The organism is Curtobacterium sp. MCBA15_005 (genome assembly GCF_001864855.1).
Taxonomy (GTDB): domain Bacteria; phylum Actinomycetota; class Actinomycetes; order Actinomycetales; family Microbacteriaceae; genus Curtobacterium; species Curtobacterium flaccumfaciens.
The window spans coordinates 139011-181724 of record NZ_MJGL01000023.1 but is presented as its reverse complement, the minus strand read 5'-3'; the positions used below and the strand labels follow the sequence as shown (position 1 = coordinate 181724).

42 protein-coding genes and 2 tRNA genes are annotated in these 42714 nt (G+C 70.6%); 13 read left to right on the top strand and 31 right to left on the bottom strand.

Annotation, left to right across the window (positions count from 1 at the left end; translation table 11 throughout):
- Window positions 1–30: 30 nt before the first annotated feature.
- From BIU89_RS11705 to BIU89_RS11685, 5 genes are all read right to left on the bottom strand, one after another.
- Window positions 31–690, bottom strand: a complete 660-nt coding sequence (locus BIU89_RS11705; RefSeq protein WP_027464696.1) for an ATP-dependent Clp protease proteolytic subunit — start codon at window positions 688–690, stop codon at window positions 31–33.
- A 26-nt stretch (window positions 691–716) separates the two neighbouring features.
- Window positions 717–1346: an ATP-dependent Clp protease proteolytic subunit gene (locus tag BIU89_RS11700; RefSeq protein WP_035807635.1), complete on the bottom strand. Its 630-nt coding sequence runs from the start codon at window positions 1344–1346 to the stop codon at window positions 717–719.
- Between the two features lie 168 nt (window positions 1347–1514).
- Entirely contained in the window at window positions 1515–2822 is a 1308-nt protein-coding gene (tig, locus tag BIU89_RS11695; RefSeq protein WP_027464695.1) for a trigger factor, read from the bottom strand.
- A gap of 53 nt (window positions 2823–2875) precedes the next feature.
- Window positions 2876–2952: transfer RNA gene (locus BIU89_RS11690), tRNA-Pro, on the bottom strand.
- 58 nt (window positions 2953–3010) lie between these two features.
- The gene (locus BIU89_RS11685) at window positions 3011–3322 is read right to left on the bottom strand and encodes a hypothetical protein (RefSeq protein WP_071246697.1); all 312 of its coding nucleotides are present in this window, start codon (window positions 3320–3322) and stop codon (window positions 3011–3013) included.
- A gap of 54 nt (window positions 3323–3376) precedes the next feature.
- On the opposite strand from BIU89_RS11685, the gene BIU89_RS11680 reads away from it, so the two are divergent.
- Together BIU89_RS11680 and BIU89_RS18540 are read left to right on the top strand one after the other, a co-directional pair.
- Window positions 3377–3447 (top strand) — tRNA-Gly (locus BIU89_RS11680).
- Between the two features lie 278 nt (window positions 3448–3725).
- Complete coding sequence (locus tag BIU89_RS18540; RefSeq protein ID WP_254791608.1) at window positions 3726–4517, top strand: DUF3761 domain-containing protein; 792 nt, start codon at window positions 3726–3728, stop codon at window positions 4515–4517.
- Between the two features lie 51 nt (window positions 4518–4568).
- Here the strand turns inward: BIU89_RS18540 and BIU89_RS11670 are convergent, their stop codons facing one another.
- The 8 genes from BIU89_RS11670 to BIU89_RS11635 all read right to left on the bottom strand — a co-directional run bounded on the left by BIU89_RS11670 (window position 4569) and on the right by BIU89_RS11635 (window position 14323).
- Window positions 4569–4901, bottom strand: coding sequence for a hypothetical protein (locus tag BIU89_RS11670; protein ID WP_071246691.1), 333 nt, complete (start codon window positions 4899–4901; stop codon window positions 4569–4571).
- Between the two features lie 349 nt (window positions 4902–5250).
- Window positions 5251–5541: a DUF1905 domain-containing protein gene (locus BIU89_RS11665; RefSeq protein ID WP_071246689.1), complete on the bottom strand. Its 291-nt coding sequence runs from the start codon at window positions 5539–5541 to the stop codon at window positions 5251–5253.
- A gap of 171 nt (window positions 5542–5712) precedes the next feature.
- Window positions 5713–6684: an endo-beta-N-acetylglucosaminidase H gene (locus tag BIU89_RS11660; RefSeq protein ID WP_071246687.1), complete on the bottom strand. Its 972-nt coding sequence runs from the start codon at window positions 6682–6684 to the stop codon at window positions 5713–5715.
- Window positions 6685–6724: 40 nt separating this feature from the next.
- Window positions 6725–9751 carry an alpha-mannosidase gene (locus BIU89_RS11655; RefSeq protein ID WP_071246685.1) on the bottom strand — a complete coding sequence of 1009 codons (3027 nt, stop codon included), beginning with the start codon at window positions 9749–9751 and terminating at the stop codon, window positions 6725–6727.
- 14 nt (window positions 9752–9765) lie between these two features.
- On the bottom strand, window positions 9766–11163 hold the full coding sequence (locus tag BIU89_RS11650; RefSeq protein WP_071246683.1) for a glycoside hydrolase 5 family protein: 1398 nt from the start codon (window positions 11161–11163) through the stop codon (window positions 9766–9768).
- Window positions 11163–12140 carry a carbohydrate ABC transporter permease gene (locus tag BIU89_RS11645; protein WP_196783367.1) on the bottom strand — a complete coding sequence of 326 codons (978 nt, stop codon included), beginning with the start codon at window positions 12138–12140 and terminating at the stop codon, window positions 11163–11165. The genes BIU89_RS11650 and BIU89_RS11645 overlap by 1 nt, the downstream gene beginning before the upstream one ends.
- Entirely contained in the window at window positions 12137–13015 is an 879-nt protein-coding gene (locus tag BIU89_RS11640; RefSeq protein WP_027464687.1) for a carbohydrate ABC transporter permease, read from the bottom strand. Before BIU89_RS11640 ends, BIU89_RS11645 begins: the two co-directional genes overlap by 4 nt.
- A 33-nt stretch (window positions 13016–13048) precedes the next feature.
- A complete protein-coding gene (locus BIU89_RS11635) occupies window positions 13049–14323 on the bottom strand; it encodes an ABC transporter substrate-binding protein (protein WP_071246682.1) in 1275 nt (424 codons plus the stop codon).
- A 118-nt stretch (window positions 14324–14441) separates the two neighbouring features.
- Between BIU89_RS11635 and BIU89_RS11630 the strand changes: the two genes are divergently transcribed.
- A complete protein-coding gene (locus BIU89_RS11630; RefSeq protein ID WP_071246680.1) occupies window positions 14442–15473 on the top strand; it encodes a LacI family DNA-binding transcriptional regulator in 1032 nt (343 codons plus the stop codon).
- A 211-nt stretch (window positions 15474–15684) separates the two neighbouring features.
- Here the strand turns inward: BIU89_RS11630 and BIU89_RS11625 are convergent, their stop codons facing one another.
- Entirely contained in the window at window positions 15685–16197 is a 513-nt protein-coding gene (locus BIU89_RS11625) for a helix-turn-helix domain-containing protein (protein ID WP_071246679.1), read from the bottom strand.
- Between the two features lie 296 nt (window positions 16198–16493).
- Between BIU89_RS11625 and BIU89_RS11620 the strand changes: the two genes are divergently transcribed.
- Genes BIU89_RS11620 through BIU89_RS11610 form a run of 3 tightly spaced genes read left to right on the top strand, consistent with a single transcriptional unit; the run spans window position 16494 to window position 19638 of the window.
- Window positions 16494–18065 carry a sensor histidine kinase gene (locus BIU89_RS11620; protein WP_083404326.1) on the top strand — a complete coding sequence of 524 codons (1572 nt, stop codon included), beginning with the start codon at window positions 16494–16496 and terminating at the stop codon, window positions 18063–18065.
- A 39-nt stretch (window positions 18066–18104) separates the two neighbouring features.
- Complete coding sequence (locus BIU89_RS11615) at window positions 18105–18767, top strand: response regulator transcription factor (RefSeq protein WP_027464682.1); 663 nt, start codon at window positions 18105–18107, stop codon at window positions 18765–18767.
- Window positions 18768–18780: 13 nt separating this feature from the next.
- Window positions 18781–19638, top strand: a complete 858-nt coding sequence (locus BIU89_RS11610) for an EamA family transporter (protein ID WP_071246678.1) — start codon at window positions 18781–18783, stop codon at window positions 19636–19638.
- A gap of 67 nt (window positions 19639–19705) precedes the next feature.
- Here BIU89_RS11610 and BIU89_RS18535 read toward each other — a convergent pair whose 3' ends face one another.
- Both BIU89_RS18535 and BIU89_RS11605 read right to left on the bottom strand, forming a co-directional pair.
- Window positions 19706–19858: a hypothetical protein gene (locus BIU89_RS18535; protein WP_017886018.1), complete on the bottom strand. Its 153-nt coding sequence runs from the start codon at window positions 19856–19858 to the stop codon at window positions 19706–19708.
- Between the two features lie 101 nt (window positions 19859–19959).
- Window positions 19960–20289, bottom strand: coding sequence for a hypothetical protein (locus tag BIU89_RS11605; protein WP_035807629.1), 330 nt, complete (start codon window positions 20287–20289; stop codon window positions 19960–19962).
- Between the two features lie 146 nt (window positions 20290–20435).
- Here BIU89_RS11605 and BIU89_RS11600 point away from each other — a divergent pair, with 146 nt between their 5' ends.
- Window positions 20436–21017, top strand: a complete 582-nt coding sequence (locus BIU89_RS11600) for a hypothetical protein (RefSeq protein ID WP_139179009.1) — start codon at window positions 20436–20438, stop codon at window positions 21015–21017.
- Window positions 21018–21035: 18 nt separating this feature from the next.
- On the opposite strand, the gene BIU89_RS11595 is transcribed toward BIU89_RS11600, so the two are convergent.
- The 7 genes from BIU89_RS11595 to BIU89_RS11565 all read right to left on the bottom strand — a co-directional run bounded on the left by BIU89_RS11595 (window position 21036) and on the right by BIU89_RS11565 (window position 29543).
- On the bottom strand, window positions 21036–22697 hold the full coding sequence (locus tag BIU89_RS11595) for a dipeptide ABC transporter ATP-binding protein (protein WP_071246675.1): 1662 nt from the start codon (window positions 22695–22697) through the stop codon (window positions 21036–21038).
- On the bottom strand, window positions 22694–23227 hold the full coding sequence (locus BIU89_RS11590) for a GbsR/MarR family transcriptional regulator (RefSeq protein ID WP_231495614.1): 534 nt from the start codon (window positions 23225–23227) through the stop codon (window positions 22694–22696). Before BIU89_RS11590 ends, BIU89_RS11595 begins: the two co-directional genes overlap by 4 nt.
- Complete coding sequence (locus tag BIU89_RS11585) at window positions 23224–24633, bottom strand: serine hydrolase (RefSeq protein WP_071246673.1); 1410 nt, start codon at window positions 24631–24633, stop codon at window positions 23224–23226. The genes BIU89_RS11590 and BIU89_RS11585 overlap by 4 nt, the downstream gene beginning before the upstream one ends.
- An 84-nt stretch (window positions 24634–24717) precedes the next feature.
- Window positions 24718–25608 (bottom strand): ABC transporter permease, encoded by an 891-nt coding sequence (locus tag BIU89_RS11580; RefSeq protein ID WP_071246671.1) that lies wholly within the window; start codon window positions 25606–25608, stop codon window positions 24718–24720.
- Window positions 25605–26546: an ABC transporter permease gene (locus tag BIU89_RS11575; RefSeq protein ID WP_027464675.1), complete on the bottom strand. Its 942-nt coding sequence runs from the start codon at window positions 26544–26546 to the stop codon at window positions 25605–25607. The genes BIU89_RS11580 and BIU89_RS11575 overlap by 4 nt, the downstream gene beginning before the upstream one ends.
- Window positions 26546–27949 carry a M14 family zinc carboxypeptidase gene (locus BIU89_RS11570; RefSeq protein WP_071246669.1) on the bottom strand — a complete coding sequence of 468 codons (1404 nt, stop codon included), beginning with the start codon at window positions 27947–27949 and terminating at the stop codon, window positions 26546–26548. Before BIU89_RS11570 ends, BIU89_RS11575 begins: the two co-directional genes overlap by 1 nt.
- Before the next feature lie 7 nt (window positions 27950–27956).
- Entirely contained in the window at window positions 27957–29543 is a 1587-nt protein-coding gene (locus BIU89_RS11565; RefSeq protein WP_071246667.1) for a peptide ABC transporter substrate-binding protein, read from the bottom strand.
- Window positions 29544–29722: 179 nt separating this feature from the next.
- Here BIU89_RS11565 and BIU89_RS11560 point away from each other — a divergent pair, with 179 nt between their 5' ends.
- Together BIU89_RS11560 and BIU89_RS11555 are read left to right on the top strand one after the other, a co-directional pair.
- A complete protein-coding gene (locus BIU89_RS11560) occupies window positions 29723–30376 on the top strand; it encodes an FMN-binding negative transcriptional regulator (RefSeq protein WP_071246664.1) in 654 nt (217 codons plus the stop codon).
- Window positions 30373–31845: an amidohydrolase gene (locus tag BIU89_RS11555; protein ID WP_071246662.1), complete on the top strand. Its 1473-nt coding sequence runs from the start codon at window positions 30373–30375 to the stop codon at window positions 31843–31845. Before BIU89_RS11560 ends, BIU89_RS11555 begins: the two co-directional genes overlap by 4 nt.
- A gap of 36 nt (window positions 31846–31881) precedes the next feature.
- Here BIU89_RS11555 and BIU89_RS11550 read toward each other — a convergent pair whose 3' ends face one another.
- Genes BIU89_RS11550 through BIU89_RS11540 form a run of 3 tightly spaced genes read right to left on the bottom strand, consistent with a single transcriptional unit; the run spans window position 31882 to window position 34024 of the window.
- Window positions 31882–32811, bottom strand: a complete 930-nt coding sequence (locus BIU89_RS11550) for an Fpg/Nei family DNA glycosylase (protein WP_071246661.1) — start codon at window positions 32809–32811, stop codon at window positions 31882–31884.
- A 36-nt stretch (window positions 32812–32847) separates the two neighbouring features.
- A complete protein-coding gene (locus BIU89_RS11545; protein WP_027464669.1) occupies window positions 32848–33336 on the bottom strand; it encodes a ribose-5-phosphate isomerase in 489 nt (162 codons plus the stop codon).
- 46 nt (window positions 33337–33382) lie between these two features.
- Window positions 33383–34024, bottom strand: coding sequence for a helix-turn-helix domain-containing protein (locus BIU89_RS11540; RefSeq protein ID WP_083404325.1), 642 nt, complete (start codon window positions 34022–34024; stop codon window positions 33383–33385).
- On the opposite strand from BIU89_RS11540, the gene BIU89_RS11535 reads away from it, so the two are divergent.
- A complete protein-coding gene (locus tag BIU89_RS11535) occupies window positions 34023–34541 on the top strand; it encodes a GNAT family N-acetyltransferase (RefSeq protein WP_071246657.1) in 519 nt (172 codons plus the stop codon). The genes BIU89_RS11540 and BIU89_RS11535 overlap by 2 nt on opposite strands.
- Before the next feature lie 10 nt (window positions 34542–34551).
- On the opposite strand, the gene BIU89_RS11530 is transcribed toward BIU89_RS11535, so the two are convergent.
- The 5 genes from BIU89_RS11530 to BIU89_RS11510 all read right to left on the bottom strand — a co-directional run bounded on the left by BIU89_RS11530 (window position 34552) and on the right by BIU89_RS11510 (window position 38293).
- Complete coding sequence (locus tag BIU89_RS11530) at window positions 34552–35601, bottom strand: hypothetical protein (RefSeq protein WP_139179006.1); 1050 nt, start codon at window positions 35599–35601, stop codon at window positions 34552–34554.
- Window positions 35594–36049, bottom strand: coding sequence for a hypothetical protein (locus BIU89_RS11525; protein WP_071246654.1), 456 nt, complete (start codon window positions 36047–36049; stop codon window positions 35594–35596). The genes BIU89_RS11530 and BIU89_RS11525 overlap by 8 nt, the downstream gene beginning before the upstream one ends.
- Window positions 36046–37248, bottom strand: a complete 1203-nt coding sequence (locus tag BIU89_RS11520; RefSeq protein ID WP_071246651.1) for a hypothetical protein — start codon at window positions 37246–37248, stop codon at window positions 36046–36048. Before BIU89_RS11520 ends, BIU89_RS11525 begins: the two co-directional genes overlap by 4 nt.
- The gene (locus tag BIU89_RS11515; protein WP_071246649.1) at window positions 37245–37559 is read right to left on the bottom strand and encodes a hypothetical protein; all 315 of its coding nucleotides are present in this window, start codon (window positions 37557–37559) and stop codon (window positions 37245–37247) included. The genes BIU89_RS11520 and BIU89_RS11515 overlap by 4 nt, the downstream gene beginning before the upstream one ends.
- A gap of 80 nt (window positions 37560–37639) precedes the next feature.
- Window positions 37640–38293, bottom strand: a complete 654-nt coding sequence (locus tag BIU89_RS11510; RefSeq protein ID WP_368073336.1) for a mycothiol-dependent nitroreductase Rv2466c family protein — start codon at window positions 38291–38293, stop codon at window positions 37640–37642.
- Window positions 38294–38413: 120 nt separating this feature from the next.
- On the opposite strand from BIU89_RS11510, the gene pepN reads away from it, so the two are divergent.
- The 3 genes from pepN (at window position 38414) to BIU89_RS11495 (ending at window position 42654) form a co-directional block, all read left to right on the top strand.
- Window positions 38414–40993, top strand: a complete 2580-nt coding sequence (gene pepN / locus BIU89_RS11505; RefSeq protein ID WP_071246647.1) for an aminopeptidase N — start codon at window positions 38414–38416, stop codon at window positions 40991–40993.
- A gap of 75 nt (window positions 40994–41068) precedes the next feature.
- Complete coding sequence (locus BIU89_RS11500) at window positions 41069–42133, top strand: mechanosensitive ion channel family protein (RefSeq protein ID WP_071246644.1); 1065 nt, start codon at window positions 41069–41071, stop codon at window positions 42131–42133.
- 59 nt (window positions 42134–42192) lie between these two features.
- On the top strand, window positions 42193–42654 hold the full coding sequence (locus BIU89_RS11495) for a globin (RefSeq protein WP_232749821.1): 462 nt from the start codon (window positions 42193–42195) through the stop codon (window positions 42652–42654).
- The last annotated feature ends 60 nt before the right edge of the window (window positions 42655–42714 follow it).

The window sequence follows — 42714 nt, the reverse complement described above, 5'->3', positions numbered from 1 at the left end:
GGTGCGGGGCCTTCGTCGTTCCTGCTGGTGTTACTTGACGAGCGCCGGCAGGTTCTTGCGGCTGGTGAGGACCTGGTCGATCAGGCCGTACTCCACGGCTTCCTGCGCGGACATGATCTTGTCGCGCTCGATGTCGTGGTTGATCTCCTCCGGCGTCTTGTTGGAGTGCTTCGACAGTGTCTCCTCGAGCCAGGTACGCATGCGGAGGATCTCCGCCGCCTGGATCTCGATGTCCGACGCCTGACCGCCACCCTGCTGGGTCGCGGGCTGGTGGATCAGCACACGGGCGTTCGGCAGCGCGAGGCGCTTGCCGGGGGTGCCACCGGCGAGCAGCACCGACGCGGCCGAGGCAGCCTGACCGAGGCAGACCGTCTGGATCTGCGGACGGATGTACTGCATCGTGTCGTAGATCGCCGTCATCGCGGTGAACGAGCCACCGGGCGAGTTGATGTACATCACGATGTCGCGGTCGGGGTCCATCGACTCGAGCACGAGCAGCTGGGCCATGACGTCGTCAGCCGACGCGTCGTCGACCTGCACGCCGAGGAACACGATGCGGTCCTCGAACAGCTTGGCGTACGGGTCCTGGCGCTTGTAGCCGTAGGCCGTGCGCTCTTCGAAGCTCGGCAGGATGTACCGATTGGACGGAGCCGGGACGTTCTGCGCGCCACCGAGCATGGGGAGATGCATTCTCGTTTCCTTTTCTTCGGTGGTGATCAGGACTGGGCGTCGGGCTCGGCTGCGCTGGTGGGCGTCTCGCCGTCGCCGACGGTGCCACCACCGCCGATGACCTCGGCGCTCGAGGCGCGGAGGTGGTCGACGAAGCCGTACTCGAGCGCTTCCTGCGCCGTGAACCAGTTGTCGCGGTCGTTGTCCTTGAGGATCTGCTCGACCGACTTGCCGGTCTGCTCGGCCGTGAGCTCCGCCATGCGCTGCTTCATGTCGAGGATGACCTTGGCCTGCGTCTGGATGTCGGCAGCGGTGCCGCCGAAGCCACCGGACGGCTGGTGGAGCAGCACGCGCGCGTTCGGCGTGATGTAGCGCTTGCCGGGCGTGCCGGAGGACAGCAGGAACTGTCCCATCGACGCGGCGAGGCCGATGCCCACGGTGACGATGTCGTTCGGGACGAACTGCATCGTGTCGTAGATCGCCATGCCGGCGGTGATCGAACCACCGGGCGAGTTGATGTAGAGGTAGATGTCCTTCTCAGGGTCCTCGGCGGCGAGCAGCAGCAGCTTGGCTGCGATCTCGTTCGAGTTGTCGTCGCGGACCTCGGAGCCGAGCCACACGATCCGGTCTCTCAGAAGGCGGTCAAAAACACTGGGGTTCAGTGTTGCTTCGGCCATGGAAAAGCTCCCGTTCAGTTGTCGCTTGTTGTCGAACTTATCGGGTGCAACGCACCAGTTCTCGTCTGTTCGCTGTCGGCAATGCGAAGGTGCGGAAACGACGGACGGGAGGCGCGGTGCCAGCTGGCACCGCGCCTCCCGTCTTGCATGCTGGTGGCGTCGAGATCGTTACTCGGCGTCCCCTGCCGGCTCCTGCGCGACGCCCGCCGTGAAGGCGGACAGGTCGACGGCGTCACCGTTGGTGTCCTTGACGGTCACCTTGGACAGGACGGTCGCGACCGCCTTCGAACGGGCGACCTCGCCGACCATGCCGGGGATCTGGCCGTTCTGGTCGATGACCTTGATGAACTCGGCCGGCTCCATGCCGTACTGCGCGGCGGCCTGGATGAGGTACTGGGTCAGTTCCTCCTGCGAGACCTGGATCTCTTCCTTCTCGGCGATCGCGTCGAGGAGGATCTGCGAGCGGAATGCGGTCTCGCTGGACTCGGAGACCTCCTTGCGGTGCTCCTCGTCCTCGAGGCGGTTCTCCTGCTCGAGGTGACGGTGCACCTCGTCGGCGATGAGCTGCTCCGAGATCGGGATGTTGACGTCCTCGGTGAGCTTCTCGACGAGCTTGTCGCGAGCCGCGGCGCCCTGACCGAAGGTCTTGGACTTCGCGATCTGCTCCTTGAGGTCAGCCTTGAGCTCGTCGATGGTGTCGAACTGGCTGGCGATCTGGGCGAACTCGTCGTCGGCCTCGGGGAGCTCGCGCTCCTTGACGGCGGTGACGGTGACGGCGATCTGAGCGGTCTCGCCCTCGCGGTCGCCACCGACGAGCTTCGACTCGAAGGTCGTCGACTCACCGGCGGTCAGGGACTCGAGCGCCTCGTCGATGCCCTCGAGCAGGTCGCCGGAGCCGATCTCGTAGGAGACGCCGGTGGCCGAGTCGACCTCGTCGTCGCCGATGCTGGCGGTGAGGTCGATCTGCGCGAAGTCGCCGGTCTTCGCCGGACGGTCGACCGTCACGAGCGTGCCGAAGCGGGTGCGGAGGTTCTGCAGTTCCTCTTCGATCTCGTCGTCCGACACCTCGACGGCGTCGACGGTGAGCTCGTACGAGGAGTAGTCCGGCAGGTCGAACTCGGGGCGGACGTCGACCTCGAAGGTGAGGACGAGGTCGCCGGTGAAGTCCGCGACGTTCGGCAGTTCGGCGACGTCGGCCTCGGCACGGCCGAGGATGCGCAGCTCCTGCTCTTCGACCGCCTGGCGGTAGAAGTTGTCGATGGCGTCACCGACGGCGTGGTTCAGGACCTCGCCGCGGCCGACGCGCTGGTCGACGATCGCCGGCGGGACCTTGCCCTTGCGGAAGCCGGGGATGTTGATCTGCTCGGCGATGTGCTTGTAGGCGTGGTCGATGCTCGGCTTGAGATCGTCCGGCGTCACGTTCACGGTGAGCTTGACGCGGGTGTCGCTCACCTTGTCGACGGTGCTGGTGGCCAAGGGATGTTCTCCTGTTGGTTGACGTTCGTGTGGTCGGTGGTGCTCGGAGGACCTGGTCGGGGCGACAGGATTTGAACCTGCGACCTCCCGCTCCCAAAGCGGGCGCTCTACCAAGCTGAGCTACGCCCCGTTGCTTCGTGCCAGGGATCAGCCGCGCACGCCGAGGGGCGCATGCGACCCCGGTGAGTCTAGCGGTCCGACGGCGCGCTGTTCCCGGGGGTTGCCCAGTCGTCCTCCGCGGCGCGTCGCAGACCCCGCCGCCACCGGATCCCGACGGCCACCTGAACCCCGAGGGCGGCCACCGCGAGCAACAGTCCGACGACGATCCGCCAGACGTGCAGCAGCGCGTGTGCGGGCTGCGACTGCGGGTCGCCGAACAGGTCGGGGCGCAGGGACAGGACCGCGGCGGCGAGGACCACCAGCGCGTACGAGACCACCCGCGACCAGCGGATGGTGCGCTCCGCACCGGCGTCCGGCTTCGGGATGACGCGCGTCGGCATGTCGGTGCTCGTTCGTCCGCTACGATGGTCGGGCTGCGCCTGGTGCGCAGGCGCGGGGATGTAGCTCAATGGTAGAGCCCCAGTCTTCCAAACTGGCTACGCGGGTTCGATTCCCGTCATCCCCTCTCTTCTTCCTCCTTCGGACCCGCGCTTCGTCAGCTGGTGAGCGGTTGCACGCTCGGTACGAGGTTGTTCCGGTGCACCCAGCGATCAACCTCGCACCACGTGCGTACCGTGCGCTCGACCCCACCCAGAACTGGGGATGGGACGGCGGGGCTGATCCCAGGACACTTGAGCCGTTCTCGCCATACCAAGGAGCTCAGTGCCGAACCCCCGCCAGACCACAAGCCAGCGCGCGCCACGCACCCGTCGTCGGGTACCGATCATCACGTGGGTCGGCATCGTGGGAACCGCAATCCTCGCACTTGCCGGCCTCGCGTCGACCGGAATCTGGGGGATGCTGGCGATGATCGCGCTGGTCATCCTGCCCACGACGCTCTATGCCGTCGCCTTCCGGCGGTCGACCTGGCTCCGGATCCCGAGGAAGCGCGCTACTGCCGCGATCGGTGCCGGCATCGCTCTCGCCGCGCTGATCGGGTCCACCTCCGCCTACGGTGCGTCCCACCCGTTGCCAGACGCACCGGCAACAGTCGCCGCCGCGAAGACTTCGAGTGCGACGGTATCCGCGAAGCCGAAGGCGTCTCCGACACCCACGCGCACGGTGACACCCACACCCACACCGACCCCGTCGCCGACTCCGGTGGTCACCACGAAGCAGGTGACCGAGACGGCCCAGATCCCCTTCGGGTCCACGACGGTGGAGAGCTCGACGCTGGCGCAGGGGACCTCGACGGTCACGACACCCGGGGTGCAAGGCATCAACACGAAGACCTACACGGTCACCTACACCGACGGCGTGGAGTCCGGTCGAGTCCTGACGAGCGAACACGTGACGACGCCCCCGGTGACCCAGGTCACAACGGTCGGCACCTACGTCGCCCCCGCACCTCCCGCGGCGCCGACGTGCTCCAGCGGCACCTACGTCAACTCCGCCGGAGACACGGTCTGTCGGCCCGAAGCCGCTTCGAGCGCACCGGCCGGAGCCACGGCTCAGTGCGTCGACGGTGCCTACAGCTACAGCCAGTCACGGCGAGGGACCTGCTCCGGGCACGGCGGCGTCGCCACCTGGTTGTGACGCACGACAGCTGAGACGACGAACGGTCGCTCGCTCGCTCCCGAGCCTCCCCTAGAGCGCTCCGAGCGGCGCTTCTCCGACTTCCTGCCGCAGCATCCGGTAGTGCTGCTCCCAACCGGGAGTGCCGCGTCCAGCAACGTGCAGCGCGGTCCGGACGGCACCGAGCGCACGGTCGAGCGCACCGGGCTCGTCGTCCGCGTCGACACCGATCGAGAAGGTGAGCGTGCCGGTTGACAGGTCAGCGGTCAGGTCCTGGTCGTGGACGTCGTCGAGGTCGAAGAGTGCGTCCGCGATGGCGTCGAAGTCCGCTGCGAGGGCTGCGCGCGGATCGTCCGCTGCCCCGAGTTGCGCCACGCACTCGAGCCGCACGAGGTAGTTCGTCATCACGTTCTCCTGTCCTCACAGCCCGTTCGCGCGAGCCGATACTTCAGATGCACAACGTACCAGGGGTTCGACGGCGTCAAGTGGACCGTGTGCAGGTGTTCGCCGCACGGGCAGTACGCCTTGTAGTACTTCCTCCCCTTCGCGAAGCGCCATCCCCGCGCCTCTGCCCCGCGCATGACCAGTTCGATGTCCTTCTTGGGATGTCGTGGTCGTTCGACCATCGCCACCTCCCCTCCACACCTTCGACGGTAGGGAGCAGGACCGCGACACCGGGGCCCGCCGTCGATGACTGTGGGGAGGTATCGCGATCGACGGACCTGTGGAGGAGTGATGATCGGTGGCACGCGCGTCAGGGGTCGGCGAACTCCAGGGTGATCTCCGGGGAGTCGCCGAGTTCCACCCGGGCACGCTTCCGCTCCGCCGCACGCAACGGCACGAGGTACCCGCCGTCCTTCGGGAACAGCGACGTCGTCCACGTCACCGAGCCGATCGTCACGCGCGCCGGGATCACACCCCACCCGTAGGTGAGCACCGGCGCGAGGTCAGCGATGACCTCGGCGGCGTCCGGCGGCACGACGGCGAAGAAGAACGGTGACGGGCCGCGCCACTCGATCACCTCGCCGCGGAACTCGAGTTCCATGCGGCGATCGTACGGCCGCGGACCTCGCACGGTGCGAGGGGCGCCGAACTCCGTGCGAGGTTCCGCACTCGGTGCGACGGGCGCACGCTCGCACCGAGTGCGCAACCTCGCACCAGGCGAACCCGGGGCCCCGCGCTCGCACCACGCCGCGGGAGCCGGAGGACGGACGCGTCAGCGGTACGACGCGGCCTGTCCGTACAGCACCTTGGTGAAGGAGGAGACGTAGGCGGACTCGTCGCCTCCGGGCAGGTTGTACGTCATGAAGACGCCGTACCCGTCGGCCTTCGTGCGCTCTGCGAGCGAGACCGCGGTGGCCTGCGGGGTGTTCTGGATGTCGACCGCGGCGGCGGACAGCTTCGACTTCGGCAGGCCCGGGATCGTCGGCGCCGTGTAGGTGCCGTAGTACGGGTTCCAGGCGTAGTCGAGCTTCCCGCCGATCGACGGGCTCGCGGTCTTCAGGGCGTCGGACGACGGGCCGATGTCGTAGAACGAGATGATCTTGCCCGGCATGTCCGCCCGCAGGGCACTGATGAGCCAGCCGATGGACTGCTGGTTCGGCTGCGGGGTGCCGTTCACGCCGTAGTCGGAGTACTCGTCGTCCAGGTCGACGCCGTCGAGTCCGTACTTCTCGACCGTCGCCGAGACCTGCGCCGCGAAGTCCCGCGCCGCGGCCTTCGTCGGGAAGTTCGCGAGGCCGGCTCCCTGGTGGTTGCCGAGCACCGAGAGCGTGACCTTGATGCCCTTGGCCTGCAACGGGCGGATCTGCGTGGCGGCCTGGTCGAGGGTCCGCTGCACGTTCTCGTTCTTGTACAGGACCGCCTTGCCGTCCTCGTAGTTGATGTTCGCGGCGAAGATGATCGCCACGTCGAACGCGTTCGCGCCGTTCGCCAACGTGTACCGACCGACGTTGGCGAGCTCGTCGTTGTTCACCTCGACGTAGGCGATGCTCGTCGGCCCCGACTTGGCGGGCGCAGCGTGGTGACCGTGACCGTGACCGTGCCCACCGCCGCGGGACGCACCGTGCCCGTGCCCGTGGCTGGATCCGGACGAGGAGGGCGCCGCGGATGCCGCGGCGGGCACCAGTGGTGCCGCGAGCATGGCGACCAGTGCGGTCGCGATGCTGAACTTCGTGGACTGCTTCATGTGGTTCCTCCTTGGGTGGGACGGTCGGTCAATCGGTCGGTCAGTTGCGCGGGAACCGGAAGGTGCGGACCTCGTAGGCGTCGACGGCGAACGAGGACGCGGCCGCGTCGGACGACGGCTCGGCGTCCCCGAGCGGTTCCTCGAGCAAGGTCACCTCGACGGCAGCGCCGAAGGTCGTCTCGTCGGCCGAGACCGCGATGCCCCCGGTCCCCCGCTGCCCGGACGGCTCGTAGACGCGCACGACCAGGTCGCCCGACCGGTCGTCGGCGAGCTTGACACTCGACAGCACGACGTCGCCCGACACCTGCACCAGCGGCTCGAAGCCGTGCGCGCCCGTGATGGTCCGCGCGCCCGCGTTCATCCGCACGCCGGCCGAGGTGGCTCCGAGCTGGTCGGTGCCGATGACGATGCCGTACCGGTGCGTCTGCACGCCCTGGTCGGTCTCGGGGTCCGGGAACCGCGGTGCCCGCAGCAGCGACAGCCGCACGGTGGTGGTGACGTGCCCGTCGACGGCGTCGCGCGTGGTGTCGAAGCCGTGGATCGAGTCGTTCACGAGCGCGACACCGAAGCCGGGCTCGGCCACCAGCACGTAGCGGTGCATCGAGGTCTCGAACTTCGCGGCCTCCCACGAGGTGTTGGTGTGCGTCACCCGCTTCTGCGCGCCGAACTGCGTCTCGGCGACGGTGTGCTCGGCGCGGACGTCGAGCGGGAACGCCACCTTGAGGAACTTCTCGGTCTCGTGCCAGTCGGTCACCTGGTCGAACTCCAGGGTGCGGGACCCCGGCGCCAGGACGATCTCCTGCGTCACCGTCGAGTCACCGAACGCCCGGGACACGACGACCCGTGCGACCCCGGACTCGTCGACCGACGCGGTCAGCCCGGTGGTCGACACGAGGTCCTCGACGCGGTTGCGGTAGTACCGGTCGACGTCCCACGCGTCCCACATGTTCGGGAAGTCCTGGTGCAGCTGCAGCAGGTTCGCCGCCTGGCCGGCCGCGATCGCCTCGCGCCCGCTCGACAGGTCGACGGCGCTCGTCACGAGCCCCTGCGCGTCGACGATGACCCGCACCAGGTCGTTCGCCAGCACGTACCCGCCGTCCCGCTCGGTCAGGGACACGGCGGTCGCCGCCGCCACGTCGGTCGCCACGACGGCGCCCTGCGCGGGTGCACCGGCCTGGAGGAACGGGGCCGGGTTCACGACGACGGCCGCGTCCCCGGTGCCGGCGAGCGCCGAGAGCGCCTGGTCGATGATCGTGGTCAGCGCTGCGGCCGTCTCGGCGTACCGCTCGACCGCTTCGCGGTGCACCCACGCGATCGAGGTGCCCGGCAGGATGTCGTGGAACTGCTGGAGCAGGACCTGCTGCCACAGGGCGTCGAGCTCGTCGTACGGGTAGGCGAAGTCGGTGCGGGCGGCGGCGGTCGCGGCCCAGAGCTCGGCTTCGATGAGCAGCTGCTCGCACCGGCGGTTGCCCTGCTTCGTGCCGTGCTGCGACGTGAGTGTGGCCCGGTGCAGCTCGAGGTACAGCTCCCCCACCCACACGGGCGGATCGGTCAGTTCGGACTTCGCCCGGTCGAAGAACGTGTCCGGGTGCTCCCAGCGGACCTTCGCGCTGCCCTCGAGGTCCGCCAACCGTGCGGCGGTGCCGGTCATCTCGCGGGTGGTGCCACCGCCGCCGTCGCCCCAGCCGACCGGGGCGATCGAGCCGGTCGCGAGTCGGTTCTCGCGGAACTGGCGGGAGGCCTTCGCGACCTCGCTGCCGGACAACCGCGAGTTGTAGGTGTCCATCGACGGGAAGTGCGAGAACACCCGCGACCCGTCGATGCCCTCCCACAGGAACGTGTGGTGCGGGAACTTGTTGACCTGGTTCCACGAGATCTTCTGCGTGAAGAACCACTCGAAGCCCGCACGGCGCATGAGCTGCGGCAGCGCCGGCGAGTACCCGAAGCTGTCCGGCAGCCAGACGCCCTTGGGTCGGATGCCGAACTCGCGCTCGAAGAACCGCTGGCCCTGCGAGAACTGCCGGACGATGCTCTCGCCGGTCGGCATCACGGTGTCGGACTCGACCCACATGCCGCCGATCGGCAGGAACCGGCCGGCCTCGACCGCGGCCTTGACGCGGGCGTAGACCTCGGGGCGGTGCTCCTTGATCCACGCGTACTGCTGCGCGCTCGACATGCCGTACAGGAAGTCGTCGGTCTGGTCGATGAGCTCGGTCATGGTCGATGTGGTGCGGGCGACCTTGCGGATGGTCTCGCGCACGGGCCAGAGCCAGGCGGAGTCGATGTGGGCGTGCCCGACGGCCGAGATCGTGTGCGCCGAGGCCTCGGCAGGAGCGGCCAGCACCTCGGCGAGCGCCGCACGGGCGTCTCCGGCGGTCTCCGGGATGTGCTGCAGGTCGAGCGCGTCGAGGGCGTCGTCGAGGGCCTGCAGGATCCGCATGCGTCGGGGCCCGGCGGGCAGTTCGGCCTGCAGTTCGAGCAGGACGTCGATGTCGAGGGCGAGTTCGTGCACCTCGGACTCGAAGACGGCGAGCTCCATCCGGCGGGTGGCGTAGAGGCGCTTCGAGGACGAGGTCTGCACGTCGCCCTCCTGCGTCGGCAGGAAGGGGTGGTAGTCGAGCAGGACGGGGTTCGACGCGGCCTCGACGAACAGTTCGACGGTCTCGCCGCCCTCGGCCCGCTCGGTGACCAGGACCCACTGGTTGCGCGGGTTGATCGACTTCACGGGGGTGCCGTCTGCCAGGTAGACGAGTCCCTCGCACTGGAACCCGGGCATGTTCTTGTCGAAGCCGAGGTCGATCACGGCCTCCACCCGGCGTCCGGCCCAGTCGGTCGGCACGGTCCCGGTCAACCGGAACCACGTCGTGCCCCAGGCCGCACCCCACGGCGTGCCGACCTCGTAGGGCTCGAACGTGAGCGCGAGCCCCTCGGTCGGCGGGACCGGCTCCCCCGGCAGCTCGTGCCAGGCGACCTGGAGGGCCGTCGTGGTCGCGTGCACCGCGGGGGTGATCCGCTCGTCGAGCACCCGTCGGGCGCGTCCGGTGGTGAGGGGGATGTCGTCGTGCATGGGGCCTTCCGGGGTCAGGGCGTGGTCGCCGGGTGGGCGACGCGGACGGTGGTGGTGTCGAGGTCGGAGGGCACGTCGACGCAGCGGTCGATGCCGCGGGCGGCCAGCAGCGCGGTGTCCGAGCGCCGGGAGCGCAGGACGACCTGCGGGCCGCGGCCGTCCGGTGCGGCCTCGGCCAGGGCGAGCCAGGCGGCGGCGAACCGACCGCCGGGGGCACAGTCGGCGCGGGTGCCGTGCCGGTCGGTGCCGTCGGACAGCACGTCGTCGAGGACGAGCGCGGTGGCCGGCGGTGCGGCGCGGGCGTCGCGGGTGTGCTCGGCGCGGGCGAGGGCGGCGAACGCCTCGCCGGCGGGCTTCAGCCGTCCGTCGTTCGTGAACAGCCCGAGGTCGTACTCGAGCTCCGGGAAGTCCGCGAGCGACCGGGCGACGTCGTGCGAGCACCACCACGTCACGCCGAGCACCTGCTGCGCGTCGAGGACGTGCCGGATGGTCTGCTCGGTGAAGGCGGCGGCGTCGGCGGGGTCGACGACGTTGGTGGGGGCGCCGACCTCCTGCAGCCAGTTCGGCCGGGCGGGGTCGCGGTTCCAGGCCGCGGCGAGCTGGAGCAGGTACTCCCCGTGCCGCACCGACCCGGCTCCGAGGGCGCCGTGCAGGGCCGCCGAGCCGTTGAACACCCACGAGTGCGTGACCGTGGCGTCACCGTGGTCCGCCGCGTGCTCGGGGCCGAAGGGCTGGGCGTCGTCGTACCAGGCCGCGTCGTACTGCGCGACGGTGACCAGTGGCCCGGGGCGCGACCCGGTGGCGGGCGGGACCGTCGAGGCGGGGTCGAGCCGCGCCTCCAGGCCGACCGACACGGACGACGCGGCCGACGCCGACGACCCGTCCGACAGCCCCGCCCGCGCCGCCGCGACCATCGCCGCCGCCCACGCGTGCCCCTGCTCCGCCGTGATCGCGTGCGGTGCGGGGTGCGGCGCGTGTGCGAACTGGTTGACCTCGTTGCCGATGGTGATGCCGAGCAGGTTGGGCTTGTCGGCGACCGCTCCGGCGAGCGCCCGGACGTACGCGGCGGTCGACGCGACCACGTCCGGGTCGGTGAACATGTTGCGGCGGTGCCAGCTGTCCAGCCAGGACGGCACGAAGTCGAAGCTCGACAGGTGCCCCTGCAGGGCGTCCACGTTGACGTCGAGTCCGAACGAGCCGGCGAGGTCGACGACCGTCGCGACGTCGTCGAGGGCCTGCTGCCGGATGAGGGTGCGGTTCGGCTGGACGACCGGCCAGAGCGGGAAGATCCGCACGTGGTCGGCGCCGATCGACGCGATGGCCTCGAGGTCCCTGGCGGTGTCCGACCGCGAGAAGTCGAGCCACGAGTGGAACCAGCCGACCGAGGGCGTGTAGTTGACCCCGAAGCGCATCAGCCCTTCACACCGCCCTCTTCGACGCCCTTGAAGAAGAAGCGCTGCAGGACGGCGAAGATCACGGCGATCGGGATGAAGGCGATCATGGTGCCGGCCGCGATCATCCGCTGGTCGGTGGCGAACGTGCCCTGCAGGTACTGCAACCCGACGGTCAGGGTGAGGTTCTCGGGCGACTGCAGCACGATGAGCGGCCAGAGGAAGTCGTCCCACGCACCGATGAACGAGAAGATCGCGATGACCGCGATGGTCCCCTGCACGGCGGGCAGCGAGATGTAGCGCAGGCGTTGCAGGGCGTTCGCACCGTCCATCACCGCTGCCTGGTCGATCTCCTCGGGGATCTGCCGGAACGCGTTGAACATCAGCAGGACGTTGAGCGCCGCGATCATGCCGGGCAGGGCGACGCCGACCAGGTTGTCGGCGAGGCCGAGGTCCTTCACGGTGACGAACTGCGAGATGATCGTCGCCTCGCCGGGCAGCACGAGGGTGCCGAGGAACAGGCCGAGCACGAGCTTCCGGTGCCGCCACTGCAGACGGGCGAGGGCGAAGCCGGCCAGGGTCGCGAACACGATGTTGCCGAGCACGTCGATCGCGGCGACGAGCAGTGAGTTGCCGATGTACCGCCACACCGGGATCGCCGCGGCGACCTTCAGGTAGTTCTCGATGGTCGGTTCGGACGGGATGAACGACGGGTTCGCCGTGTAGATGTCCTCACCGGCGCCCTTGAGCGACGTGGACAGCTGCCACAGGAACGGGCCGATCGTGATGAAGAGCACCACGATGAGCAGGACGTAGCGGACGACCTTCTCGCGGGTGGACATGACGCCCCAGACCGCGCGGCGCCGCTTGCGTCCGTCGCGTCCGTTCTGCCTGGAGGCCCGTCCCGCGCCCGTCGCGCCGGTCACGTCCGGTGTCGGGCTGGCTGCCCCCTGCGCGCCGCCGATGACGGGTTCGGTCGTGCTGGTCGTGTTCGTCACTTGTCCGCCTTGCTGTTCATCCGGGCGAGGGCGAGCATCGGCACGAGCGTCACGACGAAGAGCAGGAGGCTCAGGGCGGACGCGTAACCGAGGTTGCCGGTGAAGCCGCGGGCGTACTGCTGGATGAGCATGACGAGGGAGTTGTCCTGCCCGCCGGGCCCACCGGTGCCGTTGGTGAGGATGTAGAGCTCGCTGAACACCCGGAGCGCGGAGACGCACACCAGGATCCCGACGAGCGTCATGGTGCCGCGGACCCCGGGCATCGTGACCGACCAGAAGCGACGGACCGCGCCGGCGCCGTCGAGCGCGGCGGCCTCGTGCAGGTCCTTGCCGACGTTCCCGAGGGCGGCCAGGAAGATGATCATGTAGTAGCCGAGCCCCTTCCACACCGTCAGGCTGATGGCGCTGAGGAGCAGCAGCCACCGGTCGGTCAGGAACGGGACGCTGCCCTGCACGACGCCGAGGGCCTGCGCCATCTCGTTGATGACACCGCGGTCGTCGAGGATCCACGTCCAGATGAGCCCGACGACCACCGCGGACGCGATGACCGGCGTGTAGAACGCGGTGCGGAAGAACGCGATCCCGGGCAGCTTCTGCTGCACGAGCACGGCGATGAGGAGCGGGAGGACCGTCAGCAGCGGCAGGCACACCGCCATGTAGATGACGCTGTTGAGCAGCGCCTCCCACACCTGCGGGTCAGCGAGCAGGGTCTCGAAGTTCTGCACCCCGACCCACTGGCTGACGCCGCCGAGCGGGCTGGCGTTCGTGAACGACAACCGCACCGTGTTGATCGAGGGCCACAGGCTGAACGCGACGAGCCAGATCAGTGCCGGCAGGACGAGCAACCAGGGCGTGTACCAGCGGTTCGCACGCATGACGATCCTCCCTCTTCCTTCTCCGGGGCCGGATCAGCCGTTGGCCAGCAGGCTGTTCATCTTGGTCTGGGCGGTCTGCAGCGCCTTCTCGGGCGCCACCTGGCCCTTCATCGCGAGGGCGATCTGCTGGTCGAGGAAGTCCGTCATCGCGGAGTTCGCCTCGACCGGGTTGATGACCTTCGCCGTCTTCAGGGCCTCGTTCGCCAGGACCCGGGCCTCGCCGTTCACGGTGCCGTCGTCCTTCGAGAAGTACGGGTCGGACTGCGACGACGTGGTGGACGGGAAGATGTTGACCTCGTGGGCGAACGCCTCCTGGTTCTTCGCGTTCGTCATGAACTCCGCGAAGGCCTCGGCGGTGGCGAGGTGCTTCGACTTGCTCGAGACCGACAGGCCCTGCACGTAGAGCGGCGGGGTGTCGAGTGCGGGGCTGACGGTGACCTTGCCCTTGAGCGACGGGTTGTTCTTCTCGAAGTCGGCGAGCGAGGTGGCCCCACCGGTGGTCCAGGCGACCTTGGCCTGCGTGAAGAGGGTGGAGTTGCCGAGGTAGTCGCTGTTCAGCACGTTGGAGGGCATGTAGCCGTCCTGGTACGCGTCCTTGTAGCGGTCGATCAGGTCGGCGGCCTTCGACGAGTCGGCGAAGGTGAACTTCGTGCCGTCGGCGTTGAGCACCTTGACGCCGGCGAGCGTGAAGTCACCGAGGCCGGGCTTCCGGCTCATCAGGTAGTCGGTCGGGCAGTTGTCGTGCATGGTCTTCGCCTGCGTGAACAGCTCGTCGGTGGTCTTCGGCGGGTTCTTCGCGTCGAGACCGCACTTGGCGAACATCGTCGAGTTCCAGTAGTTCACGTCGGTGTTGAGGTACCAGGGGTACCCGAACGTGCCGTCCACTCCCTTGTACTTGTAAGAGTCCAACGCGCCGGCGACGTACGTGCTGGCGAGCTTCGAGTCGTCCTTCGCGACGTCCTGCAGGAACCCGCGCTTCGCGAGCGGCAGGGCGATGTCCGGCGGCAGGTTGATCACGTCGGGCAGGCTGTTCGACGAGGCCTGGCTGAGCACCTTGTCGGCGTACCCGTCCCCGGGCTGGTCCTGCAGCTTGACCTTCGCGTCCGGGTGGGCCTGCTCGAAGTCCTTGATGACCCCGTTGAGGTACCCCGTGTAGGTCGGCGTGAGCGCCCAGGTCTGCAGGGTGATGGTGCCGCTGATCTCGCCGCCGCCGTTGTCGGCCGCGTTCCCGCCGCTCGAGCAGCCGGTCAGGACGAGCGCCGTGGCGGCGGCCGTCGCGAGCAGCGCGGTGGCGCGGCCCCTCGTCATGCGTGTGGTGGTCCTCATGGCGTCTGACTCCCTCGTCATAGCTGAACCGGTTCAGCACCAGTCACCGAACCCGTGTGTGGCAGCCACTGTGGATGACTAAAGCGCTATAGTCAACCCCGTGGCCACCAAGCGTCGAACGACGATCGCCGACATCGCCGCGCGGGCCGGTGTGTCCATCAGCGCGGTGTCCTTCGCGTTGAACGACCGCCCCGGTGTCTCCGACGAGACCCGTCGCCGCGTGCGCGAGATCGCCCGCGAGCTGGACTGGCAGCCACACACCGCGGCCCGGGCACTCGGCGGCGCGAAGGCCGGTTCCATCGGGTTCGTGCTGAACCGCCCGGCCCGGACCCTGGGCACGGAGTCGTTCTTCGGCGACCTGATCTCCGGCATCCAGCTCGGGCTCGCCGGCACCCACGTCGGCATGAACCTGCTCGTCGCGCGTGATGCCGAGGAAGAACTCGAGACCTACCGGGACTGGTGGCGCGGACACCGTGTCGACGGCGTGATCGTGATCGACCCCCGTCGCGACGACGCCCGGCTCGCCCTGCTCGCCGACCTCGGCATGCCGACCGTCGTCGTCGGCTCGCACCCCTCCCCCGACGGCGCAGCACCCACGGTCTGGATCGACGACTCGGACGCCACCGACACCGTCCTGCGGTACCTGCACGCCCTCGGCCACCGACGCATCGCGCACGTCGCCGGACGGCCCGAGTTCGAGCACACCGCCATGCGCATGGACCGGCTCCGGGCGTTCGCTGCCGACGAGGGGCTCGACGACGCGGTCTCGGTGCCGACGGACTACTCGGCCGAGGCCGGCGCGAGCGCCACCCGTACCCTGCTGTCGAGGAGCGTCCGACCGACCGCGATCGTCTACGACAACGACGTGCTCGCCGTCGCCGGGCTGGGCGTGGCGAGCGAGATGGGCGTCGCGGTGCCCGGCGACGTCTCGATCGTGTCCTTCGACGACTCGGCGATGATCCGGCTCGTCCGGCCGGCGATCACCTCGCTCACCCGCGACACGGTCGAGCTCGGACAGCGTGCGGCGACCCTGCTGCGCGCGCAGATCGACGCCAGCGCCCCGCTCCCGTCCCGCCCGGGCCCCTCGCTCACCCTGAGCGTCCGCGAGTCCACCGGCCGCGCCCCCGCCTGACCTGCGCCGGAGGTCGGCCCCGACGACTCGCTCCCGCCGCTGCCGCTTCCGAAGCGCGGCGCGGCTGCCTGCATCTGGCGCACACACCGGTCGGCGACGGGACGACGTGGTCTTCTCCGCGCCGTGACGGTTCTGGTTCACGAAACCCGAGGATCGTGAACCGGAACCGTCATCGATGCGAAGCGGAACCTCCTTCCCCCGCCCTCGACGGTCACCGGCGATTCGTCGGGGGTCGGACCCGCTCGAGGGCCCGTCGCATAGACGACGTCGTACTGAAGCCGAAGCGGGTCGCGACGTCGGACGGGCGGTCTCCACGGCTGAGCGCGCTCCGGACGGCGAGACTGCGGTACCAGCGGCCGAGCTGCGCGGGCGAGCATCCCGTCGCTGCGACGCACCGGCGCTCGAGGGTGCGCTCCGACATGTCGATGCCGACGAGGAGCTCCCGCACGGATGGTCGACCGGCGGGATCGAACAGGCGATCGAGGACCCGCGCGAGACTGTTGTCGCCGAGCATCGGGGGCGGGTTGTCGCGGAGCACCGTCGTGACGACGAGTCCGGCGAGGGCCTGCTGCTGCGCGCCGTGCCACCTCCCGCCGTCGAGGTGCCCGACGTGGCGCAGCGCGAGGCCGACGTCGGGCGAGGGCGCACCGGGTGGGCCGGTGCTCGCGAGGGGTGGGAGTGCGAGGACCTCGTCAGCGAGGGGGCCGAGCGTTGCGGTGCCCACGAGGACACCGGTGAGCGCGAAGAGTGCCTCGTGCGGGAACGCGTACGTCTCCGCGGCCTGGGGTCGACGTCGAGCGTCCAGGCCTCGTCGTCGGACCGGACCTCGGTGCCCGGCCCCACCTGGAGCCCGACGGCGTCGATCAGTGCTCGGAGCGCGTCACCCATCCGACGAGCGTGATCCACGGGCACGATGAGCGGGCGTGGATCGGGTGGCCTGTGGAAGAGGGGGGATAACCCCACCCGGGGTGGGGAGAGGGCAGGATGGGGGAACGGCTCCGCGATCGCGAGGCTGGATGCATGACCGACACCGACCGCCTCGACCAGGCGCGAACCGTCCCGCTGGACGACGTCACGCCTTCGCCCGACCAGGCCCAGACCGTCCCGCTGGGCGACTCCGTGCCCCCTGGAGCCACCAAGCCGATGCCCCAGTACCCGCGCCAGCACCACCAGGACCCCCAGGACGCCCCGCAGTCCCCGCCGGCGTCGTGGAGCGCCACCCCGCGGGTCGGGTCCGGCCCGGTCGGTGGTTCCGGTCGCGGGTCCGGCATGACCGCCGGGCAGTTCTACCGCGACGCCTGGAAGCGCCTGCCGCGGGACTTCGGCTACATGGCGCTCACCGCCGTGCTGCTCTGCACGCTGTACTTCGCGTTCCCGACGGCGATCTTCGGTGGCGGGTTCCGGGACCTGTTCAACCCCTTCGTCCTGCTCATGTTCTTCATCGCGCTGTTCGTGGCGCGGTGGCTCGGACAGTTCGAGAAGCTCCGCATGAGCTGGGCCGACCCGAGACCGATCCGCCCGGTGGACTGGACGCCCCGCTGGCAGCAGAACTGGTGGACCCGCACAGGGTCGGCCGTCGCCAACCCGCACTACTGGCTCTACCTGCTGCACGCCGCGGTCGTGTACCCGCTCGTCGCGGTCGTGACCGTCGGGGCCGGCGCACTGCTGATCCTCGGGTTCACCTGGCCGGTCGTCGTGGCGGGTGCCTGGGCGTTCGGCGGTGTGGGTGGGCTGTCGTACCCGAGCTGGGACTACGGCGTGGTGGTCGGCATCGGTGTCGCCGGGTTGCTGTCGATGGCCGCCTCGGTCGTGCTCTTCCCGCTCTGGGCCCGCGGGTCCGTCCTGGCGCACTACTGGGTCGACTTCGGCCTGCTGGGCGGCTTCCGGGCCGAGCAACTCGAGCAGCGGGTCGCCGGTCTGCAGGCCTCCCGCGCCGGTGCCGTCACCGCCGAGGGGCAGGCACTCCGCCAGATCGAGCGCGACCTGCACGACGGCCCGCAACAGCGGCTGGTGCGACTCCGCATGGACCTGTCCGCCGCCGAGCGCGCCTTCGAGAAGGACCCCGAGAAGGCCAAGCAGCTCATCGGTGAGGCATCCGAGCACGCCCAGGACGCCCTCGACGAACTGCGCGCACTGTCACGCGGCTTCGCTCCGCCGATCCTGCTCGACCGCGGACTCGTCGCGGCACTCGAGGCACTGGTCGCCCGCACCCCGATCCCGGTGGGCCTGGACGTCCGGCTGCCCGAGGGCCTGGAGCTCGCCACGGAGATCCAGCGCAACGTGTACTTCACGGTGAGCGAGCTCCTGACGAACACCATGAAGCACGCCGGCGCCACCACCGCCGGGGTGTACCTCGGCCTGGTCGTCGACGCCTCGGGCCTCTGGTACCTGACCGTCAGCGTCACCGACGACGGTCGGGGCGGCGCACGACCACAGCAGGGCCACGGGATCGAGGGTCTGATCGGCCGTATGCGGGCCCTCGACGGCGACCTGGTCGTCTCGAGCCCCGAGGGCGGCCCGACCGAGGCCACCGCCCGGATCCCCCTCGGTGCCCTGAACGGCGTCCCGACGGCCGCGAACCAGCGGTCGTGACCCCACGGGAGCGTCCGCGCTCCCACTAGGCTGGTCGGCATGACAGACGGCCCGGATGCAGCACGCATCCGGGCCGTCGTCGTCGACGACGCCGTCCTGCTGCGCGAGGGCCTGGCCCGCGTGCTCGACGAGGCCGGCATCGACGTCATCGGGCAGTACTCCGACGCCCGGGCCTTCCTGGCGACCCTGCCCGAGGGTGCACCCGACGTCGTGGTGATGGACGTGCGGATGCCGCCGACCTTCACCGACGAAGGCGTCCGCGCCGCCGTCGAGACCCGCCGGATCGCCCCACGGACGGGCGTGCTCCTGCTCTCCCAGTACGTCGAGGCCACCTACGCCGAGGACGTCCTGGCCGCCGGCGCGACCGGCATCGGCTACCTGCTCAAGGACCGCGTCACCCGGCTCGAGGAGATCGACGACGCCGTCCGCCGCATCGCCGCCGGGGGCACCGTGCTCGACCCCGAGGTCGTCACGCAGCTGATGAGCCGCCGCCGCGACCCGCTCGCAGCCCTGACCCCGCGCGAGCGTGACGTGCTCGGGCTGATGGCCGAGGGCCGCACGAACGCCGCGATCGCCCGCGCCCTGGTGATCGGCACCGGTGCCGTCGAGAAGCACGTGTCGAGCATCTTCGGCAAGCTCGCACTCGAGGACACCGGAGAGGACCACCGCCGCGTCCTCGCCGTCCTCGCCTACCTCGGATGAGCCGAGCCCGAGGATGAACCGGGTCCCCGCGCCCCTGCTGGCCCTCACCGCGATGGTGTCCGTCCAGCTCGGCGCCGCGATCGCGAAGACCCACTTCGACGACGTCGGCGCCGTCGGGGCCGCCACGCTGCGGCTCGTCATCGGCGCCGTCGTGCTCGCCCTGGTGATCCGCCCCCGAGTCCGGCACTGGACGCGGGCGCAGTGGCTCGGTGCGGCCGGCCTCGGCCTGGCGCTCGGCGGCATGAACGTCTTCATCTACCTGTCGTTCGCGAGCATCCCGATCGGGGTCGCCGTGACGATCGAGTTCCTCGGGCCGCTCGCCCTGTCGCTCGTGCACACCCGACGCTGGCGCGACGCACTGTGGGCCGTGCTGGCGCTCGCCGGGGTCGTGCTGCTCGGCGTCGGCCCGACCGCGGTGACCGAGGTGGGCGGGGTCGTCTGGGCCGTCCTGGCCGCCGGGTGCTGGGCGGGCTACATCGTGATGAACCGGCACGTCGGCGCCGCGATCCCCGGCGTCGACGGGCTCGTCGTGTCGATGATGGTCGCGATGCTCGTGTCGTTGCCGTTCGGGCTCCGGTCCGCAGTCGACGGCGTCCTGCGCGAACCGACGCTCCTGATCGTCTTCGGTGCCGTCGCCGTGCTGTCCAGCGTGCTGCCGTACGCCCTCGAGATGCTCGCGCTCCGCCGGATGCCGACGCGGGTGTTCGGCGTGCTGCAGAGCCTCGGCCCGGCGATCGCCGCGCTGGCCGGCCTGGTTGTGCTGGCCGAGGGGCTGTCGGTGCTCGAGACGGTCGCCCTGGCGTGCGTCACCGCGGCGAGCGTCGGCGTGACGCTGTCGGCGCGTCGCCGACGCGGCGGACCGGTGGGGTGAACGAAGAGGAGGCCCGGATCACGTCCGCTGACGGCGGTGCGTGATCCGGGCCTCCTGAGAAGACCGTCTACTCGTCGCGCAGGAAGTCTGCGTACGTGGGTTCCGACTGCTCGCCCGACAGCAGGGCCGGATCGTTGATCCGACGCTCGACGTAGGCGCTGATGACCTCGGGCGGGGTGAGCACGTGGGCGACCCAGGACGGCACCGCTGCGTTCTTCATGGTGCCTCCTTCTGGGACAGGGGTCCGGACCGAATGCCTCGATCAGTGAGTTACTTGCTGACCCCGTGTTCGCTAAACCATCCTCGGGGTGCGGGCGGAAGTCAACGCAGTGCGTTCTGCGGACTCCGGTTCGCGCTGTCCCGGTCGGCACGGAGCGTGCGGTGCTTCACCGCGGAGCGCCACACCCACGCCTCGGCCTGCTGCCCGAACTGCGCCCACTCCACCAGCACGGCATCGCGGGTCCAGCTCTTCGCGAAGGCCTTCACCCGGACGTGGAAGGTCGGGAACTGGATCCACGCCCAGACCGGCTTCGGGGTGACGGCGTGGCAGACGTCACCGCCGCGGGCATCCTCGGACAGTGAGTACGCGCGCGGACGCTCGACCTCCGGGTGTTCCGGGGGCTGCCACCGGTTCTCGCGACGCCGTCCCACGACGGTATTCGAACGTGTGTTCGAACGACAGTCAAGTCGACCGCGTCGTGTGGACGAGCACCCGGGGCCGGACGGGCGTGTCGTCGGGGCGCCGAACGGTGGGGAGCGTGTTCCGCTGGCGGGGTCCCGGGGCATAGGGTGCGGGCATGCAGAGCAGCACGGGGGTACGGGTGGTGTCGGCGGCCGCGGTGGTGGCGGCGCTGGTGGTCGGGGCGGCCGGACTGGTGGGGACGGTCTGGTTGGCGCCCTGGGACCTGCCCCGCGGGTTGCTCCTCGGCGCCACGGTCGTCGCCGGCATCGCCGCAGTCGTCGTGCTCGCCGCCGCGGTGCGCGCTCGGGACCGCCGAGCGCTCACGTTCGCGGTGTCCGTGCTCGCGTTCGCGCTCGTGTCACTGGTTCCCGGACTGTTGATCGACGTGTTCCTCGTCGTCGCGCAGGCGGCGCTCGTGGCCTTCGGTGTCGTCACCGTCCGGAGTGAACCGGGTGTGCAGCGGGCCTTCGGGTGGATCGTCACGGTGGCGGCCGCGGCGTGGTTCGTCACCGCACTGCTGTCGGAGACCGTGCTCCTCACGGCGCTCCCGCAGGAGTCGCTCGGCGTGGCCATCGCGGTCCCGGGGCTGCTGCAGACCGTCGCGTACCTGGCCGCGGCGGTGCTCGTCGCGGTGCCGCTGCTGCGCCCGGTGGGCCGCGGTGTCGGCGTGCTGTGGGCCTCGGCCGAGGTGCGCTGACCCGGACTCCCGCCCGCCTCAGCCCGCGCGGGCCGCCAGACGCTCGGAGCGTCGGCGTGCCTGCTCCCCGGGGTCCGGCACCGGGGCGGCCTGGATGAGCCGTCGTGTGTACGGGTCCTGCGGCGAGCGCAGGATGGCGTCGCGGGTCCCGTGTTCGGCGACCCGGCCGCCGTGCAGCACGACGACCCGGTCGCACAGGGTGTCGACCACGGCGAGGTCGTGCGTGACGAACAGGCACGCGAACCCCAGGCGCTCCTGCAGCTCGCGGAAGACGTCGAGCACGCGGGCCTGCACCGACACGTCGAGCGCACTCGTCGGCTCGTCGGCGATCAGGAGCGCGGGGTCGAGGGCCACCGCTCGGGCGATCGCGACGCGTTGCCGTTGGCCACCGGAGAGTTCGTGCGGGTAGCGCTCGGCGTAGCCGCCGTCGAGACCGACGTCAGCGAGGAGCCGCTCGACCCGCTCCTCGACCTGCACCGCCGGCAGCCGGAGGATCTGGCGGAGCGGCTCGGCGACGGTCTGCCCGACCGTGTACCGGGGGTTGAGCGACCGGAGCGGGTTCTGGAACACCACGCCGACGTGCTGGCGCATCTGCCGGCGGGCGGCTCGTCGTGCGCCGGCGACGTCGGTGCCGTCGACGACCACCGAGCCCGAGGTGATCGGCGCGAGGCCGACCGCGGCCCGGCCGATGGTGGTCTTGCCGCTGCCGGACTCCCCCACCAGGCCGACGATCTCGCCACGGCCGACGGTGAACGACACGTCGTCGACGGCACGGAAGCGCCCGCGCAGGGCGCCGCCGTACTCGACCACGAGGTGCCGGACGTCCAGCACGACGGCCGGGGGCTCCGTGGCGGAGCCGAGCCGGGCCTCCTGGCCGGACCCGGTGCCCATCCGCGGGACCGCAGCGAGGAGTTCCCGCGTGTAGTCGGCGGACGGTGCGGCGAAGACCGCCGCTGCGGTGCCGGTCTCGACGACGCGTCCGCGGCGCATCACGACCACGCGGTCGGCGAGGTCCGCGACGACACCCATGTCGTGGGTGATGAGCAGGATCGCGGTGCCGGTGCGCTCGCGCAGCGCGCGGAGGACGTCGAGCACCTCGGCCTGCACGGTGACGTCGAGGGCGGTCGTCGGCTCGTCCGCGATGAGCAGGTCCGGGTCGGCGGCGAGCGCCATCGCGATCATCACGCGCTGGGCCTGCCCGCCGGAGAGTTCGTGCGGGTACTGGCCCAGGCGGCGTTCGGGTTCGGGGACCTCCACGGCGCGGAGCAGCTCGAGCGAGCGCTCCCGGACGGCGGCGCGGTCGTGCGGGCCGTCGGTGCGTCGGACGGCCTCGGCGAGCTGGAACCCGATGGTGAACACCGGGTTCAGCGCCGCGGACGGGTCCTGGAAGATCATCGACACGCTGCGGCCCCGGACCGACCGGAGGGTGCGCTCGTCGGTGCCGATGACCTCGAGGTCGCCGAGCCGGATGCTCCCCGAGGCGCGCGCACCGTCGGGGGCGATGCCCATCGAGGTCATCGCGGTCATGCTCTTGCCGGAGCCGGACTCCCCCACGACCGCGACGACCTCGCCCCGGGCGACGGTGAACGAGGCGTCGTCGACGGCACGGACGACCTCGCCGTCGACGTCGAAGGTGACGGTGAGGTGCTCGACGGTCAGGACGTCGGTGGTGCCGCTCATGGGGTCTCCGGGGGGTCGGTGTCGTCGCGGGCGGCCTTGAAGGCCTCCCACTCCTCGAGCATCTTGCGGTGGTAGCCCTGCAGCCACTGCATGTAGTCGCGGCCGTTGAGCAGGCGCTCGCGGACCTCGGCGTCCACGTCGCCCGTGCCGGTGCGGCCGGCACCCTCGACGACGGCGAGCCCGCGGCCGATGATGTCGCGCTGCCGGTCGAGGTACTTCCGTTCGCTGGCGAGCCAGGAGCCCCAGACGTCGGCCTCGGCGCGGAAGTAGTGACTGCGCTCGCCGGGGACGATGTGGCGCTTCACGAACCCGGAGTCGACGAGTCGTCGGGTGGCCATCGACACCGACCCCGAGCTGGCACCGAGCGCTGCCTGCAGGTCGGACGACGACGAGTGCGGTGCGCGGGTCATCATCAGGTAGCCGAGCACCCGGGCGTCGGTGAGGGGCATGCCCGCGCCGTCGTTGAGCATCAGGGCGAACTCCTCGACGAAGGCCTGGCGCTCCGGTCCGAGCAGCCGGTCGTCGGTCACGAGGCCAGCCCGGCGGCCACCTCGGGTCGCTCGTCCGGGATCGACCACGGCTCCTGCGACATGCCGCCCCCGCCGCGGATCGCCCGCACAGTGCCGTCCTCGTCGCGCGTGTAGGTGATGTCCTCGTCGACCGAGCCGAAGCGGTTGCCGTGGGTCATCCGCAGGGTGTCGGCGTCGACGACCTCGAGCCGGGTGGGGGTGTCCATCGGTTCGGGGCCGGACGGGTCGACCTCGACGAGCCGGTCACCGATCCGGGCGACGTCGGTGACGCCCCACGGGTTGGCGAAGCGTCCGGTGAAGGCGGCGGTGTCGACGTCGTCGGGCACCGGGGTCCCCGGGGCGTCGGCGTCGGCCGCTGCGTCGAGCATGGCGATGACCGCGGTGGCGATGAGCGTGGCGGGTCCGGCGGCGGCACTGGTGAGCACGGACACGACGAGCCCGGACGCCGGGTCGAACATCGACTGGGTGATGTGGCCGGGGAACCCGCCCGAGTGGCCGCGGATCTCCCGTCCGCCGATCCGGTCGACGATGAAACCGGCACCGTAGCCGCGGGCCGCGGGGTCGTCGGTGGCGCTCCAGGCCTTCCGCTGCGCGAGGCGCTTGGAGTGGTCGTCGAGCAGGGTTCCCTGCCCGATCACGTGCTGCGAGAAGTAGCGGACCAGGTCGGACGCGGTGCCGTGGAAGCCGGTGGCGGCGGCCATCGCGCGGGTGTCGACGTGGTCGATGCGCTGCCGGTGCCTGGCGGTGTGGAAGCCGGTGTACCCGACCACGAAGTCGTCGGCGCGTGCAGGGTCCCAGTCGGGGCCGGTGTTCCGCAAGCCCAGGGGTTCGGTGATCGACTCGCGCACGAAGTCGTTGTACGACTGGCCGGACACCGCGGCGATGACCAGGCCGAGCAGCGAGTAGCCGAGGTTCGAGTAGTTGAACGACGAGCCGGTCGGCACCTTCTGGCCCCGGTCGAGCACGAGCGCCAGGAGTTCCTGCTCGTCGGGGAACGGGCGGAGCAGGGACCAGTAGTCGCCGTCGTGTCCGTCGCGGATGACGCCGGCACCCATCTCCATGAGCTCGCGCAGGGTGGCGTCGGCGAGCGGGGAGCCACCGTCGACCAGTGCGGGGACGTACGTGCCGACGGTGTCGTCGAGCCGGAGCGACCCGCGCTCGGCGAGCTGCAGCAGGGCCGTCGCGGTGAAGGTCTTCGAGTGCGAGGCGATGCGGAACAGGTCGGTGGTGGTCAAGCGGCGCCCGGCCTCGACGTCGGCGTAGCCCCAGGCCTCGTCGAACAGGACCTCGCCGCCGAAGCCGACGGCGACCTGCACGCCGGGCACCCGCAGCTGCCACACCTTGTACGACACCCACTCACGGATGTAGGGCAGGGTCTTCCGGTACGCGGAGAGGGTGTCGGTCACGGTGGTCCTTTCGAAGAGCGGTGGTTCGAGTCTGGCGCGTCGGTCGCGACGGTGCCCGCCGCGACGCGGCGTGTGCCGTGCCGGTCAGCGCCGACGCGGGTCGAGTGCGGCGCGCAACGTGTCGCCGAGCGCGATGACGGCGAGCACGGTCACGGCGAGGAACGCCGCCGGGGCGATGAGCATGTGCGGGGCCCGGAGGAACTGCGACGTCGCCGCGGACAGCTGCAGCCCCCACGAGATCGCCGGACGCTCCAGCCCGATGCCGAGGTAGGTCAGCGACGACTCGGACACGATGACCCCGCCGACGGTGATGGTGGCGAGCACGAGCAGCGGCGAGATCGACGACGGCAGCACGTACCGGGTGGTGATCCGCCACGTCGACAACCCCATCGTCCGGGCGGCGAGCACGAACTCGGCGCCCCGGACGCTGCGGACGCTCGACCGCACGAGCCGGGCCATCGTCGGCCACCCGAACAGGGCGAGCACGAGCGACACGGTGAGCACCGACCGCTCCCCCACGCTGTTCAGCACGACGACGGCGCCGAGCAGGAACGGGAACCCGAGGAACACGTCGGTGAGCCGGGCGAGGACGGCGTCCACCCACCCGCCGACCATGCCCGCGACGGTCCCGACGACGACCGCGACCATGCCGGCGAGCAGGGTCGTGAGCACCGCGACGGCGATCGACGACCGGGTGCCCCAGACGACGTTCGCGTACACGTCGCAGCCCTGCAGGTCGAAGCCGAACGGGTGCCCGGCGGTCGGTGACGCCCCGCTCCGGCCGAGGTCGCACACCCGCGGGTCGCCGTGGCCGAACAGGCCGGCGAACAGCTGCGGGAACGCCGCGATGAGCAGGACCACCACGAGCACCGACGCGGGCACCCAGAACCCCGGCGTCCGTGCGGCGGCGAGCAGTGGCCGGCGCCGGACCCCGACGACGGGTTCGACGGTGGCGCCGAGGGCTTCGGTGGTCATCGGGAGGCTCCTGTCCGGACGCGCGGGTCGAGGGCGGCGTGCAGCAGGTCGACGAGCACGCTCGTGACGAGGAACACCAGGATGAGGGCGGTCGAGATGCCGACGACGACGGCACCCTCGTGCGAGCGGATGCCCTGGAACAGCAGGTTCCCGACGCCCGGCAGGTTGAAGATGCCCTCGATGATGACGGTGCCGCCCATCAGGTACCCGAGGTCGGTCGCCAGGTAGGTCGCGGTGGGGATGAGCGAGTTCCGCAGCACGTGCACACCCACGATCCGGCCCGGCGCGAGCCCCTTGGCGCGGGCTGTCCGCACGTAGTCGGCGTCGAGTGTCTCGATCATCGACGTCCGGGTGAGCCGGGACACCGCGGCCAGGCCGAACAGGGCGATCACGAACGCCGGCAGGACGTACGCGGTCGGCCACCCGGCGGTGACGCCCGCGACCGGGAACCAGTGCAGCCGCACCGAGAACACCAGCTGCAGGGCCACACCGAGCACGAACACGGGGACCGCGCCGACGACGATGGTGCCGACGAGCACCGTCTTGTCCAGCACGGTGCCGCGCCTGAGTGCCGAGACCACGCCGAGCCCGATGCCGAGGACGATCTCGAGCGCCCAGGCGCTCAGCGCCAGCGTGATCGTCACGGGCCACCGCGAGGCCATCTGCTCGCCCACGGACTGCCCGTTGAAGTCGGTGCCGAAGTCACCCCGGAACAGGCCGCCCAGGTACTGCACGTACTGCAGCCACAGCGGCTGGTCCAGGTGGTACTCCGCCCGCAGCGCCCGCACGACCGAGTCGGTGAGGGGGCGCTCGCCGCCGAGCGCCTTGATCGGGTCGCCGGGCAGCGCGAACGTCATCGCGTAGATCAGGAAGGTCACCCCGAGGAACACGATGACCAGGCCGCCGAGTCGGCGACCGACGGCGAGCGTCGGACGCATCACGCGCCTCCCGAGACGGTCGCCGACACCGGACGGGAGGCGCGGGTCGGGTCCGCCACGTGCGCCGCGCAGGCGAGGATCGCCCCGTACTGCACGCCCACGAGCTTCCCCACCGGGATCGGCTGCGCACCCGTCGACGCGTCCGCCTGCCAGTGCGCGTACCGCTCGGCCAGGCGGTCGCGGAGCCGCCGGAGCGGCGCGGACGCCGTGCCGGCGGTCGTCTCCGCCTCGACGGCACGCAGGAGCATGCCGCCGTAGCGCAGGCGGAAGCAGCGGACGAGGTCCTCGCAGCCGAAGCGCTCCGCGACGGTGGCCGTGCGGTCGGCCGGTTCCCGCTCGGCCCGGCGGCGGTCGGTGTCCGCGATCCCGGCGAGCATCGGCACGAACGCCCGGGAGGCCTCGACGAACGGGGACGGGATCGTGAGCATCGGCGATGCCTCGTCGAGGAACGCCTGCAGTTCCGTACCCGAGGCACCCAGCTCGTCCGCGCACCGGCGCAGCAGGTCGGCGTACGGCTCGTCGGTCGAGGTCGGGTCGTCGGCGTCGGGGTGGCTCCAGTACGGCAGCTCGGCCACCATGCAGAGGGCCCCGTGCCGCATCGCCCACGCCGCGCTCGATCCGCCGTGGATGTGCTCGCCGGGGTCGACGCCGAGCTCCTCGAGGTAGGCGTACGCCGTCTCGATGCCGTCCATCGCGAACACCGCCGGGGCGAGCTCCCGCAGGTACGGCGACTCCGGCTCCCCGGTGTCGAGCGGCAGCCCGAGTGCGGCCGGCACCGCGTGCAGGGTGTCGACGACGGCGGGCAGGTCCTCGGACAGGTAGTAGTAGACACCGCCCATCTCGCCGTTGTGCAGGCTCACGAGCAGGTCCGGCTCGGTGTCGTCGATGAGCCGCATGAACGCGAGCGTCTCGGGCAGCACCTGGTCGAAGTACACCGACTTGTAGCTGTTCGGGAACGTCCACTCGACCTGGCTGTCCGGGGCCGGCCGGTAGAAGTGCCGCGAGTAGAAGACCCGGTCGTGCGGGTCGTGGAACCACGCCTCGTTGAGCCGCATGCCGTCCGGGTCGATCGTCGGGACGATGTGCCAGGTGACGTCGAGCCCGGCCACCCGCTCGTCACCGAGGGCCGTCTCGGCGAGGTGCAGCGCCGTCCACGAACCGATCGGCTCGTTCGGGTGCACCCCGCCGACCACGACGGCCGCGTGCGACCCGGTGCCGATGCGGTAGCTGTGCAGGGGTTCGCCGAGGCGGCTCGTGCCGATCCGGGTGACCGTGACCCGGTCCGGGTGCGCCGCGGCGAGCGCGGCGAGCGCGGCGAACCGGGCGTGCAGGTCGTCGACGAGCGGGAAGCCGTCGCGGTCGGGGACGTCGCGGACCAGGTCGAGGACGGTGTGCTGCTCCATGCCCGCCCTACTTCACGGCGATCTGCGCGATCACGGGGCTGCCCGCCACCGCCGGCAGCTTCGCGATCTTGTCGCTCGTGACGTACGAGTACTTGTCGAAGAAGGTCGGGACGATCGGGAAGTCCTGCAGGACCGCCTCCTGCGTCTTCGTGTAGTACCCGTTCGCCTCGTCCTGGGACCCGGCCGCGTCGGCCTTCGCGAGCAGCGAGTCGACGTCGTCGGACTGGTAGTAGCCGGTGCACGGAGAGCAGCCGCCGGCCGTGGTGAACAGCGCGCGGAGCGTGTTCTGCTGGCTGATGTACAGCGCGCCCCAGTGGCCGAAGTGCGGGCCGGCGACGGTCTTGTCCGTGAGCTCCGAGTAGTAGGACGCCCAGTCGGTGGTGGCCTTCGCCTCGGCGTCGACGCCCAGGTTCTGCCGGATCTGGTTGGCGTACGCCTCGTACAGGGAGTCGAGGCCGGTGCCGCCCGGGTAGACGAGCGTCATGGTGCCGTCGAACCCGCCGGCGCTGGCGAGGAGCTTCTTCGCCGCTGCCGGGTCGAACTCGCAGGCGTCGCCGCAGATGCCCTCCTCGGTGCCGGACATCGACGGTGGGGTCAGCGCGGTGGCCGGGTCGTACAGGCCGCCGTAGATCGCTTCGTTGACCTCGTCACGGTCGATCGACATCGAGATCGCGCGGCGCACGTCGGGGTCGGAGTACCGGTCGTCCCACAGCGGGAACCCGAGGTAGTCGATGCCGGGGGCGTCGAAGGAGTGCAGGCGGTCGCCGAAGTCGGCCTTCGCGCTCGTCATCTTGTCGGTCGGCAGGAACAGCACGTCGGCGTTGCCGGCCAGGACGTCGGTGTACGCGGTGTTCATGTCGGAGTAGCTGCGGAAGGTCACCTCGTCGGTGGCGGGCTTCGTGCCCTCGTAGCCCTTCCAGGCCGTGACGGTGAACTCCTGGTCCGCCTTCCACGCCTTCGTCATCTCGTACGGGCCGTTGCCGATCGGCTTCTTGTCGTACGCCTTCAGGTCGTCGTACGCGGCCTCGGGCATCGGGTAGAACGCCGTCTGGGCCTGGCTGAGCTGCAGGGGGAACTGGCTGTCCGCGTGGGTGAGCGTGACCGTGAAGGTGTCCTTGCCGGTGACCTTGAGTCCCGACATCTCCTTGGTCTCCGGGGTGCCCTTCGCCGGGTTGAGGTCGGTGTACCCGACGATCCCGGCGAGCTGACCGCTGTTCTCCCACGCGTTCGGGCCGTAAGCGACGTGGTTCCAGGCCTTCACGTAGCTCTCCGGCGTGACGGCCTCGCCGTTCTGGAACGTCCAGCCGTCCCGCAACGTGATCGTCCAGGTGGTGGCGTCGTCGCTCTCGACGCTCTTCGCCGCGACGTCGTGCAGGTCACCGTCGGCGTCGGTCTGGGTCAGCGGCGCGAAGACGCTCATCACCTGGTCGAAGGCCACGGTCTGCCGGCCCGGGGTCAGGTGGTCTGGTTCGCCGGTCGCGTAGACCAGGCTCGAGGGAGCGTCGTCGTCGGCCGCGCCGCCCGCCGAACAGCCGGTCGCCACCAGTGCCAAGGTTGCCGCCGCGGCCAGCGCGGCGATCGTCCTGCGTCGCATGATCTCTCCTCGATCGGGTGCGGCCGGATCCCTGCCCGGTCGTCGTGGTGGGAAAGCTAGGACGGTTCGAATCCCGACCACAAGACTTCTTTCAATGCGCTCTGAGAGTTTTACCGCGCAGAAACACTGACGAAACGACACCCGTCGCGCGACCGGGCCCGTTGTGCCACGCTCGGAACATGCGCCACACACCGCACTTCCTGATGACCGACGTCGACGAGGTCCGACGCCTCATCACCGGGAACCCGTGGGCGACCATCGTGTCCCACACCGAGGCCGGGCTGGTCGCCTCGCACTACCCGGTGCTGCTCGAGACCCCCGGCCCCGACGACGACCCGGACGCCCTCGTCCTGGTGTCCCACGTCGGCCGTCCCGACGAGGTCGCGCACGAACTCGGACAGCACGAGGTCCTCGTCGTGTTCCAGGGGCCGCACGGCTACGTCTCCCCTGCCTGGTACCCGCCGGAGCAGTTCGTGCCCACCTGGAACCACGTCACCGCCCACGTCTGGGGCACCCCCGAGATCCTGTCCGACGACGAGAACTTCCGGGTCCTCGGCGAACTCGTCGACCACTTCGAGCGGGTCATGCCCTCGCCGGTGTCGTTGCAGATCGACGAGGAGACCGCCCGCCGGATGGCCAAGGGCACCGTCGGCATCCGGATCCGCGTCACCCGGGTCGACGCCCGCGCCAAGCTCTCGCAGAACAAGGCCCCCGAGGTGGTCGACCGCATCGTCGCCGGGCTGCGGGGCGACGGCCCCTACGCGTCGCCGGCGCTCGCCGACGAGATGGAGCGAGCGCACGCTGCGCGTGTCGACGACCTGGAGGAACGGTGAGCGAGATCCTGCTGCGCACCGTCCGCAGAGTGGGCACCTCCGGGGCCCCTGCCGACGTCCGCGTCGTCGACGGCCGGGTCACCGAGATCGCGCCGACCGGCACGCTCGACCCCACGAGCGTCGACACCGACGTGGTCGAGGCCGTCGGCGCCTGGCTCGGCCCGGGGCTCCGCGACCACCACACGCACTTCGACCAGTGGGCGCTCGTCCGCCGCCGTGTCGACGTCACCGGCTGCGACTCCGCCGAGGCGACCGCCGACCTGCTCGCCGCCGTCGCGCGGGCGGGCGTGGCGGACCGCGTCCTGGTCGGACACGGCTACCGCGACGGGATGTGGCCGCGCCCGGCACGACGCGAGCTGCTCGACCGTGCCGCACCGGGCCTCCCGGTCGTCGTGATCAGCGCGGACCTGCACGCGGTGTGGTGCAACGCCCTCGCGCTCGCGCACTTCTCGGCTGCTGTCGGCCGCCCGCTCGAGGCGGGCGAGGACGGGGTGCTGCGCGAGCAGGACGCGTTCGACGTGACCGGTGCGCTGTCGCAGGTGCCGGACGACCTGCTCGACGCCTACGTGGCGGATGCTGCCGAGGCCGCGGCGGCCCGCGGGGTGACGGGCGTGGTCGACCTCGAGATGCGCTTCGGGCTCGACCGCTGGCGCCGCCGGATCCACGCAGGCACCGACGCGATCCGGGTCGCGTCCGGGGTGTACCCGGCCGAGCTCGACGAGGCCATCGCCCGGGGGCTGCAGACCGGCGACGTGGTCGACGGCACGCGGGGCCTGCTCACGATGGGGCCGTTCAAGGTGGTCACCGACGGGTCGCTCGGCACCCGGACCGCCGCCATGGCCGACGGCTCCGGCGTGCTCGCCTGGCCGTTCGAGGAGCTCGTCGCGATCACCCGCCGTGCCGTCGACGCCGGATTCGTCCCCGCGATCCACGCGATCGGCGACCGTGCGAACACCCTGGCGCTCGACGTCTTCGAGACCGTCGGGGCCCGCGGCACGATCGAGCACGCGCAGTTGCTCGTCGACACCGACGTCGACCGGTTCGCCCGGCTCGGGGTCGCCGCGTCCGTGCAGCCCGAACACGCCATGGACGACCGGGACATCGCCGACCGGCACTGGGCCGGGCACACCGACCGGGCCTTCGCCTTCGCGTCGCTCGCCCGGGCCGGAGCGTGCCTGCTGCTCGGGTCGGACGCTCCGGTGGCGCCGCTCGACCCGTGGGTGTCGATGGCGGCGGCCGTCGGACGGGACCGCGACGGGCGGGACCCGTGGCACCCGGCCGAACGGCTCTCGGCGCTCGTCGCCTGGCAGGGGTCGACCGACGGGCGGGTCGGGGTGTCCGTCGGCGACGTGGCGGACCTGGTGCTCGTCGAGTCCGATCCGCTCGCCGCGTCGTCGTCCGTCGCACTGCGCGGCATGCGGGTGCTCGGGACGGCCGTGGCCGGGCGGTTCACGTACCGGGAGCTGTGACCAGGAGGGCGGGCGGCTGCGTCTGTGCCCCGTGGGCTACTTCTGGTCCTTCGGGCACCAGTAGAGCTTCCGGCCGGCCATGTCGGCCATCCGGATCTCGGTGCCGCACACCCGGCAGGGCTCGCCCTGCCGGTGGTAGACCCAGTGCCGGTCCTTGCGGGAGCGCAGGGCCTTCTTGTGGTCGGCCTCGGACAGGTCGTCCATCGTCATCATCAGGCCGTCGCGGACGCCGTCGTGGAGCAGCTTCGACCAGTCGGCCCAGAGCGCCTTGGCCTGCTTGACGGTGATCTTCTTGCCGGGCTTGTACGGGTCGATGCGCTGCCGGAACAGCAGCTCGGCGCGGTAGATGTTGCCGATGCCGGCCACGACGGACTGGTCCATGAGCAGCTGCCCGATCGCGACGTTCCGACGGCGGACGTTGTCGACGAAGGTCTTCTCTGCCTCGGGCCCGTCGTCGTTCATCGGGTCGGGGCCGAGCTTGTCGAGCGCGCGCTGCACCTCGGCCGGGGTCTCCACCACGCACGCCGTCGGGCCGCGCAGGTCGGCGACGGTGTCCTCGGTGAGGATCCGCACCCGGACCTGGCCCACCGGGTCCGGCGGGAAGGACTCGATCGGGTCCTCCGCCTTCTCCTGCTCGGCCATCCGGTAGCGGGCGAGCCGCGGTGCGCCGATCGAGCTGAGCGACTCTTCGCGGTCGTCGTCGTCGGACAGCGCCTCGGCGGTGGAGATCACGCCCGCGAAGTCCCATGCCCCGTACAGCCCGAGGTGGACGCGGAGGAACAGGTCGCCCTCGAACTCCAGGAACATCTGCTTCGCCACCGCACGCGCGGCGATCATGCGCTTGCCGTCGAGCTGTGCGGCCCCGGCGGCGAAGCGCCCCTGGGGGCTCGACACCTCGCAGCGCTTGCCGACGAAGTGCCGGGTGAACTGGTTGGCGATGCGGTGGACGGAGTGACCCTCGGGCATGACTACCGTTCTACCCGGTACCCCTGACGGGCCGGACTACGCGTCGATCTGGCGGCCGGCGATCAGCCCGGTGGTCTCGTACTCGGCGAGCTGGGCGATGCGGCGGGCGTGGCGCTCCTCGCCGGAGAACGGCTCTGCGATGAACAGGTCGACGAACCGGATCGCCTCGTCCTCGGTGTGCTGGCGTGCGCCGATGGAGATGACGTTGGCGTCGTTGTGCTGACGGGCGAGCAGCGCGGTCGACTCGTTCCACACGAGCGCGGCACGGATGCCCTCGACCTTGTTGGCAGCGATCTGCTCACCGTTGCCGGAACCACCGAAGACGACACCGAGCGCCTGGACACCGGCGCGCTGGTCCTGCACCACGGCGTGCGCGGCGTTGATGCAGAACGAGGGGTAGTCGTCGAGCGCGTCGTACTCGGTCGGACCGTGGTCCACCACCTCGTGCCCGGCTTCGGTCAGGTGGGTTGCGAGGGTCTTGTTGAACTCGAGGCCGGCGTGGTCCGTTCCGAGGTGGATGCGCATGGAACCGATCATATTCCTGCGGCTCCGGGGCCCGGACCACCACGGACTACGGCGCACGGACCACCACGACGAGGTACCGGGTGGGGTCCTCACCCGAGTTGCGGTAGACGACGTCGGCGGGGTCGCCGAGCTCGATCCGGTCCCCCGCCGCCAGGCGCGTCGGCTCGCCGCCGACGACGACCTCGAGCACGCCGTCGACCACCCAGATGCAGTGCCGCAGGAACGCGTAGGCGGACGCCGGGTAGGCCACCTCGCGGCCGGCCGGGAGGCGCACCTCGGTGACGTCGGCGGGGAACGTCGCGCTCGAGACCGGACGGCGGCGGTACCCGGTGTCGGGATCGGTCCAGGAATCGGCGGTCGCGCCGCGCTGGACCCCGCGCGCCTCGTCGGGGTCCGTCACCCTGGGCACCTCGTGCTCCAGGGCATCATCGAGGAGCTGCGAGATCGTCAGGCCGAAGGCACCGGACAGACGACCGAGGATCGTCGCGGTGGGGCTGGAGACCCCGCGCTCGACGCGGTTGATCATCGCGCGGGAGACGCCGGACTCCTCGGCGAGCTCGGTGAGGCTCCACTTCCGCTCGGTGCGGAGCCGCTGGAGGCGTTCACCGAGCTCCCGCTGCTCGGCGACCGAGGCGTCGTCGGCCCCGGTTGCGGGATCGGGGCGCTCGTCGTCTACGATGTGAGACATGACGACAGCATATGCGACGAATGGGGTCGTGATCCGCGACTGCACACCGGCCGACCTCGACGTCGTGCACGCCCTGCACGTCGATGCCGTCCTGCACTCCACCGCCATCTGGCAGGAGACCCCACACCCGCGTGCGTACTTCGACGGGTGGCTCGCCGAACGGCAGGGCGGCGGGTACCCGGTGGTCGTCGCCGAGGTCGACGGCACCGTGGCCGGGTACGCCACGTACTCCCAGTGGCGGCCGCACCAGGGGTACCGGCTGACCGTCGAGCACAGCGTCTACGTGGTCGAGACGTTCCGCGGCCGGGGCATCGCGACCACTCTGATGGCCGAGTTGGTCGCGCGCGCCACCGCCGAGGGGCGGCACGTCATGATGGCCGGGATCTGCAGCACCAACACCGGGTCGATCGCCCTGCACGAACGCCTGGGGTTCACCACGGTCGCGGTCGTCCCCGAGGTCGGACGCAAGTTCGACCGCTGGCTCGACCTGACGATGATGCGGCTGCCGCTCGTCTGACCGTCGCCGGTCAGTCCGTGCCCGGCATCGGGACGTCCAGGGGCGGTGGCGACGGTCGGAACGGCGGCGCGATGTCACCGTGCGCGATCGGACGGTGGTCGGCGAACCAGGAGTACGCGACCACTTCGTCGGCTTCGGCCGGACTCTCGTCGAGGCAGTCGTTGCACCGCGCGTGCCAGCCGGCCTCGTCGTGCCAACGGTGTGGATGGCCCTTGGCGACCCAGTCCGGCGACCACTTCACGTCGAAGGCGTACACGATCTCAGCGGCGATCCCCCACGCGAGGTTCTTGAGTGCATCGTCGCCGATGCCCTTGTCCCACGAGAGCCAGCCGTTGCGGAGTTCCTCGAAGACGTTGTCCGCGAGCAGCTCGTGGTTCTTGTCGTCCCACGCGTCGCCCTGCGAACGGACGACCACCGCCGGCTTGCTCGCGGGGACGCTCTGGCGAACCTCGCTCGGTTCGGCGGTCCCGTCCGCCTCGGCGCCGTGCGTCCGTGCGAACCGCTCGCCGTCCGTCGTGTTCATCAGCCAGACGGAGTTCGCCAGGTCACCGTCGGACTCACCGGCGGCGGGCGCGCTGACGTAGCGACCCCGGACGGTCGCGATCTGCTCGGCAGCAGTCCGCTCGGGTTCGACGAACGCGAGTTCGGATCCTGCTCTGACGAACATCCCGCTCGTCAGGAGCCCCCGACGGAGGCCGATCTCGACGGACCGCAGCGCCATCGCCCGGGCTCGGGTGGCGTCGGGTTCGTGATCGGTCCGCACCATGCGGTGCAGCGCGCGGAGGTCGGTCGCACAACCGTTCCGGTTGAACTCCGTCAGCTCGAGGAGCAGCTGTTCCTCGGGCGTCCGGGGCGCCGGCTCGGCGCTCGGTGTCGGGCCGTCGTCGTGCCGGACACTGCGCCGCTGGACCCGGGGGTCCTCCGCATCAGCGGGCGGGACGACGTCGATGTACGACTCGTGCCCGGGGAGTGGTTCCCGCATCGCGGCGATCGAGCCGTCCGGCATCGCGCGGACTTCTTCGGCAGGGAACGGGACGTACTCAAGGCCGGCGTCAGACAACGATCTCGTCCCCGTGCGGCTCGATGACGTTGCCGTCGGCGTCCCAGATGTCCCGGAACATCTGTCCTCCGTGCTCCCACGGGTCGACTCCTACGGCTTCGCGCCGAGCCGCCTCCGAGTCGAACATGCGGCGACCGCGCTCAGTCGAGGTGGCGTAGAGATTCCACACCGTGTCCGAACGGCCGTAGCGTGCCGCTGCTCGCGAGAGCAGTTCGTCGACGGTACCGCGCCAGTTGGTCCACACGCCGCGGCCTTGCTCATCCGCCTCGATCGAACCAAGACCGATGAGGTCGGCCGTGAGGAGTTGACGAACGTATCCGAGCACTCGGCCTTCCACTTGGTCCTCTGACTCATGGGTTCGGTACGCGATTCCGGTGTGCCAGCCGTAGAGGTCGTCCCCGAGGTCGTCGGACACCGCCGCGAGGAGGCGGTAAGTCAGTTCGTTCATCGTGCGTCCTCTGGTAGTTCGTGGCGTGGAGAGTTCTTGGGGAAATGGATCTTGTAATGGACGTCCTTCCCGGCGTTGATCTCGATGGTCGGCCCACCCGATCCGCTGTCCGGCCGCCATTGCACTCGAGATCCATCCGGGAGTTCGACAGAGGTGGAATCGGGAGCACCGCCGCTCATCGGCTTGCCCCCACGGGTGAGCTCTTTCCAGATGTCGACGAGCTCCTCCGGCGTGTCGACCTCGCCGACTGGCTTCATCTTCGGCACCCGGCCGTACTTCCGCGCGTGCTCGATGGCTTCCGCCCCGGTCATCGGCCCGACCACGTCCGTCATGATCCCGGCGCCACCCGCGACCTCGCGGGGCTTACCCGTGAGCGGATCGTGCGTCCAGGCCCACGCGTCCTGGTCGGCCTGCGCCATACGCTGCCGCATGGCATCGGCCGGGGTCTGCTGCTTCGTGTCCCCACTGAGGCCGAACAGGATGCCCAGCAACCCGAGCGCCGACAGTCCGCCGACGGCGCTGCCGGTACCGGCAGCGGTCCCACCAGCAGCGCCGAGCCACGGCCACGGGAACTGGAAGGGCGTGGACGGGAAGCCCGGAAGCGGCATCGGCGCCACGAGGCTCGCGGTGCGCACGTCGGTCTCATCCCCGGCGAGGCCGGCGGTCGAGTCACCGCCGGTGATGGCCCGGATCTGCGAAGCGAGTCGCCGCTGCCAGTCTCGCCACTGTTCGTTCCAGTCCGAGACCGCCGCCCGGAGCGTCGCGTCCTCGGCAGCGAGGCCGGGGATCTTGTCCCACGACGTGCTCGAGTCCGGCGGCTCGGGCAACGCGGCGTCGTGACGTTCGACCGCGGCGTGGAGCCCGCCGGCGAACGACGCGATCCGCTCGACCAGTGCGGCCCGTCGCATCTGGAGCTCGGCGAAGTCGAAGGACGCCCGATCGACGACTTCGTGCAGGCGCTCGGCGCTCTCGGCGAGCTCGGTCGCGACGGCGGTCGACCGGTGGGTCATGGCGGGCATCGCTGCGCTGACGCCGGCCATCTCGAACACCGCCGGCATGGTGGACCAGGAGTGCTCTCCGTCCGATGCGGCGCTCCGCACATCGCCGGAGGCATGTCGGAGGTCATCGGCGGCGGCCAGTACGGCACCCATGTCGAAACGTATCTCGTCGAGCGACGCCGCCGAGACCACGCCGCTCATCCCTGCACCGCGTGATCGGCGGTGCTCGCCATCTGACCGTCCGCTTCGTCGACGGCGGCGAGCGCGATCGTCCCAACCGCGCTGACCGCCTGGAGGTGCTTGCCGATCCTCGACGCTGTCTCGGTGCGCCCCGACGCGAACGACCGCAGCGCCGCTGCGATCTCCGGCGATCCGCTCGCCGCTTCGGCGAGCGCTCGCGTGACCTCGTCCGCACGTCGGCTCACGCCGGATGCCGCCGTGCGCACGTTCGCCACGGTCCTCGCGGACGCCGCGCGGTCGACGCGGTACGACTCCCCCATGCGGATCCCCATCCCCTGATACTTCACCGGCCGGAAGCGACCGTAGCAGGGACTGGAGGCGCGGTGCCAGCCCGCGCCGCGCCTCCAGTCCGTCAGTCCGTGGTGTCGAAGATCGGACCGACGGTGCGGGACCGCTTCAGCTCGAAGAAGGCGGGGACCTTCGCGACGGCGACGACGCCGTCCCACAGGTCGAGCGCCTCCTGGCCCTTGGGCGCCGGGGAGATGACCGGTCCGAAGAACGCGGTGCCCTCGACGGCGATGACCGGCGTGCCGACGTCCTGTCCGACGCGGTCGATGCCGTCCTGGTGGCTGGCACGCACGGCGGCGTCGACCTCGTCGGTCCAGGCGTACTCGAGCAGGTCGGCGTCCAGGCCGAGCTCCGCGAGCACGGCGGGGACGACCTGCTCGGGGTCGGACTCCTGGCGGTGGTGGATGTGCTCGCCGAGGGCGTCGTACAGCGGCTTCACGACGTCCTGGCCGAGCCGGAGCTTCGCCGCCGTGACGATGCGCGGGTAGACCTGGCCGGCGTACAGGCGCTCCTTGTAGCTGTCCGGCACGTCCTGGTCCTCGTTGAGGACGAACAGGCTCATCACCTTCCACGTCACGTCGAGGTCACGGTGCTCGGCGACCTCGCCCACCCAGCGGCTCGTCATCCAGGCCCACGGGCAGTTCGGGTCGAACCAGAATTCCACGGCGGTGCGCTCGGTGGTGGGGTCGGTCGGGTTGTCCACAGTCGTCTCGGTCACGATCCGAGCGTACGCGGCGTCGCTAGGCTGGAACCCATCGTCCCGCCGGCGCACGACGCCGTCCGGGGCCCCGTACGCGGACACCGATCGTCCGCGTCCCCAGCGAAGATGGAGCGTTGCGTGCCCGGAGAGAACCTCACCCGAATCGAAGCCCAGGAGCGCGCGGCCGTCGTCGCCGTGCAGACGTACGACGTCGAGCTCGACCTGACCCGCGGCGCCGACAGCTTCGGCAGCACCACGCGGGTGCGCTTCACCGCCACCGCCGGCGCATCGACCTTCATCGACGCCATCACGAAGACCGTGCACTCGATCACGCTGAACGGCACGGCGCTCGACGTCGCCGCGGTGAACGACGGCGTGCGCATCCGGCTCGACGACCTGCAGGAGCAGAACGAGCTCGTGGTCGTCAGCGACGCGCTGTACACGAACACCGGTGAAGGCCTGCACCGCTTCGTCGACCCGGTGGACGACGAGGTGTACCTGTACTCCCAGTTCGAGGTCCCCGACTCCCGCCGCATGTTCGCGGTGTTCGAGCAGCCCGACCTGAAGGCCGAGTTCTCCTTCACCGTGACGGCGCCGTCGCGGTGGCAGGTCGTCTCGAACTCCCCGACTCCGGAGCCGCACGTCGACGGCGACGTCGCGACCTGGGCCTTCCCGCCCACCGCGCGCATCTCGAGCTACATCACCGCGCTCGTCGCCGGCCCGTACGAGGTCGTGCGCGACGAGCTGACCAGCCGCGACGGCCGGACGATCCCGCTCGGTGTGTTCGCGCGCAAGTCGCTCGCCTCGTACCTCGACCCCGAGTACGTGTTCGACATCACGAAGAAGGGCTTCGCGTACTTCGAGGAGAAGTTCGACGTCGCCTACCCCTTCGACAAGTACGACCAGCTGTTCGTGCCGGAGTTCAACGCGGGTGCCATGGAGAACGCCGGCGCGGTCACCTTCACCGAGACCTACGTGTTCCGGTCGAAGGTCACCGACGCCATCAAGGAGCGCCGGGTCGTCACGATCCTGCACGAGCTCGCCCACATGTGGTTCGGCGACCTGGTCACCATGAAGTGGTGGAACGACCTGTGGCTCAACGAGTCCTTCGCCGAGTGGGCCTCCACGATCGCCACGGCCGAGGCCACCGAGTGGACCGAGGCCTGGACCACGTTCCAGGCGATGGAGAAGTCCTGGGCCTACCGCCAGGACCAGCTCCCCTCGACGCACCCGATCGTCGCGACGATCAACGACCTCGAAGACGTCCAGGTCAACTTCGACGGCATCACCTACGCGAAGGGCGGCTCGGTCCTCAAGCAGCTCGTCGCCTGGGTCGGCATCGACGCGTTCTTCGCGGGTGTCTCCGCCTACTTCAAGAAGCACCACCACTCGAACACCGAGCTCCGCGACCTGCTCGTCGAGCTCGAGGCGACGAGCGGCCGTGAGCTGACCGAGTGGTCGAAGCTCTGGCTCGAGACCGCGGGCGTCAACACCCTGCGTCCCGAGATCGAGACCGACGAGTCCGGTGTCATCACGTCGTTCACCGTCCTGCAGGAAGCCCCCGCCGACTACCCGACGCTGCGCCCGCACCGTCTGGCGATCGGCGTGTACGCCTTCCGGAACGACGAGTCCGCGCCGTTCGGTGCTGACACGGCCTCGGCCGGCGGCAAGCTCGAGCGGGTCCATCGCGTCGAGATCGACGTCGACGGTGCCCGCACCGAGGTGCCCGAGCTCGTCGGCGTCCAGCGCGGCGACCTCGTGCTGCTGAACGACGACGACCTGGCCTACGCCAAGATCCGTCTCGACGAGCAGTCCCGGCGCACCGCGATCGAGCACCTCGCGTCGATCGCGAACCCGCTCGCCCGCTCGATCGTCTGGGGTTCCGTGTGGGACGCCACGCGCGACGCCGAATCCCCGGCCAGCGACTACGTCCGCCTCGTGCTGGGCAACATCGCGACCGAGACCGAGTCGACGACCATCCGCACGACGCTCTCGCAGCTGCTGCTCACCGCACGCAACTACGTGGCACCGGCCTCGGTCGAGGCCACGGTCCGCACCGTCGGCGACACGCTCTGGCAGCTCGCGTCCTCGGCCGAGGCCGGCTCGGACGCGCAGTTCCAGTTCGTGAAGTTCTTCGCGCAGATCCCGTCCACGCCCGAGCACGTCGCGACCCTGCAGGGTCTCCGCGACGGATCGGTCACGCTCCAGGGCCTCGAGATCGACACGGACCTGCGCTGGGAGCTGCTCGAGGGCCTCGTGCTCGCGGGTGCTGCGGACAACGCCGAGATCGACGCCGAGCTCGCCGCGGACAAGACCGCGTCGGGCGAGCAGGCCGCGGCCCGCGCCCGGGCGACGATCCCCACGGCCGAGGGCAAGCTGGCGGCGTTCTCGTCGCTGGTCGACTCGTCCGAGCTGCCGAACGCCATCGTGCGCCAGACCACGGTCGGGTTCCAGCACGTGAACAGCCCGGTGCTGCTCGAGGGCCTCGTGCCGAAGTACTTCGAGGTGCTCACGCGCATCTGGGCCGAGCGCAGCTACCACATGGCGGACACCATCGTCTCGGGCCTCTACCCGGCGCCGCTCGCGTCGGCCGAGCTCCGTGACGCCGCCGCCGCGTGGCTCGAGGAGCACCCGGAGACGCCGGCGCTGCGCCGCATCGTGTCCGAGAGCCTCGCGGGCACCGAACGCGCGCTCCGGGTCCAGGCAGCCGACGCCTGACCCCTGCGCTGATCCGGCGGGGTCTTGGTGTTCCTCCAGGGACGCCGAGGCCCCGCCGCTTAGCATCGACCGGATATGAACCTGGCTGCAGACTCCACCGACGTCCCGAAGTGGGCCTCCAACACCTTCACCCAGTTCGTCGACGCGTGGCACATCCCGATCACGATTGTCATCACGGTCCTCGCGGCGATCCTCGTGCGCGTGTTCCTGCGGCGCATGATCAAGCAGGTCGTCGACCGGGTCGTGAACGGCGTCAAGAAGCGCCAGGGCGCTGAGGACACGCAGGCGCTCATCGCCTCGCCCGTGCAGACCGCCCGGGTCGTGCAGCGGACCCGGACGCTGGGCAGTGTGCTCGAGAACCTGGCGACGGTCATCGTCGTCGTCATCGCGCTGGCGATCATCATCCCGGTCGCGATCCCGGACGCCGCGGTCGGCATCGTCGGTGGCGCGTCCCTCGTCGCCGCCGGTCTCGCCGTCGGCGCCCAGTCGATCGTCAAGGACCTGCTGTCCGGCGTCTTCATGATCCTCGAGGACCAGGCCGGCGTCGGTGACGTCGTCGACACCGGCCAGGCCACGGGCGTCGTCGAGAACGTCGGGCTGCGCGTCATGCAGATCCGCGACGTGAACGGGATCCTGTGGTTCGTGCCGAACGGCCAGATCCTGCGCGTCGGCAACCTGTCGCAGGGCTGGTCGCGCGTGCTCGTCGACATCACCGTGCCCTACGACACCGACATCGACGCCGTGCAGGACGCCCTGCTCAAGGCCGCCGTCACGATGTCGCAGGAGTCCCGCTGGCGGCAGCGGATCGTCGAGAAGCCCGAGATCTGGGGGCTGCAGTCGATCACCGACGCCGGCATGGTCTTCCGCCTGGTCGTGAAGACCCGCGCGTCCGAGCTCGACGTCGTCGGCCGGGAGCTCCGCACCCGCCTGAAGCACGCCGTCGACGAACTCGGCATCACCCTGCCCGCGATGGCGATGATCATGCCCGAGGGCTGGGAGAACGCCACCTCGATCAACGGCCTGCGCACCGTCCGGACCCAGCCGACGCCGGCACCCACCAAACCCCGGCGGACCAAGCGCAACATCCTCGGGCAGCCGATCCGCACGGACGACCCCGACAGCGGGAAGGACCCCCGATGACCGACCCCACACCCCCGAGCGGCGGCACGGGCGGGCCCGGAGCGCGTGGCTCGCTCGGCATGCCCGGCTCCCCCAGCATGCCCGGCTCGGTCGGCGTCCCGGCGCAGCCGATCACCCTGCGCGTCGGCGAGCACGGCGCCTCGGCCACGGGGTCGCTGTACGAGCGGATCGGCGGTGCCCCCACCTTCGACCGGCTCGTCCGGCGCTTCTACGAGGGCGTGCAGCAGGACGAGGTCATCTGGCCGATGTACCCGGCCGACGACCTCGAGGGTGCGATCTGGCGCCTCTCCGCCTTCCTGCAGCAGTACTGGGGCGGCCCGGGCACCTACAGCGAACAGCGCGGGCACCCCCGCCTGCGGATGCGGCACAACCCGTTCCGGATCACCTCCGAGGCCCGGGAACGCTGGCTCCACCACATGCACGACGCGGTCGAGTCGCTCGAGCTCGCGCCCCTCGACGAAGCCGAGCTCTGGGGCTACCTCGACCGCGCCGCCCACGCGATGACGAACACCTTCGACTGACGCGCGCCGGCGCGACGCCGACGCGGTGGACACCGCCCGTGGCGGACGGGAGGCCCGTGG

Excerpts from the sequence above, each read along its gene's own strand:
- BIU89_RS11550 (WP_071246661.1), bottom strand. The coding sequence starts at position 32,811 with ATGCCCGAGGGTCACTCCGTCCACCGCATCGCCAACCAGTTCACCCGG.
- BIU89_RS11535 (WP_071246657.1), top strand. The coding sequence starts at position 34,023 with ATGACGACAGCATATGCGACGAATGGGGTCGTGATCCGCGACTGCACA.
- BIU89_RS11660 (WP_071246687.1), bottom strand. The coding sequence starts at position 6,684 with ATGAAGCAGTCCACGAAGTTCAGCATCGCGACCGCACTGGTCGCCATG.
- BIU89_RS11600 (WP_139179009.1), top strand. The coding sequence starts at position 20,436 with ATGCAGAGCAGCACGGGGGTACGGGTGGTGTCGGCGGCCGCGGTGGTG.
- BIU89_RS11570 (WP_071246669.1), bottom strand. The coding sequence starts at position 27,949 with ATGGAGCAGCACACCGTCCTCGACCTGGTCCGCGACGTCCCCGACCGC.
- BIU89_RS11615 (WP_027464682.1), top strand. The coding sequence starts at position 18,105 with ATGACAGACGGCCCGGATGCAGCACGCATCCGGGCCGTCGTCGTCGAC.
- BIU89_RS11670 (WP_071246691.1), bottom strand. The coding sequence starts at position 4,901 with ATGACGAACTACCTCGTGCGGCTCGAGTGCGTGGCGCAACTCGGGGCA.
- BIU89_RS11575 (WP_027464675.1), bottom strand. The coding sequence starts at position 26,546 with ATGCGTCCGACGCTCGCCGTCGGTCGCCGACTCGGCGGCCTGGTCATC.
- BIU89_RS11495 (WP_232749821.1), top strand. The coding sequence starts at position 42,193 with ATGCCCGGCTCCCCCAGCATGCCCGGCTCGGTCGGCGTCCCGGCGCAG.
- BIU89_RS11685 (WP_071246697.1), bottom strand. The coding sequence starts at position 3,322 with ATGCCGACGCGCGTCATCCCGAAGCCGGACGCCGGTGCGGAGCGCACC.
- BIU89_RS11525 (WP_071246654.1), bottom strand. The coding sequence starts at position 36,049 with ATGAACGAACTGACTTACCGCCTCCTCGCGGCGGTGTCCGACGACCTC.
- BIU89_RS11635 (WP_071246682.1), bottom strand. The coding sequence starts at position 14,323 with ATGACGAGGGGCCGCGCCACCGCGCTGCTCGCGACGGCCGCCGCCACG.
- BIU89_RS11700 (WP_035807635.1), bottom strand. The coding sequence starts at position 1,346 with ATGGCCGAAGCAACACTGAACCCCAGTGTTTTTGACCGCCTTCTGAGA.
- BIU89_RS11665 (WP_071246689.1), bottom strand. The coding sequence starts at position 5,541 with ATGGAACTCGAGTTCCGCGGCGAGGTGATCGAGTGGCGCGGCCCGTCA.
- BIU89_RS11705 (WP_027464696.1), bottom strand. The coding sequence starts at position 690 with ATGCATCTCCCCATGCTCGGTGGCGCGCAGAACGTCCCGGCTCCGTCC.
- BIU89_RS11520 (WP_071246651.1), bottom strand. The coding sequence starts at position 37,248 with ATGAGCGGCGTGGTCTCGGCGGCGTCGCTCGACGAGATACGTTTCGAC.
- BIU89_RS11580 (WP_071246671.1), bottom strand. The coding sequence starts at position 25,608 with ATGACCACCGAAGCCCTCGGCGCCACCGTCGAACCCGTCGTCGGGGTC.
- BIU89_RS11515 (WP_071246649.1), bottom strand. The coding sequence starts at position 37,559 with ATGGGGATCCGCATGGGGGAGTCGTACCGCGTCGACCGCGCGGCGTCC.
- BIU89_RS11595 (WP_071246675.1), bottom strand. The coding sequence starts at position 22,697 with ATGAGCGGCACCACCGACGTCCTGACCGTCGAGCACCTCACCGTCACC.
- BIU89_RS11610 (WP_071246678.1), top strand. The coding sequence starts at position 18,781 with ATGAACCGGGTCCCCGCGCCCCTGCTGGCCCTCACCGCGATGGTGTCC.
- BIU89_RS11620 (WP_083404326.1), top strand. The coding sequence starts at position 16,494 with ATGACCGACACCGACCGCCTCGACCAGGCGCGAACCGTCCCGCTGGAC.
- BIU89_RS11565 (WP_071246667.1), bottom strand. The coding sequence starts at position 29,543 with ATGCGACGCAGGACGATCGCCGCGCTGGCCGCGGCGGCAACCTTGGCA.
- BIU89_RS11545 (WP_027464669.1), bottom strand. The coding sequence starts at position 33,336 with ATGCGCATCCACCTCGGAACGGACCACGCCGGCCTCGAGTTCAACAAG.
- BIU89_RS11540 (WP_083404325.1), bottom strand. The coding sequence starts at position 34,024 with ATGTCTCACATCGTAGACGACGAGCGCCCCGATCCCGCAACCGGGGCC.
- BIU89_RS11500 (WP_071246644.1), top strand. The coding sequence starts at position 41,069 with ATGAACCTGGCTGCAGACTCCACCGACGTCCCGAAGTGGGCCTCCAAC.
- BIU89_RS11640 (WP_027464687.1), bottom strand. The coding sequence starts at position 13,015 with ATGCGTGCGAACCGCTGGTACACGCCCTGGTTGCTCGTCCTGCCGGCA.
- BIU89_RS11655 (WP_071246685.1), bottom strand. The coding sequence starts at position 9,751 with ATGCACGACGACATCCCCCTCACCACCGGACGCGCCCGACGGGTGCTC.
- BIU89_RS11560 (WP_071246664.1), top strand. The coding sequence starts at position 29,723 with ATGCGCCACACACCGCACTTCCTGATGACCGACGTCGACGAGGTCCGA.
- BIU89_RS18535 (WP_017886018.1), bottom strand. The coding sequence starts at position 19,858 with ATGAAGAACGCAGCGGTGCCGTCCTGGGTCGCCCACGTGCTCACCCCG.
- BIU89_RS11650 (WP_071246683.1), bottom strand. The coding sequence starts at position 11,163 with ATGCGCTTCGGGGTCAACTACACGCCCTCGGTCGGCTGGTTCCACTCG.